The organism is Modestobacter sp. DSM 44400 (genome assembly GCF_900107175.1).
GTDB lineage: Bacteria > Actinomycetota > Actinomycetes > Mycobacteriales > Geodermatophilaceae > Modestobacter.
This window is the reverse complement of the sequence record NZ_FNOZ01000023.1, coordinates 1-56636: the sequence shown is the minus strand read 5'-3', so window position 1 is coordinate 56636 and position 56636 is coordinate 1. Positions and strand designations below refer to the sequence as shown.

54 protein-coding genes, 1 pseudogene and 1 riboswitch (1 of these 56 running past the window's edge) are annotated in these 56636 nt (G+C 73.9%); of the genes and pseudogenes, 31 read left to right on the top strand and 24 right to left on the bottom strand.

Annotated elements, in window-relative coordinates; all coding sequences use genetic code 11:
• Positions 1-502 carry the beginning of an amidohydrolase family protein gene (locus BLW04_RS14965; RefSeq protein WP_091542809.1) on the bottom strand. It extends 707 nt beyond the left edge of the window, so only the first 502 of its 1209 coding nucleotides appear in the window; its start codon is at positions 500-502; its stop codon lies beyond the left edge, outside the window.
• A 4-nt stretch (positions 503-506) separates the two neighbouring features.
• Positions 507-1457, bottom strand: coding sequence for a threonine/serine dehydratase (locus tag BLW04_RS14960; protein ID WP_254781583.1), 951 nt, complete (start codon positions 1455-1457; stop codon positions 507-509).
• 287 nt (positions 1458-1744) lie between these two features.
• On the opposite strand from BLW04_RS14960, the gene BLW04_RS28485 reads away from it, so the two are divergent.
• The 3 genes from BLW04_RS28485 (at position 1745) to BLW04_RS14950 (ending at position 3597) form a co-directional block, all read left to right on the top strand.
• A complete protein-coding gene (locus tag BLW04_RS28485; protein ID WP_254781592.1) occupies positions 1745-1909 on the top strand; it encodes a serine hydrolase in 165 nt (54 codons plus the stop codon).
• 68 nt (positions 1910-1977) lie between these two features.
• Positions 1978-2268 carry a hypothetical protein gene (locus BLW04_RS28480; RefSeq protein WP_371327793.1) on the top strand — a complete coding sequence of 97 codons (291 nt, stop codon included), beginning with the start codon at positions 1978-1980 and terminating at the stop codon, positions 2266-2268.
• 228 nt (positions 2269-2496) lie between these two features.
• Positions 2497-3597, top strand: a complete 1101-nt coding sequence (locus tag BLW04_RS14950; RefSeq protein ID WP_217631053.1) for an extracellular catalytic domain type 2 short-chain-length polyhydroxyalkanoate depolymerase — start codon at positions 2497-2499, stop codon at positions 3595-3597.
• Positions 3598-3661: 64 nt separating this feature from the next.
• On the opposite strand, the gene BLW04_RS14945 is transcribed toward BLW04_RS14950, so the two are convergent.
• The 3 genes from BLW04_RS14945 to BLW04_RS26795 all read right to left on the bottom strand — a co-directional run bounded on the left by BLW04_RS14945 (position 3662) and on the right by BLW04_RS26795 (position 10176).
• Complete coding sequence (locus BLW04_RS14945; protein WP_371327792.1) at positions 3662-4192, bottom strand: C40 family peptidase; 531 nt, start codon at positions 4190-4192, stop codon at positions 3662-3664.
• Between the two features lie 14 nt (positions 4193-4206).
• A riboswitch (cyclic di-AMP (ydaO/yuaA leader) is annotated at positions 4207-4349 on the bottom strand.
• Between the two features lie 314 nt (positions 4350-4663).
• Positions 4664-8854 carry a DUF3320 domain-containing protein gene (locus BLW04_RS14940; RefSeq protein ID WP_175484067.1) on the bottom strand — a complete coding sequence of 1397 codons (4191 nt, stop codon included), beginning with the start codon at positions 8852-8854 and terminating at the stop codon, positions 4664-4666.
• 29 nt (positions 8855-8883) lie between these two features.
• The gene (locus BLW04_RS26795) at positions 8884-10176 is read right to left on the bottom strand and encodes a hypothetical protein (protein WP_175484066.1); all 1293 of its coding nucleotides are present in this window, start codon (positions 10174-10176) and stop codon (positions 8884-8886) included.
• 204 nt (positions 10177-10380) lie between these two features.
• On the opposite strand from BLW04_RS26795, the gene BLW04_RS14935 reads away from it, so the two are divergent.
• From BLW04_RS14935 to BLW04_RS14925, 3 genes are read left to right on the top strand one after another with little or no spacing between them, the layout of a single operon-like run.
• Complete coding sequence (locus BLW04_RS14935) at positions 10381-10812, top strand: hypothetical protein (RefSeq protein ID WP_091542794.1); 432 nt, start codon at positions 10381-10383, stop codon at positions 10810-10812.
• Positions 10813-10872: 60 nt separating this feature from the next.
• Positions 10873-11109 carry a FitA-like ribbon-helix-helix domain-containing protein gene (locus tag BLW04_RS14930; protein WP_091542791.1) on the top strand — a complete coding sequence of 79 codons (237 nt, stop codon included), beginning with the start codon at positions 10873-10875 and terminating at the stop codon, positions 11107-11109.
• Complete coding sequence (locus BLW04_RS14925; RefSeq protein ID WP_091542788.1) at positions 11106-11504, top strand: type II toxin-antitoxin system VapC family toxin; 399 nt, start codon at positions 11106-11108, stop codon at positions 11502-11504. Before BLW04_RS14930 ends, BLW04_RS14925 begins: the two co-directional genes overlap by 4 nt.
• Positions 11505-11575: 71 nt before the next feature.
• Here the strand turns inward: BLW04_RS14925 and BLW04_RS14920 are convergent, their stop codons facing one another.
• The 3 genes from BLW04_RS14920 to BLW04_RS14910 are packed head-to-tail and all read right to left on the bottom strand — an operon-like array spanning position 11576 to position 14287.
• Positions 11576-12409, bottom strand: coding sequence for a hypothetical protein (locus tag BLW04_RS14920; RefSeq protein ID WP_091542785.1), 834 nt, complete (start codon positions 12407-12409; stop codon positions 11576-11578).
• Positions 12410-12434: 25 nt separating this feature from the next.
• Positions 12435-13820, bottom strand: coding sequence for an ADP-ribosylglycohydrolase family protein (locus BLW04_RS14915; protein ID WP_091542782.1), 1386 nt, complete (start codon positions 13818-13820; stop codon positions 12435-12437).
• An 8-nt stretch (positions 13821-13828) separates the two neighbouring features.
• Positions 13829-14287: a MaoC family dehydratase gene (locus BLW04_RS14910; protein WP_217631052.1), complete on the bottom strand. Its 459-nt coding sequence runs from the start codon at positions 14285-14287 to the stop codon at positions 13829-13831.
• 144 nt (positions 14288-14431) lie between these two features.
• Between BLW04_RS14910 and BLW04_RS14905 the strand changes: the two genes are divergently transcribed.
• A complete protein-coding gene (locus BLW04_RS14905) occupies positions 14432-14659 on the top strand; it encodes a hypothetical protein (RefSeq protein WP_091542780.1) in 228 nt (75 codons plus the stop codon).
• A 23-nt stretch (positions 14660-14682) separates the two neighbouring features.
• Here BLW04_RS14905 and BLW04_RS14900 read toward each other — a convergent pair whose 3' ends face one another.
• Positions 14683-16185, bottom strand: a complete 1503-nt coding sequence (locus BLW04_RS14900; RefSeq protein ID WP_091542776.1) for an MFS transporter — start codon at positions 16183-16185, stop codon at positions 14683-14685.
• A gap of 309 nt (positions 16186-16494) precedes the next feature.
• On the opposite strand from BLW04_RS14900, the gene BLW04_RS14895 reads away from it, so the two are divergent.
• From BLW04_RS14895 to BLW04_RS14885, 3 genes are read left to right on the top strand one after another with little or no spacing between them, the layout of a single operon-like run.
• Positions 16495-17109 carry a PKD domain-containing protein gene (locus BLW04_RS14895; RefSeq protein ID WP_091542771.1) on the top strand — a complete coding sequence of 205 codons (615 nt, stop codon included), beginning with the start codon at positions 16495-16497 and terminating at the stop codon, positions 17107-17109.
• A gap of 36 nt (positions 17110-17145) precedes the next feature.
• Positions 17146-17628 carry an NUDIX hydrolase gene (locus tag BLW04_RS14890; protein ID WP_091542767.1) on the top strand — a complete coding sequence of 161 codons (483 nt, stop codon included), beginning with the start codon at positions 17146-17148 and terminating at the stop codon, positions 17626-17628.
• Between the two features lie 6 nt (positions 17629-17634).
• Positions 17635-19488, top strand: coding sequence for a metallophosphoesterase (locus tag BLW04_RS14885; protein ID WP_254781581.1), 1854 nt, complete (start codon positions 17635-17637; stop codon positions 19486-19488).
• 67 nt (positions 19489-19555) lie between these two features.
• On the opposite strand, the gene BLW04_RS14880 is transcribed toward BLW04_RS14885, so the two are convergent.
• The 7 genes from BLW04_RS14880 to BLW04_RS14850 all read right to left on the bottom strand — a co-directional run bounded on the left by BLW04_RS14880 (position 19556) and on the right by BLW04_RS14850 (position 30741).
• The gene (locus BLW04_RS14880; RefSeq protein ID WP_139306857.1) at positions 19556-20521 is read right to left on the bottom strand and encodes an asparaginase; all 966 of its coding nucleotides are present in this window, start codon (positions 20519-20521) and stop codon (positions 19556-19558) included.
• A gap of 88 nt (positions 20522-20609) precedes the next feature.
• On the bottom strand, positions 20610-21509 hold the full coding sequence (locus BLW04_RS14875; protein WP_091542759.1) for an SMP-30/gluconolactonase/LRE family protein: 900 nt from the start codon (positions 21507-21509) through the stop codon (positions 20610-20612).
• A gap of 60 nt (positions 21510-21569) precedes the next feature.
• Positions 21570-27590 carry a DUF4011 domain-containing protein gene (locus tag BLW04_RS14870; protein WP_091542756.1) on the bottom strand — a complete coding sequence of 2007 codons (6021 nt, stop codon included), beginning with the start codon at positions 27588-27590 and terminating at the stop codon, positions 21570-21572.
• Positions 27591-27722: 132 nt separating this feature from the next.
• A complete protein-coding gene (locus tag BLW04_RS14865) occupies positions 27723-27953 on the bottom strand; it encodes a hypothetical protein (protein ID WP_091542752.1) in 231 nt (76 codons plus the stop codon).
• Between the two features lie 232 nt (positions 27954-28185).
• Entirely contained in the window at positions 28186-28812 is a 627-nt protein-coding gene (locus BLW04_RS14860; RefSeq protein WP_091542747.1) for a hypothetical protein, read from the bottom strand.
• 169 nt (positions 28813-28981) lie between these two features.
• On the bottom strand, positions 28982-29788 hold the full coding sequence (locus BLW04_RS14855) for a DUF2382 domain-containing protein (protein WP_091542743.1): 807 nt from the start codon (positions 29786-29788) through the stop codon (positions 28982-28984).
• 158 nt (positions 29789-29946) lie between these two features.
• On the bottom strand, positions 29947-30741 hold the full coding sequence (locus BLW04_RS14850) for a TetR/AcrR family transcriptional regulator (RefSeq protein WP_091542738.1): 795 nt from the start codon (positions 30739-30741) through the stop codon (positions 29947-29949).
• A 217-nt stretch (positions 30742-30958) separates the two neighbouring features.
• On the opposite strand from BLW04_RS14850, the gene BLW04_RS14845 reads away from it, so the two are divergent.
• Together BLW04_RS14845 and BLW04_RS14840 are read left to right on the top strand one after the other, a co-directional pair.
• The gene (locus BLW04_RS14845; protein ID WP_091542734.1) at positions 30959-31930 is read left to right on the top strand and encodes a hypothetical protein; all 972 of its coding nucleotides are present in this window, start codon (positions 30959-30961) and stop codon (positions 31928-31930) included.
• Between the two features lie 180 nt (positions 31931-32110).
• Positions 32111-32587, top strand: coding sequence for a hypothetical protein (locus tag BLW04_RS14840; RefSeq protein WP_091542731.1), 477 nt, complete (start codon positions 32111-32113; stop codon positions 32585-32587).
• A 64-nt stretch (positions 32588-32651) separates the two neighbouring features.
• Here the strand turns inward: BLW04_RS14840 and BLW04_RS29665 are convergent.
• Both BLW04_RS29665 and BLW04_RS14830 read right to left on the bottom strand, forming a co-directional pair.
• Positions 32652-32930, bottom strand: a pseudogene (locus tag BLW04_RS29665) (phosphotriesterase-related protein); the annotation flags it as partial.
• Positions 32931-32986: 56 nt separating this feature from the next.
• Complete coding sequence (locus BLW04_RS14830) at positions 32987-34495, bottom strand: class I adenylate-forming enzyme family protein (protein WP_091542728.1); 1509 nt, start codon at positions 34493-34495, stop codon at positions 32987-32989.
• Positions 34496-34611: 116 nt separating this feature from the next.
• Between BLW04_RS14830 and larA the strand changes: the two genes are divergently transcribed.
• Positions 34612-35919, top strand: coding sequence for a nickel-dependent lactate racemase (larA, locus tag BLW04_RS14825; protein ID WP_254781579.1), 1308 nt, complete (start codon positions 34612-34614; stop codon positions 35917-35919).
• A 47-nt stretch (positions 35920-35966) separates the two neighbouring features.
• On the opposite strand, the gene BLW04_RS14820 is transcribed toward larA, so the two are convergent.
• The gene (locus BLW04_RS14820; protein WP_091542725.1) at positions 35967-37049 is read right to left on the bottom strand and encodes an alkene reductase; all 1083 of its coding nucleotides are present in this window, start codon (positions 37047-37049) and stop codon (positions 35967-35969) included.
• A 200-nt stretch (positions 37050-37249) separates the two neighbouring features.
• On the opposite strand from BLW04_RS14820, the gene BLW04_RS14815 reads away from it, so the two are divergent.
• The 3 genes from BLW04_RS14815 to BLW04_RS14805 are packed head-to-tail and all read left to right on the top strand — an operon-like array spanning position 37250 to position 39472.
• A complete protein-coding gene (locus BLW04_RS14815) occupies positions 37250-37672 on the top strand; it encodes a YciI family protein (protein ID WP_091542721.1) in 423 nt (140 codons plus the stop codon).
• 28 nt (positions 37673-37700) lie between these two features.
• The gene (locus tag BLW04_RS14810; protein WP_254781577.1) at positions 37701-38966 is read left to right on the top strand and encodes an RNA polymerase sigma factor; all 1266 of its coding nucleotides are present in this window, start codon (positions 37701-37703) and stop codon (positions 38964-38966) included.
• Positions 38966-39472, top strand: a complete 507-nt coding sequence (locus BLW04_RS14805) for a GNAT family N-acetyltransferase (RefSeq protein WP_139306856.1) — start codon at positions 38966-38968, stop codon at positions 39470-39472. The genes BLW04_RS14810 and BLW04_RS14805 overlap by 1 nt, the downstream gene beginning before the upstream one ends.
• A 38-nt stretch (positions 39473-39510) precedes the next feature.
• Here BLW04_RS14805 and BLW04_RS14800 read toward each other — a convergent pair whose 3' ends face one another.
• On the bottom strand, positions 39511-39942 hold the full coding sequence (locus BLW04_RS14800) for a MarR family winged helix-turn-helix transcriptional regulator (RefSeq protein WP_091542714.1): 432 nt from the start codon (positions 39940-39942) through the stop codon (positions 39511-39513).
• Between the two features lie 51 nt (positions 39943-39993).
• Between BLW04_RS14800 and BLW04_RS14795 the strand changes: the two genes are divergently transcribed.
• The gene (locus tag BLW04_RS14795) at positions 39994-40551 is read left to right on the top strand and encodes a DUF2269 family protein (RefSeq protein WP_091542711.1); all 558 of its coding nucleotides are present in this window, start codon (positions 39994-39996) and stop codon (positions 40549-40551) included.
• On the opposite strand, the gene BLW04_RS14790 is transcribed toward BLW04_RS14795, so the two are convergent.
• Positions 40493-41731: an MFS transporter gene (locus BLW04_RS14790; protein ID WP_091542707.1), complete on the bottom strand. Its 1239-nt coding sequence runs from the start codon at positions 41729-41731 to the stop codon at positions 40493-40495. The two genes, BLW04_RS14795 and BLW04_RS14790, sit on opposite strands and share 59 nt — an antisense overlap.
• A gap of 40 nt (positions 41732-41771) precedes the next feature.
• Positions 41772-42782 carry an alcohol dehydrogenase catalytic domain-containing protein gene (locus tag BLW04_RS14785; protein WP_091542704.1) on the bottom strand — a complete coding sequence of 337 codons (1011 nt, stop codon included), beginning with the start codon at positions 42780-42782 and terminating at the stop codon, positions 41772-41774.
• A 314-nt stretch (positions 42783-43096) separates the two neighbouring features.
• Between BLW04_RS14785 and BLW04_RS14780 the strand changes: the two genes are divergently transcribed.
• The 3 genes from BLW04_RS14780 to BLW04_RS14770 all read left to right on the top strand — a co-directional run bounded on the left by BLW04_RS14780 (position 43097) and on the right by BLW04_RS14770 (position 45804).
• Complete coding sequence (locus tag BLW04_RS14780) at positions 43097-44263, top strand: PPC domain-containing protein (protein WP_139306855.1); 1167 nt, start codon at positions 43097-43099, stop codon at positions 44261-44263.
• Between the two features lie 12 nt (positions 44264-44275).
• Positions 44276-45163, top strand: coding sequence for a CARDB domain-containing protein (locus tag BLW04_RS29320; protein WP_139306854.1), 888 nt, complete (start codon positions 44276-44278; stop codon positions 45161-45163).
• An 83-nt stretch (positions 45164-45246) separates the two neighbouring features.
• Positions 45247-45804: a hypothetical protein gene (locus tag BLW04_RS14770; RefSeq protein WP_091542694.1), complete on the top strand. Its 558-nt coding sequence runs from the start codon at positions 45247-45249 to the stop codon at positions 45802-45804.
• Between the two features lie 28 nt (positions 45805-45832).
• Here the strand turns inward: BLW04_RS14770 and BLW04_RS14765 are convergent, their stop codons facing one another.
• Entirely contained in the window at positions 45833-46042 is a 210-nt protein-coding gene (locus BLW04_RS14765) for a hypothetical protein (protein WP_091542847.1), read from the bottom strand.
• Positions 46043-46258: 216 nt separating this feature from the next.
• On the opposite strand from BLW04_RS14765, the gene BLW04_RS14760 reads away from it, so the two are divergent.
• The 7 genes from BLW04_RS14760 to BLW04_RS29185 are packed head-to-tail and all read left to right on the top strand — an operon-like array spanning position 46259 to position 52735.
• Positions 46259-47863 carry an ABC transporter substrate-binding protein gene (locus tag BLW04_RS14760; RefSeq protein ID WP_091542691.1) on the top strand — a complete coding sequence of 535 codons (1605 nt, stop codon included), beginning with the start codon at positions 46259-46261 and terminating at the stop codon, positions 47861-47863.
• A 7-nt stretch (positions 47864-47870) separates the two neighbouring features.
• Positions 47871-48827: an ABC transporter permease gene (locus BLW04_RS14755; RefSeq protein WP_091542687.1), complete on the top strand. Its 957-nt coding sequence runs from the start codon at positions 47871-47873 to the stop codon at positions 48825-48827.
• Positions 48824-49765 carry an ABC transporter permease gene (locus BLW04_RS14750; protein ID WP_217631051.1) on the top strand — a complete coding sequence of 314 codons (942 nt, stop codon included), beginning with the start codon at positions 48824-48826 and terminating at the stop codon, positions 49763-49765. The genes BLW04_RS14755 and BLW04_RS14750 overlap by 4 nt, the downstream gene beginning before the upstream one ends.
• Complete coding sequence (locus tag BLW04_RS14745; protein WP_254781575.1) at positions 49762-50826, top strand: ABC transporter ATP-binding protein; 1065 nt, start codon at positions 49762-49764, stop codon at positions 50824-50826. Before BLW04_RS14750 ends, BLW04_RS14745 begins: the two co-directional genes overlap by 4 nt.
• Positions 50823-51884 carry an ABC transporter ATP-binding protein gene (locus BLW04_RS14740; RefSeq protein WP_091542680.1) on the top strand — a complete coding sequence of 354 codons (1062 nt, stop codon included), beginning with the start codon at positions 50823-50825 and terminating at the stop codon, positions 51882-51884. The genes BLW04_RS14745 and BLW04_RS14740 overlap by 4 nt, the downstream gene beginning before the upstream one ends.
• Positions 51881-52600, top strand: coding sequence for a GntR family transcriptional regulator (locus tag BLW04_RS14735; RefSeq protein WP_091542677.1), 720 nt, complete (start codon positions 51881-51883; stop codon positions 52598-52600). Before BLW04_RS14740 ends, BLW04_RS14735 begins: the two co-directional genes overlap by 4 nt.
• Before the next feature lie 3 nt (positions 52601-52603).
• Positions 52604-52735, top strand: a complete 132-nt coding sequence (locus BLW04_RS29185) for a hypothetical protein (RefSeq protein ID WP_256375484.1) — start codon at positions 52604-52606, stop codon at positions 52733-52735.
• Positions 52736-52854: 119 nt separating this feature from the next.
• Here BLW04_RS29185 and BLW04_RS14730 read toward each other — a convergent pair whose 3' ends face one another.
• A complete protein-coding gene (locus BLW04_RS14730; protein ID WP_091542673.1) occupies positions 52855-53505 on the bottom strand; it encodes a DUF6518 family protein in 651 nt (216 codons plus the stop codon).
• A gap of 128 nt (positions 53506-53633) precedes the next feature.
• Between BLW04_RS14730 and BLW04_RS14725 the strand changes: the two genes are divergently transcribed.
• The 4 genes from BLW04_RS14725 to BLW04_RS14710 form a co-directional block, all read left to right on the top strand.
• Positions 53634-54662: an ABC transporter ATP-binding protein gene (locus BLW04_RS14725; RefSeq protein WP_091542670.1), complete on the top strand. Its 1029-nt coding sequence runs from the start codon at positions 53634-53636 to the stop codon at positions 54660-54662.
• Positions 54659-55498: an ABC transporter permease gene (locus BLW04_RS14720; RefSeq protein WP_217631050.1), complete on the top strand. Its 840-nt coding sequence runs from the start codon at positions 54659-54661 to the stop codon at positions 55496-55498. The genes BLW04_RS14725 and BLW04_RS14720 overlap by 4 nt, the downstream gene beginning before the upstream one ends.
• Complete coding sequence (locus BLW04_RS14715) at positions 55498-56313, top strand: ABC transporter permease (RefSeq protein ID WP_091542666.1); 816 nt, start codon at positions 55498-55500, stop codon at positions 56311-56313. The genes BLW04_RS14720 and BLW04_RS14715 overlap by 1 nt, the downstream gene beginning before the upstream one ends.
• A gap of 46 nt (positions 56314-56359) precedes the next feature.
• A partial coding sequence (locus BLW04_RS14710) for a transposase (RefSeq protein ID WP_139306710.1) occupies positions 56360-56636 on the top strand: 277 nt, incomplete at its 3' end.

Genomic DNA, 56636 nt, shown 5'->3' with positions numbered 1-56636 from the left:
TCCGCGCCGCGTCGGCCATCTCCGCCGCGCCCTGTACCTCGACCCCTAGATAGGGGATGTGGCCGCCGGGAGCGGTGATCGCCCGCCCGGCCGCCGCGATCTGCGGGCCGGGCAGCCGTCCCGCGGCGATCTCCCGGCCGAGCGCGACCGCGATCCCGTCCGGCGCCCCGAGGTCACGCACTGCCACCGTGCCGGCCGTCAGCGTGCGCACGGCGTTGGCGGCGGCGGTGCGGGTCAGCTCCTCCGGTGCGGAGCGGACCACCGAGCCCATGAAGTCGGCCGAGCCGTCGGCCACCAGGTGCACGTGGGCATCGACCATGCCCGGGATGATCGTGCCGTCGCCGGCGTCGACCTCCGTTGCCCCGCCAGGCAGGTGCGGGGCGCGGGCGGCCGGGCCCACGTAGGTGATCACGCCGTCCTCGATGACCACCGCCCCGTGCGGGATCGGTGCGTCGAGGACGGGCAGCACGCGCCCGCGCAGCAGCAGCGGCGGGTGCTTCACCGGGTCAGACCCCCGACTCGGGCAGGACCGACCACGAGGCCGGATCGAGGTTGGCGCCGCACACGACGACGCCGACGCGTGCACCCGGCGCCGCGACGTACGCGCCGGACAGCAGGGCGGCCAGGGCCGTGGCCCCACCGGGTTCGGCGAGCACCCGCAGCTCCTCCCAGAGGACGCGCTGGGCCTCCCGGATGGTGGCGTCGCTCACCAGCAGCGACTCGCTGACGTACCGGGTGGTCACCTCAGCGGCGATGGTGCCCAGCCGCCGGGCGCCGAGCGCGTCCGCGGCGAGCCCGCCGACCTCCACGTCGACCGGCGCCCCGGCCGCCCGGGCCGCGTGCATCGTCGGAGCGCGTTCGGGCTCCACCCCGACCACGCGGAGGCTGTCGGTGTACCAGCCGGCGCACCCGGCGATCAGGCCTCCGCCGCCGACGGCGATGAGCACGGCGCCCAGCTCCGGTGCCTGCTGGCTGAACTCATACGCGACCGTGCCCTGGCCGACGACGACCTCGTGCTGGTCATAGGCGTGCAACCGCAGCGCACCGGTGCGGGCCTCGTCGTCCAGGCTGGCCGAGTAGGCCTCGGCGTAGTTGCTGCCGACCGCCACCACCTGGGCGTCGTACCGCCGGATCCGCTCCAGCTTGGCCTCGGGCGCGGTCGCCGGCACGAAGATGGTCGCCCGGCGCCCGAGTCGTTGGGCGGCGTAGGCGACCGCCGCGCCGTGGTTGCCGCCGGAGGCGGCGATCACCCCCGCGGCGGGCACCGGGAGCGACAGCAGGGTGTTGAACGCCCCGCGGGCCTTGAAGGAACCCGAGTGCTGAAGGCCCTCCAGCTTGAGGACGACGTCGTGCGGAAGGCCGACGCGGTTCCCGCCCAGGACGACGACCGGGGTCCGCCGCACGAAGGGCGCGATCCGCAGCGCAGCGTCGCGGACGTCCGAGCGCGCGATGGTCACCGCCACGTCCTCTCGGGTCGGCCGGGGAGGCGACGTCGATGGGCCGGACCCGGTCCCACCTCCGGCACCGTACCGGTCCTGCCGACGGTCTCGCCGATGACTCCACGTCGCCCCGGCGTCTCAGCTCCCGACACCTTGCCCGATCCGGAGGACCACCGTGACCCGCACCGCCGATCTCCCGACCGACACGAGGTCCGCCGCCGTCTGGACGCTGCTCGACGACCAGGTGGCTGGCGGCCGTTTCCCGGGCTGCGTCGCGGCGGTCCGGCACGCCGGGGCGCACCGAGGTGCACGCCACCGGCCGGCTCGCCCTGGACGGCCGCGCCCCGATGCGCCCGAACACGCTGTTCGGGATCGCCTCGCTCACCAAGCCGTTCGGCAGCGTGCTCACCCTCGGCCTCGTGGACGACGGCGTCCTGTCCCTGGACGACGAGGTCGCCCCCTGGGGCTGACCGACACCACTTTCTGGACGCCGTCCCCCGACCGGCTCGCCACCTTCTACGCCTCCGGCGACGGCGGATTGGAGGTCGCGGGCCCGCCCGCCGGCATCTCCTCCCGGCCGCGGGTCTTCGAGTCGCTGGGCGGCGGGCTGGTGTCGAGCGCTCCCGACGTCCTCGCGCTGTTCACCGCGCTCGCCGACGGTGGCACGCCAGTGCTGAATCCGGCGCGGCTGCTCACCAGCGACCGGCTCATCGACGGCCAGCGCGCCGCGGCGCACACCTTCCTCGGCCCCGGCCGGTCGCGGGGCGGCAACGTCGAGGTCACCCTCGAACGCACCGACCCGTGGACGATGCCTGGACGCTTCGGCTGAACCGGGGGCACCGGCACCTCCGCCTACGCCGACCCGACGCTCGACCTGGTCACGGTGCTGGTCACCCAGCGGATGAGGACCGGCCCGCATGACGGACCCGAGCCGTTCTGGACGGCGGTGCACGACGCGGTCGCGGGTTGATCAGGAGAGAACCGCTGGTCAGCGAGCGATGTGACGCACGTTGCAGTAAAAAGGGCGGGTTCGGTGCCGCGCGCCCCAGGAGGAACAGTGGACCAGACCACCGCCCGCTCGGGCGTCCGGCGAGGCGCGCTGCGCCGAAGACTCGCCGTCCTCGGCGCCGCCGTCGTCGCGGTGGCCGCCCTGACCGTCGGGGAGACCGCGCAGGCGGCCCCCGCGGGTGGGGCCCTGCCGCGGCTGGCCGTCACGGGCAACTTCGTCACCGGCATCTCCTCGGGTGGCTACATGGCCACCCAGTTGCAGGTGGCCTACTCCAGTCGGTTCCGCGGAGCCGGTGTCTTCAGCGCCGGCCCGTACTGGTGCGCTCAGGACAACGTCGCCATCGCGCTCTACGGCTGCACCGTCGACACCGTGCCCACGGACGTCGCGACGTCCTATGCCAAGACCGACGAGTACGCCCGGGCCGGAAAGATCGACCCGACGAAGAACCTGACCCGCTCGCGCACCTACTTCTTCCACGGCACGCAGGACCCGACCGTGGTGCAGTCCCTCGCCGACGACCTCGCCGCCTACTACCGGCACTACGCGGCGCCGCTGACCTACCGCAGCACCCTGGCCGCCGGGCACGCCTGGATCAGCCCGCTCGGCCCGGTCGCCTGCGGGAACACCGCCGCGCCGTACATCAACAACTGCCCTGGATACGACGCCGAGGCCGATCTGTTGAAGACGATGTTCGGCTCGGTCAAGAAGCCCAACAACGCCGCGCCCCGCGGGAGGGTGACCTCCTTCTCCCAGGACCCGTACGCGGTGCCGGCCCAGCCGGGCAACGGTGACCTCACCAAGACCGGCGCGGCCGCCATCGGCATGGGAGCGACGGGCTACCTGTACACGCCGGACTCCTGTGCCAGCGGTGCCACGTGCGCCGTCGTCGTGGCACTCCACGGGTGCCTGCAGACCGCCGACCAGATCGGAACCACGTTCGTGGAGCGGTCGGGCCTGAACGCCTACGCCGACACGAACGACTTCGTCGTCCTCTACCCGCAGGCGACGCCGACCACCGACACCATCGTCAACCCCAAGGGGTGCTGGGACTGGTGGGGCTACCTCGGGCCCAACGACGTCGACTACGCGAACAAGCTCGGTCCGCAGATGCGGGCCGTGATGAACATGGTCTCCGCCCTGGGCGGCTGACCCGGGGCCGGTGCCGGCGCCCCGGCCGCACGGGCGGCCGGGGCGCCGCGTCAGCGGTGCCGGATCAGACGATGCGGCGGGCGGTGTTGTAGCCCCACATGGTGTCGACGCTGGCCACCCGGACGACGTCCCCGCTGGTCGGCGCGTGCACCATCAGGCCGTTGCCGATGTACATGCCGACGTGGCCGACCGGGCTGTAGAAGAAGATCAGGTCACCGGGCTGCAGGTCCGCCCGCGCGACCGGGACGCCCATCGTCGACTGCATCCCCGAGGAGTGCGGCAGCGCGATGCCGGCCGCCCGGTAGGCGAACTGGGTGAGCCCCGAGCAGTCGTACACGTTCGGGCCCGCACCGGCCCACACGTAGGCCTTGCCCTGCTGGGCGAGCGCGGTGTCGACCGCCAGCTGAGCGGCGGGGTTGGGGGCGGCGACCGGCGCCGCCGAGATGGGTGCGGCCGGCGCGGGGCCCGGCATGCCGGTGGACGCCTGGGCGGTCAGCGGGGTGAGGACGACGCCGGCGCTGGCGAGAAGGACCATCACCGCCCGGCGGCCGGAACGGGGGGTACGACGGGCGGTGGACGTGCGTGTGGTCGTCACGGACGACGGGTTCTCCTTGTTCTCCGCAACCGCCTACCGAGTTAGCTGACGGGTTCGGACGGGGGAACTCGCCCGGCGCACCGGCACCTGCGTGCCGGTCGCGCTTCACCCCAGAACTGCGATGGGTCCCCGGTCCAGGCGTCAGCGCGGAACTGCGCTGGCGCCCGGTTCGGCGGTGTCCGGCGGGTGTCACACGGTCGGTGACGGCTGAGCCCGGCGGACGGGGAACGACGCTAGGGCGACTTCCGGATTCCTGCCCGACTGCGGAGCGTCACCGTGAGCGGCTCCCTCGGCGGGTTCGGAGCCGCCGCATCGACGACTCGCCGCCGCCGACGTCGGACGACGTCGCACCGCGCCGCACACGGAACGTCAGCGTGCGCCCCGGGCCGTCCACGGGCGAATGTGACCCGGTTGTGCGTGTTCCGACCGTGCGTGACCGGCCGGCCACGGCACGCCCTGCCGGAGGCGCCGTCAGGCGGCGCTGATGAGCAGACCGGCCGGCTGCCGGGTCACCCGGCTGGCCCGCACGGCATGCGCCAGTGCCACCTCGAGGAAGGGCACCAGCACCGGGTGCCGGCGGCGGTGCCCGAAGACGGCCAGCGTGCGGGCGAACAGCTCGTCGCGGGTCATGCCGGCGCCGGCCCGGCACAGCGCCACCATCGCGTTGCCGATCTCCTCCGGCGCCACGTGCTCCAGGACCCGCTCGCCGTTCGTGGCCTGCCGGCGAAAGCCGGTCCAGGTCGCCGGGTCGAGGCCGGGTGGCCACAGGTGCTCCGCCGAGCCGGGCAGCAGCGCCAGGATCGACTCCCGCCGCGCCTCGGAAACCCGGGCGACCCCGAACGCGCCGGCGGTCAGCCGCGCCAGCCGGTCCCGGTGAACCGGCCCCTCGGCTGCGATCCCGGCCGCCAGTACCGCGCGGACCTGCCGGGCGGCCTCCGGGTCCGCCAGCCGGCGGAGGACCCGCGGTTCGCCCGTCGGTTCCGGCGTCCACGGCGTGAACGGTGCCTCGCCGTCCAGCACCGCCGGCGCGACCTGCGGGCGGGCGGTGACCCGCACCGGCGCGGCAGCGGACGGCGGTGCGACAGCCGAAGGCGGCCGCTCCCGGCGCACGGGAGGCACGGACGGGACGTCGACGGCGGCCGGCAGCGGGAGCAGTGGCCCGTCCGGCGCCTGGACGGCGGACCCCGCCACCCGGACCAGCCGGTCGAGCACCGCCCCTGGGTCGGCCAGCCACGAGGGCAGCCAGACCCGCTCGACCGCCGGCCAGCCCAGGACCCGGCCCAGGACGTCCCCCGGTACGCCGTCGCGGTCGGTCGCCGTGTTCCGGCGCGCCCACGCCGGGCCGTCGAGCAGCACGGCGAGCACCGGGACATCCGGCGCGGAGGACCGGGCCACCGCAAGGTCGACGCGCACGTCGGACAGCCCGACGTCCGTGCGCACGGCCAGTCCACGGTCGCGCAGCGCAGCGGCGATCTCCGCACGGTGTGGATCCGGCACCTCGGCCTGCCGCCCGTCCTGTGGCACCGCGTCCGTGCCCCACAACGCGACGTCCAGATAGGCCCGCAATTGCCGGACGCCGAGCAGCGAGGTCTCCGCCGCGCGCAGCTGCGACGGGTCGAAGGACGCGTAGACGACCACCTGCCGGCGGGCCCGGGTGGTCGCGAGGTCCAGGTGCCGCTCCCCGCCGGCCCGGCCCAGCGGGCCGAGGTCGGGCGGCACGGCGCCGCGCGCACCGGGGGAGCAGCCGAGGGAGAGCAGCACCAGGTCGCGTTCCAGGCCGTGCACGTCGTCCGCGGTGCGCACCACGAGCCCGTCGGGGGCGGCCAGCGCCGCTGCCAGCCGTGCGTCGCCGGCGTCGCGGAGCAGCCCCTCGATCAGCGTCCGTTGCTGCCGGTGCAAGGCGACCACAGCGATCGACGGCACCGCGTCGGGCGAGGCGTCGACGCGCCGCCGGACCTCCGCCACGACCGCCCGCGCCTCGACCGGGTTGGTGCCGGGCAGCATTCCGGCCCGGTGGAAGGTGCCGGCCACCGGGACGAGCGACAGAGCGGGGCCGCCGGTAGGCGGGGGCAGCGTGGCCAGCCGGTTGCCGTGCTGGACGGCGTTGCTGACGGCGAACAGCGACTCGTCCCGGCTGCGGTGGTGCCAGGCCAGCTCCAGCCGCGGGATCCCGGCTCGCAGGCACGCGCCGAGCAGGCTGCCGAAATCCCCGGGGAGCAGCTGCCGGCTGTTCCCGGCCACCACCGCCGACCGCGCCCGGCCCAGTGCACCGACCGCGTCGGCGACCCGCAGGGAGGCGGCATCGTCGAACACCACCAGGTCGAACTGCCCGGCGGTGGCGGGCAGGTGCCGGGCCACGGACTCGGGGTCGGCGAGCACGCAGGGCGGCTCGGCCGGAACGGCCAGGTCGCGCAGCGCCGCGGTGACGGACGCCCGGGCGGCGCGCGAGGCGTCGGCGAACCGGCGGGCCGCCCGGTCCTGCGCGTCCGCGGCTACGGCGTCCAGGCCGGTCGCCCGCTGTCGCTCCCGCACCGAGGCCGCGGCCAGGCCACGGTCGAACGCGGCGACCGCGTCTCCGGCCGGCACCGCGCCGGTCAGCAGGGCGGCGCGCGCCTCGGTCAGCCCGGCGGCGGACAGCAGCTCCAGCGGGCGGAGCAGGCTCAGCCAGGCCCCGAGCGACGGCAGGCCGAAGGTGTCGATCGCCCGCCCCTCGCGGGTACCGGTCCAGCGCGCGAGCAGCCCGTCGGCGGCCGCCCACGCCGCCAGATGGCCGGGGAGGATGGCGCAGGCGTCGAGCAGCGCGGCGACGGCGTCCCGAAGGGCGGCCACGCGGCGCGCCGCCACCGGGTCCGGTGCCGGCTCGCCGGCAAGGTGCCGGCGCAGGTCGGGAAAGGTCTCCGGGCAGCTCGCGACGGCCGCGCCGACCCGGTGCAGCCGGCCGATCTGCCGGTCGGCGAGGTCGGGGTCGGTGAACGGGTTCCAGTCCGGCCGCACGTCCAGCCCCGGGACGGCGGCTGCCCGGGCGGCCAGCTCCCGGACCTCCGCCTGCACCGAGGCCAGCTCGGCGAGCAGTGCCGGGACCTCCCCGGGCCGGACGCGCACACCGGGTCGCAGCAGGGGCGCGAGCTGGTCGAGGACGGCGGACAGCCGCCGGTTCCGGAGCAGGCGGCCCGCCGCGGCGGCCTCCTGGGCCTCGGCCGCCAGCTCGGCGAGCGGCAGGTCCAGGGCGGCTGGGACGGCGACGTCCAGGCCCGGCTGGTCGGCCGCGCCCAACAGGGCGACGTCGGCGAGGACCGCGTTCGCCGCCTCCGTCCACTCCGGCGAGTCCAGGTCGTCCAGCACGTCCAACGGCACGCAGGGGCCGTCGAGGACGGTGGTCAGGACGGCGGCCAGGGCGTCGAGGTCGGCCGTCGTCCGCACAGCGGCGAGCACCGAGGCCAGCTGCCCGTCCGCCGGCAGGGCATCCACCGCCCGGTCGAGCGCAACGACCGCCTGCTGCACCCCGAGCGGGTCGACGTCGGGCCGGTCGAGGAAGCCCCACGGGTGCCCGGGGCGGGGCCCGGTCGCGTCGGCGAGCGCGGGGTGCGCGGTGAGCACGCGCCGGATTGCGCCGATGGTGCGCCCCGAGGTGTTGGCCACGAACCGCTCCGGCACCGGGAGTGCCGGGGCGTCGCCGTCGGCAGGGAGCACCCCGGCGCGGGCCGTGTAGAGCGACAGCCCCGCGGTGTTGGGTTCGTGCAGCCGGCGCGCGTAGTCGCCCAGGGCGCGCCGCGCGGTGCGTAGCTCCTCGTCGAGCGCGTCGTCCGGAGTCGCCTCATCGTCCGGAGTCGCCTCATCGTCCGGAGTCGCCTCATCGTCCGGAGTCGCCTCGGAGTCGCCGGGGGTCGGGGTGGTCCTCGTCCAGGTGGCACCGCCGCGCAGGTCGCAGGTGAGGTGGCTCAGGCCGGCGTCGGCCAGCCGGCGGGCGAGCGCGTCGAGAGCGGAGCCGTCGTCGGCGACCACCAGCACCCGGCAGCCGTCGGCGACGACGCGGGCGGCCAGGTTGGCGATGGTCTGCGTGGTGCCGGTGCCGGGCCCGCCGTCCAGCACGAACGTGCGCCCGGCCGCGGCCTCGGCGACCGCACGCAGCTGGCTGGCATCGGCCGGGAGGGGGACCCGGGCGGCGAGCTCGTCGACGTCGACGTCCACGGCGATGTTCGGGGCGGGGTCGGCGAAGGGCTCCTCGCGGTCGGCGGCCAGGTGGGCGAACAGCGCGTTGGCGGTGAAGGTCGCCCAGTGCTCAGCCACGTCGGCCTCGAGCCGCAGCGGCGGGAGCACCGTCAGCTGCGTGGTCGACTGGACCGCGAACGGCAGCCCGCGGGCGGTGAGCTCGCCCTGCAGTGCGGCGAGCACGCCGGCTGGGTCGAGCGGGGCGCCGTCCGGACCGTGCTCGGGCACCGACAGGCCGTGCCGCCGGTGCAGCGCCGCCAGCAGGTAGCGGTTGAGCTGGGGGGTGCCGGCGAGGGCGAGCCCGCCGTCCGGGTCGGGGGGATCGACCGGCGCCGCGACGACGGGCGCCACGACGACCGGTGAGCACAGCGGCCGGCCGTCGATCGCCCAGGCCAGGGTGCCCAGCGTCAGGGTGAGGCTGGGAGCCCCGGCCTGCTCGGCGACGGCGCGCAACTCCCGGAGGCGGTCCGGGTCGACGTCGTTCAGGGGGCCGGCGTCCCGGCCTGCAGCCGGTCGGCCGCGGACCGGGGGAGGAGGACCGACGGACCCGCGGAGTCGTCCAGCCAGCCCGCCGTCCGGTTCGGGGCGAGGTCGCGCAGCTCCGCCGCCCACTGCTCCACCCGCGGCGGTGGTGTCGTGCCGAGGGTCAGGGCAAGCCGGGTCCAGCCGTCGTCCCGGGCCGGCGGCTGCCGCGCTCTGCGCCGAGCGGGGTCGGCGCCGGGCACCGGCAGCGGTCGGATGCCGTCCAGCCGCGCGCGGTGGACGTCGGTGACGCCGGTGATCCGGTGCAGGTCGCCGGTCAGCCATGCGGCGTGCGGTGTGCGGTGCAGGTCGCCGAAGGTGGCCGGTTCCGCTTCGGCGGTGAGCATCGTGGCGTCGACCAGTTGGACCGCGCCGCGCTCGACCAACTCCACCAGCCCGTCGACCTCGGTGGTCACGGTGCTCCCGGTGCCGCCCGGCGTCCGCCAGTAGCCGAGGAAGGCGTGCCCCTCGGCGATCCAGAGCAGCGGCCGGATGCCGGCGTGCTCCAACGCCGCGGCCAGGACGACGGCGGTGTCCAGGGAGCTGCCCAGCCGCGACTCGAGGACCTCGCCGGGCGTCCGCACGGTCAGGGCGGTTCTGGCCCAGTCGGCGGGGGCCGGGCTGTGCCGCACCCCCCGGCGGCGCATCGCCTCGACGATCGCGGCCACGGTGCGGTCGATGAGCTCCGGGCCGCAGGTGGAGTCCGCGAGCGATGGGTCGCCGGTGCGCAGCTCCAGCAGGTCGGCGGCGCCACCGACCAGCGCCGCTGCCGCCGGGTCGTCGGGCAGCACGTGCGCGGCGAGCATCGCCAGGGCCAACGGCGCCGGCGCGGCCAGCCACTGCGCGGCCCCGAGCACCTGGACCGGAGTGCTGCTGCAGGCCAGCTCGGTGCCGTCGGCCGCGACGCTCACCTCGATCACGCCGGGCCGCGCCGCCGGGATGCGGGACAGGACGTCGGCGTCCAGGTGCAGGTCGACGGCGGCGAGGACGGTGGTCCGGCCCGGCGCCAGGTCCGCGCGCAACACGGCGGGGGAGCCCAGCGGCCCGTCGGCGGTGCGGACCTGCACGGTGACCTCGGCGCTGCGGACGGGTACGGCCCCACCGGTCAGGAGCAGCCGGGACACGACCGGAACGCCGTGCCGCGCCAGCGCCCAGCTGAGCACCGGGACCGCCTCAACCTCGATCGAGACGCGGCCGGGCAGGTCGCTGTTCCGGGCCGCCGGGTCGAGCCGGGGGCCGGAGGAGATGCCCATGCCCTTGTCTACGCCCGGCCGGACGTGAGTTCCGGGACCCGCCGGTCCGCCGCGCCACGGGTGGGACGGGAGTGACGACGGGATCCCGCGGATGGTGTGGCACTGTCGTCAGGCGATCGGGGCGGCCATCGGTGCCTGCCCCGGGTCCGCCGGCCCCGCGGGTGCGGCCCGGACACCCCCTGAACGGAACGAGGCAGCAACGCGATGAGCACCGACAGCACGCACCCGACCGACCCTGCCCCGGCCGGACCGGCGACGGGGTTCCCGGCCACCACGACCGGGCTGATCACGACCGACCCGGGAGGAGCGCCCGACGCCGCTCCTCCCGAGGAGCGGGAGCCGGGCTGGGTCGCCCGCAACACCACGCTGCTGACCACCGTCCTGGTGGCCGTCATCGTCGTGGCCGTGGCCATCGCCGGGCTCGTGTACTACCGCGACCGGATCGACCGGGCGAACACCGCCACCGAGGCCGCCGTCGCCCAGTCGGTGGCCGCGCAGGGCGCCACCGTGGAGACCGTGGAGTGCTCCGGCGACACCTGCGCCGCGGTCATCGGCGGCCAGGCGTACACGGTGCTGGTCCAGGAGGACGGCCGGGGGCAGCGGCACTTCGGCGTCAGCGCGTACGCCGGGGACTGACCGTGCCGGTCGTACCGGGCAGTGCTGTCAACACGCATGCAGCGCTGCTATTGTGCATGTGTGTCGGTGTCCATGACCATCCGCGACGTGCCCGACGAGACCCGTGACGAATTGGCGGCCCGCGCATCACGTGCCGGGCAGTCGCTGCAGGAGTACGTGCGGGGTCAGCTGACCGAGCTGGCGAGGCGGCCGAGCCCGGACGACCTGTGGGCCCGGGTGGAACAGCGTGTCCGCGCGACGGCGAGCCGGCTGCCCGCGGACACGATCCTCGAGGCACGCGACGCCGACCGGGCGTGACCGTCGTCGTCGACCCGTCCGCCATCGTCGCCGCCCTGGTGGACGGCGGGCCGGACGGCGAGTGGGCGCGGTCCGGCCTGGCTGGGCAGGCGCTGGCCGCGCCGGCGCACCTGTACGTCGAGGTCTCGGCCGTGCTGCGCCGCTCGGTGCTCTCCGGGCAGCTCGGCCGGGACGTCGCGGCACTGGCCCACCGGGATCTGGTGCAGCTGCCGCTGACCGTCTTCCCGTTCGAGCCGCTCGCCGGTCGGGTCTGGGCGTTGCACCCGACCGTCACTTCCTACGACGGTGCCTTCGTCGCGCTGGCCGAGGCGCTCGACGTCCCGCTGTGGACGCTGGATCGTCGGCTGGCCCGGGCGAGTGGCCCGACCTGCACGTTCCGGGTGCCCGGTCCCTGACCTCCGGGGGCGGCGAACGCCCCGCCCCCGGAGGCCGGGAGCGGGGCGTTCGCGCGTCGTGCGGGCAGAACTCAGGTGCGCGACATCGCCGGCTGGTTCTTGGCCCAGTTGAGGAACCGCGCAGCCTGCTGCAGGTCGGGGATGTCGTTGCCGACCAGCGAGCGCAGCAGGTCGTTGCTCCACACCGCGAGGCGGCCGCTCGTCCACGCGACCTTCTCCGCCGGCGGCAGGTCCAGATCAAAGACGAGCTTGGCGAGCTCCTTCTTGCCACCGGCCGCGGCCGTGTACTTCAGCACCGGCAGGAACCGCTCGGGGTGGATCACGACGAGCACCTTGGTCAGCAGCGACTCCTTGAAGGAGGGGAAGCCAAGCCCCTTCTTGCCGTCGATGAGGTGGGTGAGCCGGTCCTCCAGGCGGAGGGTCTCCGGCCCGTAGAGCAGGTACTCGATCGTCGACCGCACCGCGGCGGCGGACTTGTCCGGGCCCTGGGTCTTCCACGCGCGGTTGAACCCGGACATGTTGCCGGGGGCGGCGACGGTATCGGAGTTCGCGAAGTGGGCGAGCTGGTCGGGCGTCGCCGTCCCCAGGTTGCCCTTCTCGAACAGCTCGGCGTACCGGACCCGGTAGGCCTCGACGTCGGGGTCGGGCTCGGGCCGCTCCATCAGGAACTCCGACTGGAGCAGCTGGACGCGCTCGCGGACGTCGGGGCGGACGGCGGAGGCCGTCGGGAACTCGGCCTGCAGCGAGTCGATCGACTGGACGGCGGGCCGGGCCGGGTCGCGGCGGGTCTCCCCGCGCAGCCACTCGTTGCCGCAGTCCTCGCAGTGGATGAGCAGCCGGCCATCGGGCTGCGGCCGGCCGGTGATCTCTTCGGAGTTGCAGGTGGGGCAGGTGATCAGTGCCATGTGTCGAGCCCCGTTCGTCGTTCGGTCAGTGCACGCGCTCGCGCGCGTGGGTGAAGCTGTCGTTCCACAGGCTCAGGTGCGGCCAGCGTCGGGCGACGACGTCCGTCGCCGCTGCCGCGGACAGCCCCTCGCTGCGCCGCAGCCAGGCCCGCAGCACGAGCCCCGTCCTCGACTGGCCGGCGAAGCAGTGCACGAGCACCTGCTTGCCGTCCGCCCGCAGCCCCTCGATGTCGCCGAGGACGTCTGCCAGCACGGCGTCGAGTTTGCTGTTCGCGTCGTCGTCGGTCAGGTAGGCGAAACGTTGCACGTCGTGCGGGAAACGCGTCCCAGTCCGACACAAGGAGACTACGGCGAAGTCGCTCGAGCTGTGGCGGGCGCCGTCCAGGTCGGCCGCCCAGACGCCGTCGGCGACCTCCCGCGGTTCGAGCCGGCGGGTCTCCGGTGCCTCGTACGGCGCGGCCGGCGAGCCGTCCAGCGCGGCAGCCAGGTGGTGCAGGTCGGCGAGCTGCCACACCCGCTCGCCGTGCCCGGGGACCCGCCCGTGGACGACCGAGGTCCAGCGCATCGGGATGCCGGCGATGCCGAACACCGCGCCGGCCAGACCGCCGGCGACCGCGGCGACGGTGTCGGTGTCGCCGCCCAGGTCGATGACCAGGCGCAGAGTGGAGGCGAAATCGCGGCCGTGGCGCAGCGCCCACACCGCGGAGCCGAGCGTGGGCCGGACCGCGCCGTTGGGCTCGGTGGCCCGGTCCGGCGTCCAGTCCGGCGCGAGCACCGTCGACCACCGCCCGCGGTGGTCGGGGGAGACCAGCGCCAGGGCCTCCGGGACGGCGGCGAGCGGATCCCGGCCGTCCAGCGCGATCCGCACGAGTTCGGAGAAGACCGCGCAGCCCTCGCCCGCGGCGAGGTCACCGTGGGTGAGGACGGAGATCCGGCGGGCGGCGTCCATCGTGGCCCGCCGGCCGTCGCGGGCGAACCGGATCGCGGCCGGCGCCGTCCTCATCAGCGAGCCGTTGCCGGCGGCGTGCCCCGAGCGTGCGGCGTGCTCGGCGGCGGCGGCCTGCCAGGGCAGGCCCGAGCCCAGGACGGCGCGGGTTCGGCTCCCGATGTCGGACGGGTCGGCCCGTGCCCACGTCTGGAAGCGGGCGAAGACGTCGGCCTCGTCCAGGCCGCCCCGCTCGACGAGGGAGGTGCCGAGCAGCAGTGCCAGCTGGGTGTCGTCGGTGAACTCGCCGGGCTCCCGGCCCGGTGCGCCGCACATCTCGGTCGCGAGTCCGCGGGCGGGGAGCGGGAAGCGAGCGGTGAACGCCCCGGGTGGACCGAACTCGAACGGTGCGCCGAGCGCGTCGCCGACGGCCGAGCCGATCAATGCACCAGCGACCCGGTGGGCGCGGGGTATGGCGGCACGCACGGCTGCGGTCAGCCGGCGTCGTTCGGGCGGGTGCGGATCAGGTTCATGGCTCGCAGGCTGAGGACGACGGTGTCGGCCTGGTTCACCAGTTCGACCCGGGTATGCACGAGACCGCGGTCCGGCTTGCTCCGGGACGGACGGGCCTCGTCGACGGTGGCCCGGAGCGTCAGCTCGTCGCCGGGTCGGACCGGCTGGATCCAGCGCAGCTCGTCGACGCCCGGTGAGCCGAGGCTCGACACCGGGGACAGGTACTCGTCCGCGAGCAGCCGCATCATCAGGGCGCAGGTGTGCCAGCCGCTCGCGATGAGACCACCGAAGGGCCCCGCGGACGCTGCCTTCGCGTCGACGTGGAAGGGCTGCGGATCGAACCGCCGACCGAAGTCGACCACCTCCGCCTCGGCCACCCGGATGGGGCCGTACTCGGATGTCGTCCCGGGCACGTAGTCCTCGAAGTAGCGATCGGTCACGACGGGGAAGTTACCTGTGCGTCGTCGCCCTGCCCCGCGGCCCCCGTGCATCACGCCGGTCTGGCTCCTGCCGACTTCCGCTGCGTTCCTGCCACCGTCGCCGTCCGGTCCGTCCTCCGTGACCCCGTTCGCGAGACTGCCCACGTGACCGTCGACGACCTGCCCGTTCCGGCCTCAGCCGCCGCCCGCGCCGTCGCCGAGGTGGCCGCCACCCCCTCGCCTGCGCTGCTCGGCCCCGGCGAGGAGTTCATCCGCTGCTTCGAGGGTCAGGCGCAGCGCAGGCCCGACTCGCGGGCGGGCGCCTTCGTCGCCGGCGGCTTCGCCGATCGCGTCCGCGGCAACGTCCTCGACAACGTTCTCGACAACGGCTGAGCAGGTGCCGCCGGCCCGCAGGATCAGTGCCGGCGGCGGGGGAGCAGTGGTTCGGCCGCGTCGTCCTGCACCGAGGGACGCAGGTGGGTTGCGGTCGTCGGTGAGGGCAGCGCCGGCTCGTCCCCCTTCAGCCAGCTTTCCAGGTCCGGAACCCGCAGCCGGGCCCCGCTCACCGCCGGGATCACCAGCGCCGCCACGAGACCCAGCCCGGCGAGCGCGATCATCACGACGAGCCCCAGTCGCACACCGGAGGCGAGGTCCGCGCGGCCCTGGGCGACGAACGCGATGATCGGCCCGACGGCGTAGGCGGCCTCCGACCGCAGCAGTTCCACCAGTGCGAACGCCCGGCCGAGGGTCTTCGAGGGCACTCCGAAGGCAGCCAGGAACAACCCGGGCGACACCGTGGCCCCCGCTCCGAAGCCCAGGAGCAGCGTCGCCCACCGGACCGCCGAATCCGGATCGGCGCTCTCGGCGAAGAACAGGATCACCGCAGCCCCGGCCAGCGCCACCAGGCCCACGTCGACCAGCACCGCCAGATACCGGGTGCGCAGCAGGACCCCGAAGAGGACGGCGGCCACCACCAGCCCGACCGGCATTGGCCAGAACAGCAGTCCCGCCGAGCCGGGCGGGGTCCTGGCCACGTCGCTGAGGAGCAGCTGGGCGAGCTCGACCACGGAGACGACGACCGCACCGGCGATCATCGCCACCAGGGTCCCGGTCACCGGCAGCTGGGTGGACAGCGCCCTCACCGGCATCAGCGGCTCCCGCTTGCGGTACTCGGCCACCACCAGCACCACCAGCGCCAGCAGGCCGACGACGAAGGGAACGAAAAACACCGGCGCGGTGAACGACCTCCCCATGAGCACCGAGGTGGCGAAGAACGGCAGGAACGTCGCGGCCACGGCGAGGACGATGGCCGCCTTGTCCAACGCCAGGTCCGGATTGGCCGGATCGAACCGCGGATAGCCGAGCGCGGCCACGACCAGCCCGAGCAGCCCGAGGCCCATGACGGCCCACAGCAGGGGCCGCCAGGCACCGGCCGCGGCGACCGGGCCGCCGATCACCGGCCCGAGCGTGGTGGCGCCGAACAGGCCGACATTGACGATGGCGACCGTGACAGGCAGTCGGCTCACCCCGAAGCGGGTCACCAACGGTGGGAGCGCGGCGACGAGCATGAACCCGGTCGAGGTGCCCTGCAGCACCCGTCCGGCGAAGAAGAAGGCCGCGTTCGGAGCCGCGGCGGCCAGCACCGAGCCGACGATGAACACCGTCTCGTAGCCGAGGAACAGCTTCCGCTGGACGACGTGCTGGCCCAGGAAGGCTGCCACGACGGCGCCGAGCGCGTACCCGGCGTTGCTCATGCCCTCCGCCAACTGGAGGACCATCGGCGAGGTATGCAGGTCCCGGACCAGCACCGGGGTCAGAAACGAGAACGCCGTGGTCAGCACGATGTTCGGGGCCAGCCCCAGCAGCGCGATGGCCACCGCCGGCCCGTATCGACCCATCAGCGGTGACTTTCCCGGCATGGCTGTCCCCTCGTCGGCACTAGGACTTCGGTGCGCTGTGTCCCCCGAAGGAAGCCGGCTGAACCGGCGTGGCCCGATCGGATGGCGGCCGATAGTTCCGACGGCCGATGGCACACCTACCGGCCCGACGGCACCGAGATCCCTATCGGTACGGCCCTGCGCGCCTGACCCGAGTCAGTCCCATGCGGAACAGGCATGTCAGCTGACCACAGCCGTCGCACGACGCACCACGGAACCCGGCGGCGGGCGTGAACCGTGTGCAGACTCCCCAGCGAGGGCGCCGCCGGAGCGTCCCGGGGGAGGAGCGTCGTGGCGGAGATCGACAGCGGCGGACAGCCGGACGGGCACACCCGTCCGGCCCTGATGGCCGGGTCGCTGCTGTTCGTGCTCGTCCTGCTGGTCTCCGTGGCCGGCGGAATCGGCTCCGGTCTGCTCGTGATGGTGCCCGTCGTCGCGCTCGCGGGCGGGATGGCGGTGGTCCGCGGCCGGGCGCACTGGCTGGGCGCCGTCACGCTGCCGGCGGCGTTCGGGATGACCGCGGCCGGGTTGGCTGCTGTGGCGCTCGGCGGTGCCGTTCCGGCGCCGCCGCAGGACGCCGCCGCGCACGCCGTCGTCCCCCCGGATGCGACCGCGACCACCGCGCCGGTGCTGCCACCCGCGCCGGTGATGGCGGTGACCTGTCCCACCGGTGCAGCGGGCGCATCGCCCCTCTTCGGTCGGCAGACCACCGCCAGCGGTCCGTTCTCGGTGACCATCGACTACGGGGACGGCGACTCCTACACCAACGACGACCAGCACCTCGGCGCCATCTTCTCCCACACCTACCTGGTGCCCGGGGCCTTCGAGGTCACCGCCGTCCTCACCGACGCCACCGGCCAGACCACCTCCGCCACCTGCACCTACCGGTGGCCCGGCAGGGCCTGACCACGACCGGACGACGGACAGGGAGGCGAGACGCGGGTGCCGAGGACGAGCGCTGGGATCCTGCTCTACCGACGCACGCCCGACCAGGGGCTCCAGGTGCTGATCGGCCACATGGGCGGCCCGTTCTGGGCGAAGAAGGACGCCGGTGGCTGGTCGATCCCCAAGGGCGAGCACGGCCCGGACGACGACCCCTTCGCCACCGCCCGCCGCGAGTTCGCCGAGGAGCTCGGCTCCCCGGTGCCGTCCGACGACTTCCTCCCGCTGGGCACGCTGCGGGTGACCAGCGGCAAGGTGCTCACCGTCTGGGCCGCCGAGGGCAACCTGGACGCGGCGGTCACCACCAGCAACACCTTCGAGCTGGAGTGGCCGCCACGCTCCGGTCGGATGCAGTCGTTCCCGGAGATGGACCGGGCCGCCTGGTCCGGTCTGGAGGAGGCCCGCACCCGCCTCGTCACGGGCCAGCTCCCGTTCCTCGACCGCCTGGCGGAGCTGCTCGCCGGCGCGGCGCTGGGAGGATGACCGGCGATGGCAGCCAACCAGGACGACGGATCTCTGCGGGCCGCCTCGAGCAGCGCCTGGGCCGGCCTGCGCACGGCCGGGCGCGTCACCGGGACGGTGGCGCAGTTCCTCGCCCGCTGGGTACTCCGCCTGGCGCTCCCGCTGCTCTGCGCCGCCGCCGTCCTGCAGGCCTTTCCGTACCACGCCACCGTGCAGGGCATCCCGTTCGAGGTGCAGGGCACGCTCCTGCACCGGACCACGCTCTCGGCCGACACCACGCTGGGCAGCTGGGAGTTCCCCGACTTCGTCGGCCTGCCGATCGGCGTCCACATCAGCCCTGAGGACGTCGACGTCCTGCAGCTCACGAAGCTGGCCGGCGGCGACATGCCCGGCTTCGTCACCCGTCTCCAGGCCGGTGTCACCGACCTGGTCCCGCGGATCGCCGGCTGGCTGATCGGCGAGCTCCTCATCGGGCTGGCGATCGGCCTGGCCATCGCTGCCCTGATCAACATGTCGCTGCGCTACCTGCGCGGGACCCCGCGCCGGCCGCGCGAGCTGCGGCACCGGGCGCTCCAGCTGGGCGCCGCCGTCCTGGTCACTCTGGCCGTCGCCGTCTACGGCGCGGTCAGCTACAACCCCCACTGGGCCCGCGAGTCCCGTCTGACCGGCACCCTGGCCGCCGCGCAGCTGTTCCCTGGCCAGCTGTCGGCCTACTACAGCCAGCAGTCCAAGGCCTTCGACGTGCTCGGGTCGGTGATCGGCATCCAGTCCGCACTGCAGGCGCAGATCGAGGATCAGGCGCCGGAGACCGCGCTGCAGATCATGCTCATCTCCGACATGCACCTGGCCGCCAACTACCCCCTGGTCGGCCAGTACGCCGCCAGCTACGGCGTCGACCTGATCGTCAACACCGGCGACGAGAGCGAGTTCGGCACCCGTGAGGAGCTCACGCCTGCCTACCTCGACGCGCTGCGCACCGTCACCGCCACCACCCCGATGCTCTGGCTGGCCGGCAACCACGGCTCACCCGCCACCGTCGACGTGCTCCGCGGCATCCCCGGCGTGACCGTGCTGGGCACCAAGACCGCCACCGGCGACGGGTACGCCGTCACCGCCGGCGTCGTGGACGCCTACGGGCTCACCATCGCCGGGCTGTCGGACCCGCGCGTGTACGGCGCCACGGGCGCCTACGGCGCCGACGCCCCGGACGTCACCGACCCGCTGGAGCGCGCCGCCGTCGAGGACGCCGTGGGGCAGGACAGCGAGGGCGACGACGAGGACACCACCGCTGTCACCACCGGTCCCGCCGAGCCGTCGCTGACCGACCCGTCCCTGTCCGAGCCCACCCTGCCCGACCCGCAGGTGGCCGACGGGACCCCCACCGGCCCGACCTCCGACACCCCCGCCGGCCCGCCCGGCGTCGGACCGGTCGACCTGTTCGCCACCCACGAACCGGTGCAGGCCGAGGCGCTGCGCGACGTGCTGCGCGGGCAGGTCCGGCAGACCGTGTCCGGCCACGGGCACAGCCAGAACGCCGCCGACGAGATCCAGGACGGCACCGCGATCGACCTGCTGGAGGGCTCCACCGGGGCCGGTGGGCTGGACAACATCGTGCGGGGCATCGAGCGTCCGCCGATCGAGTTCAGCATCGAGTCGGTCGGCGCGGACTGCCAGTTCACCCGGGTCGTCCGCTTCTCGATCACGCTGGAGGACATGGGGTCGGGCGCGACGGACGCGGCCCCGGGGGACATCTTCAGCCCGCAGGCCTACGGCAACGACGTCACCGCCTCGACGGTCTACTTCCGGCCGCAGGACGTGGCGGACGACCGCACCTGTGGCACCGAGCTCGGCCTCGGCGCGGAGCGCCCCTGGCCCCGCTGAGCGCGCCCGGGGCGCCCTGGGCTGCCACTATGGCCACAAGTGAAGTGGGGCCGCCACGGCCCAGAGGTCACGGCAGGGTGCGGGCGAACGCCTCGACCGGGTCCGCGCCGGCCCCCAGCGCGCAGATCAGCTCGATGCGGGCGGTGGCGGGGGAGCGCAGGCCGGCCGACAACAGACCGCGGTCGGCGACGTCGAGGTCCCCACCGGGCCCGGCGTACCGGCCGCCCACCGGTCCCGCCCCCGTGCGGGATGCCATCACCACCGGCATACCGGCGTCGACGGCCGCCCCGAGCACCGGCATCCAGGCCGCGGGGGCGTGGCCGAGTCCGAACCGGGCGACGACCAGGCCGTCGGCGCCGGCGACCGCGGCCTCCAGCACCCGCCGGGGCGCACCCGCGGCCACCACCAGCAGCGGCACGTCGGCCGCCGCGTGGACGACGTCGTACCGGGTCAGGGGTGACGGCGGTGCCACGAAGATCACCCGGTCGCCGTGTACGAGCCCGACCGGACCCGCGTTCGGGCTGCCGAACGTCGAGGTCGTACTGCTGTGCCGCTTGGTCACCGTGACCGCGCGGTGCACGTCGTCGTCGAGGACCACCAGCGCACCGCGGCCCGCTGCGTCCGGGTGGGCCGCTACGAGGAGGGCGGCCTGCAGGTTCCGTGCCCCGTCGGCGCCCGGTTCGTCACTGGCCCGCATCGCCCCGGTCACCACCACCGGCCGCGGCGAGCGGACGGCGAAGGACAACAGTGCGGCCGTCTCCTCCAGGGTGTCCGTCCCCTGGCTCACGACCACCGCATCGTGCTCGACGAGCAGCTCCTCGACCCGGTGCGCCACCTCCAGCATGGTCGGCGGCGTCAGGTCCCAGCTGGAGGTCAGCCCGAAGTCGCTGCCCTGTACCTCGACCCCGGGCAGGGCGGGCACGGTGGCCAGCAGGTCCGCGGCTCGCAGGGTCTTCACCGCCACGCCCGTGGTGGTGGTGCAGGCGATGGTGCCGCCCGTGGCCAGCAGGACGATGCGCAGGGGCCGGGTCATCGGCGCAGCGTAGGTCGCGGCGCAGGCCTTGTGCAGCTGTTGGCGCTCCTCCGCTCGGTGGTGGGCAGCGACCACTTCCGGCGTCAGTTCACGGACGCCCGGCGTGCGGGACGTCGACCCGTGTCGTCACCAGCAGTGCCTCGCGCACCGGCGCCCGGTTGTGCTCGAAGAAGTCCGGCGCGCAGCACAGCAGCAGGGTGCGGCCGTCGTCCCCACCGAGGGCGCAGGCGAAGACGCCCTGGCCCTCGGGGGCGGCGATCGACTCGACGATCGCGCCTCCGGGCGCCACCCGGACCACCCGGCCGCCCACAGCGTCCGCGGCCCAGATGTGGCCCTCGGCGTCCAGGGTGCAGCCGTCCGGGGCGGTCTTCAGCTGGCTGAGCACCTCCTCGGTCCCGGTTCCGGTCACCTCCGGCCCGAGCTCGGCCCACACCCGGCGGTTGCCCAGCGAGCCGTCGGCGGCCAGGTCGAAGGCGGTGAACCGGTTGCCCAGCGTCTCGCCGACGATCAGAGTGCCGCCGTCGGGAGTGATCACCGCGCCGTTGGGGAACTGCAGGCCGTCGGCGACGACGGTGACCGTGCCGTCGGGGTCGACCCGCTTGAGCGACGCCGGCGCGCCGTCCCCGCCGCCCATCAGGTCGAAGCCGAAGTCACCGACGAACACGCGCCCCGCATCGTCGACGACGCAGTCGTTGAGGTGGCCGCCGCAGTGGTCGGTCAGGTCGGCCAACGTGGACAGCTCGCCGTCGGCGAAGCGCAGCAGCCGGTGGTCCTTCATCGAGACGATGACCAGCGAGCCGTCCGGCAGCCAGCCCAGCCCCGAGGGCTGCTGCTCGACGGTGACCACGACGGTCTCCCCGCCGTCCGGGGTGATCCGGCTGACCTGCTGCCGGTAGAAGTCAGACACCCACCAGGTGCCGTCGTGCCAGCGCGGGCCCTCGAAATACGAGCCGCCGGTGAAGAGGGTCGTGAGCTGTCGTGTCGCCATGGCCGGACCCTACGAGTGATCCCCGGAGCGGCCACAGTGGCCGCAATGGCCGGTCCGGGCTCAGGTGGTGAAGCGCCCGCCCGCGGCCTCGGTGAGCCGGCCGGACGTCACCGCCGCAACCAGCGCGGCGTCCAGCACCGGCAGCAGCGCCGGCGTGCGGCGCCGGTGCCCGAAAACCTCGACCGTGCGCAGGAAGAGCTCGTCCGCGGCCAGCCCGCCGCGGGCCCGGCAGAGCCCGGCCATCGCGTTGCCGATCTCCTCGGGGGCGACCTGGTCCAGTGACCGGTCGCCGCTGGCGGCCTGACGCCGGAAGAAGCGCCAGGACGACGGGTCGAGGTCGGCCGGCCACGCGACGTCGTCGGTGACGACCCCCTCGGGCAGCAGCGCGAGCAGCGCCGTCCGCCGGGCCGCGGTCACCCGGGTCAGGCCGAACGCCGCCGCGGTGGCCTTCACCAGCCGGTCGACGTGCACCGGTCCCTCGGCCTTGACGCCCGCGGTCAGCACCCGGCGCACCGCGCGGGCCGCCTTGGCGTCGGCGAGGGAGTCGAGCACCTTCCTGTCCCCGGCCGGCTTCGGCGTCCACACCACGAAGGGCAGCTCGTCGTCCAGCGGTGCCGCGACGGGCGCGGGCTTCCGGACCCGGGCGACCCGGGCAGCCGGCGCCTCCACCGGCTCCGGGACCGTGGCCGGGGTCGGCTCCACAGCCGCCGGCACCGGAACCGATGCGAGGACCGGCGCCGCCAGCGCCGGCACGAGCGACAGCGCCGGGACGGCGACCGTGGTCGCCGGCGCGCCGGAGAACGCCAGCACCGACCGTGCCGGCTGCAGCGGCCGGCCCTGCACCGGGATGGGCCCCGAGGAAGGCTGGGCAGCGACGAAGGCCGGCTCCGAGGCCGGACGCGGGGCCGGGGCCGAACGCGGCGCCGTCGCGGCGGCCGGACGGCGGACCGGCCGGCGCAGACCCGGACCCGGCGGCGGCGGGGGAGTGGCCTCCACCGCGGCGACCAGCCGGTCGAGCACCGCGTTCCGGCCGGTCAACCAGGACGGCAGCCAGACCCGCTCGACCGCCGGCCACCCGAGCAGCCCGGACAGCACGTCGACGGGCAGCCCGTCCCGGTCACCCACGGTGCGGCGGGCGGCCCAGGCCGGGCCGTCGAGCAGCACGGCGAGCACCGGGGCGTCCGGCGCGGCGGCGCGGGCGACGGTCAGGTCGACGCGGAACTCCGACAGCCCGACGTCCGTGCACACGACCAGCCCGCGGGAGCGCAGCGCCGCGGCGACCTCCTCACGGTGCCGGTCGGCGGCCCCGGCCGGGCGGACGGCGCGGGGCAGCGCGTCCACGCCGCGGCCGGCCAGGTCGAGGTAGGCGCGCAGGTGTGCGATGCCGGTCGACGCGGTGTCCTCGGCGCGCAGCTGCTCCGGCGCGAAGGAGGAGAACACGATCACCTGACGGCGCGCGCGGGTGACCGCCACGTTGAGCAGGCGCTCACCACCGGCCCGGTTGAGCGGGCCGAAGTCCAGTGGCAGCCGGCCGCGGGCGTCCGGGCTGAAGGCGGTGGAGAGCAGCACGACCTCGCGCTCGTCGCCCTGCACGCTCTCCAGGTCTTTGACGAACAGACCCTCGCCGTCGGTGCGCGCCAGCGCCTCGAGCACCCGGTCGTCCCCGCAGTCGCGGAGCAGGTCCTCGATGTGCGCCCGCTGCGCGGTGGAGAAGGCGACCACGCCGATCGAGGGCAGCCCGACGGCGCAGGCGTCGAAGCGGCGCAGCACCTCTGACACCACCGCGGAGGCCTCCACCGGGTTGGTGCGCAACAGCCGGGCCATGCCGGTGCGGTGGAAGGTGCCGCCGACCTGCACCAGGGACACCCCGTGCCCGTCGGGGCGGGCCGAGGGGCCGTCTGCCGCCGGCGCCGGGAACGACGACAGCCGGGAGCGGTAGTACCGGGCGTTGCTGAAGGCGATCAACGACTCGTCCTGGCTGCGGTAGTGCCACGTCAGTTCCCGCCGCGGCACGCCGGCCCGCAGGCACGCGGCGAGGACGGACTCCTCGTCGCCGACCGCGCCGGCGTCGTCGGCCGGCTCCCCGGCGACGGCCGGTGCGGGGGAGCACGTCGGCGGCAGCTGCCGGCTGTCCCCGACCACGACCGCGGCGCTCGCCCGACCCAGCGCGCCGACGGCGTCGGCGACCCGGAGCTGCGAGGCCTCGTCGATGACCACGAGGTCGAACAGCCCGCGGACGGCGGGAAGGAAGCGGGCGACGTCGTCCGGGCCGGCCAGCACGCACGGCGTCACCGCGGTGATCAGCTCGCCGTGGGCGGCCAGCAGGCCACGCACGCCCAGCCCGCCGCGGTCCAGCTCGCGCTGCAGCGCGGCGACCTGCTGGCCGGCGACCGGCCGGTCGGCGAGCACGCCCGCCGGCAGCGCGGCGACCAGGTGCCGGCGGACGGCGCGGGACGCGGCGGTGAACCGGGCGACCGCCGCCTGGTGCCGACGGCCGTCGAAGGCGCTCAGCCCGGTGGCGTCGCGGCGCTCGGTGCCGGAGACGTCGGCCAGACCCCGGTCGAAGGCCCGCACCGCGTCCTCGGCTTGGATCACCCCGGACAGCAGGGCCCGCCGCGCCTCGACCAGGCCGGCGTCGCGGAGCGGCTCGAGGGTGTCCAGCAGGCTCACCCAGCGGCGCAGCGACACGGGATGGGTGTACTCGACGCCGCGCTCGGGGCGGGTCATCGTCCAGCGCAGCACGAAGCCGTCGCCGCTCCACGCAGCCCACTGCGCGGAGCTGGTCGAACAGGCGGTCATCAGCGCCGACAGTGCGTTCCGGAGCCGGCCGACCAGGTCGGCGGCGGCTCCGTCGGCCACCGGGCCGCTGGAGAGGAAGCGGCGCAGCGCGCCGGCGAACCCGGTGTCGCCGTCCACGGCGGCGGCCGCGCGGCGCAGCCAGCTCACCTCCGCCTCGAGCAGGAAGCGGCCGTTGTCGAAAAACGGGTTCCAGGTGGCCGGCACCCGCAGGCCGGGGACGGCGGTGGCGCGCTGGGCGGCGGTGCGCACCGCGACCTGCACCCGGCGCAGCGCCGCGGTCAGTGCGGGGACGTCGGCGCGGCGGACCTTCGCGCCGGGCCGCAGCGTGGGGCCCAGCGCCGTCCGGACGGGGGCCAGCCGGGCTCGCCGACGCAGCCAGCCAGCAGCGGCGGCGGCCTGGGCGTCGACGAACAACTGGCCCAGCGGCAGGCCGAGCGCGGCCGGGGTGGCGACGTCGAAGCCGGGGTGCGTCGCCCCGACCAGCGCGGCGACCTCGGCGGTGACCGTGGCCGCAGCCGCCGACCACCGCTCGGTGCGAACCTCGTCGAGCACCTCGAGGGTGACCTTCGGGCCGGTGAGCAGGTGCACGAGCGCCTCCAGGTGCTCCGGCGTCCGGGCGGCACGCACCACTGCGGCCAGCGCGCCCTCGCCGGGCAGCTCCCGGACGGCCCGGTCGACCGAGACCGCGGCCTGCTGCACGGCGGTGATGTCGACGTGCATCGTGTCGATGAACGCCCAGGCGTGCCCGGTGGACGGGCGGGCCAGGTCGGCGATGTCGGGCAGCAGCGCCAGGGCACGGCGCACCGCGGTCATCGTCTCGGGCGTGGCGTCGGCGACGAACGCGGCCGGCATCGGCAGCGCCGGGACGTCGGTCCCGGCGGCCAGCGCCCCGGTGCGCGCGGAGTAGTACGAGAGCCCGGCGCCGTTGGCCGCGTGCAGCTGGTCGGCGTATCGGGCGAGCTCGCGGCGGGCCGTGCGCAGGCTCTCGGTGTCGGCGGCCAGACCCGCGGCGTCCGCCTCGACGGCATGCTCCAGCGCGGCCCGCACCTGGGCGCGCACCGCGGCCGGCCGGCTGCCCTCGCCGTGCAGGTCGAGGGCGAACGGGCCCATGCCGACGGCGTCCAGCCGCCGGGCGACGACGTCCAGGGCGGTGCGCTTCCCGGCCACGAACAGCACCCGCTTGCCGTCGGCGACGGCCCGGGCGAGCAGGTTGGTGATGGTGTGGGACTTGCCGGTGCCGGGCGCGCCCTCCAGCACGAAGGTCCGGCCGGCGCCGGCCTCGGCCAGCGCGCGCAGCTGCGCGGCGTCGGCCGGGAGCGGGCACCGGGCGGCGAGCTCGTCGAGCTCCGTCGGGTCGGCAGTGCCGGCAGCCGGGTCGGTGAACGGCTGGTCCGGGGCATGTGCCAGGGCGGCGACCAGCGGGCCCGCCGCGAGCTCGGTGCCGTGCTCGTCGAGGTCCCTCCACCGCCGGTACGCCGCGAACGGCAGGACGGCCAGCTCGGCGGTCGGCTCCACCCGGAAGGGCAGCCCGTGCTCGGCCAGCGCCGTCCGCAGTGCGGCGAGGGCGGCGTCCAGGTCGATGCCGACCCCGTCCTCACCGGGGGTCGCCATGCCGGGCACGGTCAGCCCGTGCCGCCGGCGGAGCAGCTCCAGCAGGCACCCGTTGGGTGTGCTCGTGCCGGACTCGTCCAGGCCGAGGCGGTAGCCACCGTTCCGGGAGGTCGGGGTGAGGACGACGGGCACCAGCACCAGCGGCGAGCGCACGGGGCGGCCGTCCAGCGCCCAGGCCAGCGAGCCCAGGGCCAGGAACAGGTCGTTGGCCCCGGTCTCCTCGGCGCCCGTCCGGGCCTGGTGCGCCAGACCGCGCAGCCGGGGGAGGTGGCCGGCGTCCGGGACGTCGGAGTGCACCGTCCGGCGGGTGGCCAGCAGCTCGGTCAGCTGCTCGGCCGGCAGGTCGCGGGCTGAGCGCACCCCACGCTCCCGGGCGGGGACGCACATCCGGTCGCCGGGCAGCAGGGTCACCGGGGCGCCGGTGTGCAGGAGCCGCCCGAGAACGGCCAGCGCGTCCGGCGGCACGGTCAGCGCCAGGCCGGCGCGCTCGGGGAAGTCGATCAGCCGGTTGCGCGGGCTCAGGTCCAGCAGCACGTCCTGCCACGCCGGCAGGCGCGCCGTCCGCTGCTCCACGATGTCCGGGCTGCCGTCGGCGTCCGGCGTCGGCAGCGGCCGGATGCCCTGGGTACGGGCGCGGTGCACGTCGGTGACCCCGAGGACCCGGCCGAGGTCGCCGGTCAGCCAGGCGGCGTACGGCGGGCGGTGCAGGTCCACGCCGGGGCAGCCGCGGTCGGTGAGCAGCGTGGTCTCCACCAGCCGAATCCGGCCGAGGTCGACGGAGTTCACCAGCGCCGCGACGTCGGTGGTGGTGGTGGTGGCCGCGCAGTCGGCGTTGCGCTCCTCACGCCAGTAGCCGAGGAACGCGGCGCTCTCACCGTCCCGGCCGGTGCCCGAGGACTCCACCAGCCACAGCAGCGTCCGGATGCCGGCCCGCTCGCAGGCCGAGGCGAGGGTCACCACGGTGTCCAGGCAGGTGCCGACGCGCCCGTCCAGGACCTCGCCGGGGGTGCGGACGAGCTGGCCGATGTCGGCCCAGCTGGCCGGCGCCGCGCTGTGCCGGACGGCGCGGCGGCGCAGCGCCTCGGCGAGGGCGGCGACGATCTGATCCACCCGCGCGGGACCGGCAGCGGAGCCTTCGGTGCTGGCGTTGCCGGTGCGCTCCTCGAGCAGGCCGGCGGCGTCGTCGAGCAGGACACGCACCGCGGGGTGCGCGGGCTGGACATGGGCGGCGAGCATCTCCAGCGCCAACGGCGCCGGGGTGGCCAGCCACTGGCCGGCGGCGAGCACGTGCACCGGAACCCGGCGCCGGCCCAGCAGCCGGCCGTCCGCGGTGACCTCGACCCGGACCCAGCCCGGGCGGCGCTCCGGAACGGCGCGCATCGCGGCCGGGTCGAGGGTGAGCCCGACGTCCCCGCGCACCGTCGTCCGGCCCGCCGTGAGGTCGATGAGCACTTCCACCGGCTCGCCGATCGGCCCTTGGGCGTCGGTCACGGTGAGCCGGACGACGGCGCCGCGCACGTCTGCGTCACTGGTGAGAGCGAGGCGGGAGACGACCGGCACGGCGCTGTGCGCCAGCGCGGAACTCAGCACCGGGATGGCCGTCAGCTCGATCGAGACCCCGGCCGGCGCGGTCGTGCCGGTGCTCGGCTGCAGGTCAGCGGTGTCGCCCATGCTCCTTGTGTACCGGCACGGACGAACCGTTCCCGGCAGGCTGGGCGGACGCCCGAGGTGCCTGTGACTGCTGGTGCCCGAGGGGGTTGGCGAGCTCTCCGCGACCGCGCCGGGCGGGGTCGGCGCCCTGGCTCAGAGCAGGGCGAGCTCGCTGCACATCGGGCAGAGCGAGTCGACCACGGTCGCCCCCGGTGGCCAGGCGACGTCCTCGTCGCGGGCGACGTAGGCGCCGCACAGTGCCTTGCGCACCGTCGTGCCGATCGTCGCGTGGGCCGGACCGATCAGCCGCGGCGTGGGGCCGCCCGCGGCCGTCATGGACCCGACCATCATCACGGCGCGGGCCGTGCGGTAGGTGAACCCCATGGGGGGAGGTTCGGCAGCCGGGCGGCGAACTGTAGGCAATCCGCGCCTCAGCACCGATCGTGCACCGCACCGGCCCAGGCGTCACACCCGCCCCGTGCGACCCGGCCCCCGCGCGGCCGAAGTGGCCACTTCGGCCGCGCGGGGCCGGCCCCGGACGCAGCTGTACCGCCGTCGCTGGCCATACTCCCGGCCAGCGACGGCGGTACAGGTACTGCGCGGTGGTGCGGGGGACTCAGACGTCGAAGCCCGCGCGGTCGACCTTGCGGTGGAACCGGTCGCCGAGCTTGCCACCGAGAATTGCGCCGATCAGCGTGACCAGCAGGACGGCGACCAGGGCGATGATGCCGGCGGTGGTGGCGGTGCCCTCGTCGACCGGGATGCGCGGCAGGTTCAGCTGGGAGAGCACGTTGTACTTCGAGCCGAAGACGACGCCGAGCACGGCCAGGATGATCACGATGACCAGGCCGATGACCCACACGGCGATGCCCTGGCGGATGCCGTCGAAGCGGGCCATCCGGCCGGCGACGTAGCCACCGGCCAGGTAGGCGAGGAAGAGCACGACGAGCAGCGCGATGCCGCCGCCGATGCCGATGCCGCCGGCGTTCGAGGTGGCCTCGCCGGCCGAGGGCACGCCCTGGGTCAGGCCGATGGCCACCCCGGCAGCGGAGATCAGCGCGATGAGCAGGACGGCGAGGCCGTTGGCCGACAGCCAGCCGAAGAAGGCCGCGCCCCACTTGATGCCGCCGAAGCGGTCGTGCTGGGCGGCGACGGCGTCGCGGCCCGGGCCGCGCGAGGCGCGGGCACCGGCCTGGGAGGTGGTGAGGGTGCGGTCGTCGTCCGACGGGACGCTGCTGGCCATGAGGGTGTGCTCCTGGGATGTCATTGCGGGAGGGGCGCCGGGCGGGAGGGGCGCCGGGCGGGCGGAGGCCGTGCGCGCCGGCCCGGGCAAGCCGGCCCCGGTCGGTGTGGCGACGGGGGCCGGCTGGTCCGGTGATGCGGCGGCGTCGCGGTCGCGGCGCCGGGGGAGATCAGCGGCGGTTGGTGCCGGTGGTGTCGACGCCGTCGGCCTCGATCTGCTCCTTGCGCACGGTGTCGGTGACGGTCTCCTGGTCGACGACCGTGTCGACGTCCAGCCGCACGCGCTCGACCGGCACGGCCTCCTTGGCCACGACCGGGCGCTCGGCGTGCAGGACGACCTCGTGCTCCTCCTCGGAGATGGCCGGGCCGGACAGGGCGTCGCCGACGGTGGCATCGGTGATGGGCTCGCGCTCGATGCGCACCTCCTCGTGGGAGACGGGCACCGTCTGGCTGACCTGCTCCTCGACGACGTACTTGCGCAGCCGGGCCGTACCGGCCTCGACCCGCTGGGTGCCGACGCGGAGCTGCTCTTCCGAGCGCGTCATCGCGTCGTCGGTGGTGGGCCCGGAGGTGTCGTGGCCGACGGTCCCGTGCCGGTTGGTGTCGGTGGTGGTCGTGTCGACGTACCCGGCGGTGGTGTCGGTGTCCACGCCCGAGGTCTGGCCGGTGACGCCGTAGTAGCGGTAGAGCTCGGCCTCCTCCTCGGGGGAGAGGTGGCCCTGCTCGGCGTCGACGCGGGGCGCGTCCTTGACGCGCGCCTTGTCGTAGGGGACGCGCAGGCTGTCGCCGGCGATCTCGGCCTCGGCCAGGGGCACGAAGCTCTCCTGGGTGCCGAACATGCCGGTGCTGACGGTGGCCCACTCCGGGCGACCGGTCTGGTCGTCCAGGTACACCTGGCCGATCTTGCCGAGCTTGCTGCCGTCGCTGTCGACGGCGTTGGTGCCGATGATGCGGTTGACGTCCTGGGTCGTGATCATGCGCGTGTCCTCCGGAACTGGGTCGGCTGGTCGGAGGGGACCGCGCCGGTGCGCCGTCCCTCGCCGAAGGCCTGGGTGCCCGTCTCGTTTACGCCGTAAACTGCCCGCGGCGACAATTCCTGCGCCATCGGACCGTGGCCGATCCGGCGGGGTGCCTCCTACAGGTCCATGACCGATCCGTCGTCGGAGTTCTTGGCCTCGTGGAGCACCCCGGTCAGCCGGTCCAGCAGGTTCTCCAGCGCCTCCTCGAACTCGGCCGCCGACTTGTTCTGCGACAACAGCGGCTCGGTGCGCAGCAGGTTCGGGTGCCTGTCGAGGTCGGTGGCCGCCTGTGCCTTCGGGTCACCCTCGGGCTGGTCGAGCAGGCTCACCTGCGCGCCGAGCTGGGTGACCTCCAGCAGCAGGTGCCCTAACAGGAAGCTGGAGTAGGCGCGGTAGGCGGCCACGGCGGCCTGGTCGGAGAAGCCGCTGTCGGTCAGGGTGCCGAGGAAGGACTCGACCAACCGCAGGCTGCGCAACGGCGGGCGCACCCACGGGGCGGCCGGTGGCCGGCTGGCGACGAGCGGAAAGACCGACGGGTGGGCGAGGGCGATACGCCGCACGCCGTGCGCCAGCTTCATGAGGTAGTCCTGCCAGCCGCTGTGGTCCTCGATGTAGAGGTCGTCGCCATCCTCGTTGTCGAACAGGGTCTCCACGACGCTGTCCACCACGCCGTCGAGCAGGTCCTCGCGGCCGGGGACGTAGCGGTACAGAGCCATCGCCTCCACGCCGAGCTGGGCGCCGAGGCGGCGCATGGTGAGCGCGGCCAGTCCGTGCCGGTCGATGAACTCGACGGCGGTCCACAGGATGCGTTCCCGGTCCAGGCCCGGTGGCCGGGTCAGTGCGGCGGCGGCGTCGGTGCCCCGGGTCACCGCCACCAGGTCGGGATCGAGATCGTCGTCACTCGTGGTCATCGTCGCCCTCCGTCGTGCCGCGTTCCCGGCCCCCCACTGTCCGCCCTCGGCTCGCCGTACGCGGAGGTGGGAGCGGTGAACTACCCCGGGCGGGGCAGCTCATCAGCACTCATGTGACCGGAGACACTGCTAGCAATGTGCTTGCTTTAGTTAGCAGGGCGCCGGGACGGGGCATGACACGACAGTCAGGTCATCCCCGTCCCACCTTGGAGTTCTCATGACCGACACGACCCCGCTCATCAACCAGCTGCGCGCCCTCCTGCTGCTCACGCAGACCGAGGAGCAGATCGCCCGCGTCCGTATCGGCCAGGCGCGCACCGACGCCGTCCGCCGCGAGCTGACCCAGAACGCCGACCACGCCGCGGAACGCTCGCGGGCCATCACCGCGCAGCTGCGCGACCTCGGTGGCGTCGCCGACGTCGTCACCCCCGCGCTCGGCCGCCTCGGCGCCCTGGTCAAGGCCACCTTCGACCAGGCCGCGCCGATCGAGGAGGCCCTGCTGCAGGACCTCTCCCTCGAGCACCAGCTCGTCGACCGCGCCACCTACCTCAAGGTGCTCGCCGATACCGCGAAGCAGACGAAGGTCAACGCCCTCGCCGAGCGGCTGATCACCGCGCACACCGCCACTGTCGAGTGGCTGACCGTCGTGTTGGCCGAGGAAGCCCTCGGTGGCCCCGCGGCCCTGCGGGCCACTCCGCTGCAGCGGGTCGCCGGTGGCGCCACCCGCCTGGCCAACCTGCCGGTGCGCTTCGCGGCCAACACCGTCAACCGCGCCGTCGACTCGGTGCAGCAGGTCGGCGAGGAGACCGAGGAGCGGGTGAGCACCGTGGCCGGCAAGGCCGCCCAGTTCACCGGCGCCGTCCGCGAGACGCTCACGGTCGGCCGCAGCGCCTCGCTGCGTCGCGCCGAGCGGATCGCTCGCCGTGACGGCAACCGCACCGCCGCCGACACCGCCAAGGCCGCCCGCGAGGAGCTCGGCGACGTCGCCGCCGACGAGCTGCCGATCAAGGGCTACGACTCGCTGTCGACCTCCGATGCGGCCAAGGCCGTCAAGGAGCTGACCAGCGCCCACGACGTCCGGGTGGTCATCCGGTACGAGGAGACCCACAAGAACCGGACCAGCGTGATCAGCGCCGCGCAGACCACCGTGGCCGGGCTGGCCAAGGAGGCCGTCGGCATCGCCGACTGACCTGCACCGCTCCCGCTGCGGGGCCCGCACCCGATCCGGGTGCGGGCCCCGTCGCATGCTCGCCCGCTGTCCGGAGCCGTACACGCAGCGGCAGCGGCGAACGGTGCGGTGCCGGTCCACCGGGGAGAGGAACGTCACGAACACGTTCCGGACGCCGGTCACCGGGCATCCTGACCCATCATGAGCACCGTTCCAGAGGTCGCGCGCAACGTCCCCGCGGTGTTGGAGAGCGAGTTCTCCCTGGTGACCGCGGTGACCCGGCTGGATTTTCTGAGCCGCCGGGACAACCACGTCATCGACGCCCCCAACGACGCCGCGGATGACGACGACGACTGGGCCGCCATCAAGGAGGCCACCACCACGCTGGACGTCGACGAGGCGCTGGAGCTGCTGGCGCTGGGGGAGGTCGTGGCCCGCAAGGCGCACGACAGCCGCCAGGCCGGTGTCCGCGCCGCGCGGCGGGGCGGCGCGGAGTGGGCCGACATCGCCGCCGCACTGGACATCTCCCCGGCGCAGGCCTGGGACGAGCACACCGCCTGGCTGGACGAGCAGGGAGCCGCCGCCGCCCGCGGGGACGCCGACGCCCTGGACGCCGCGGCCGTCGGCCAGCTCCGGGAACTCGCCGGCCCCCGTCCCGCCGGTCCCCGTCCCGCCTGAACCCGCAACTGCCTCCCCGACCACTCGGTCCGGGAGGCAGTTGCGCCTCGCCGGGGAAGTGGTCGATGAAGCAACTCGCGTCGTGGGCGAGCACCATCCGGTCGGCACACCCTTGCTCAGCCAGCGCCACGATGGTCCCGACCCGGGACTCGGTGGGGTTGTAGACGTCCGGTCCGAAGCGGTTCATCCCCAGGATGGCGTCGGCCAGCTCGGTCAGGTACTCCAGGTCGCTGCTGTCCCCGGCATGCCCGATGACCACCTTGGTGGGGTCGACGCTCTTCTGCCAGAAGGCGTCCAAGAGAGCCCGTCCGGCCCGGGCCGCCAACGGGGTGTGCGCGGTGATGGGGGGCGGTCTCGCGGTGCACCGCCGCGCAGGCGCGCAGGTTGCGCTCGGAGCGGTCAGCGGGCGGGATCGCCCCAGTCGGTGCCGGCCCGCAGCGGGGGCTTGAGCACCTTGCCACCGGGGTTGCGTGGGAGTGGGTCGGGCCGCACGACGACGTACTGGGGCACCTTGAAGTCCGCCAGCCGCTCGCGGGCGAAGGCGAGCAGGTCGGCCGGCTCCAGCGTCTGCCCGGCCCGCGGGACGACGACCGCACCCACCTTCTCGCCCATCATCGAGTCCGGGACGCCGACGACCGCCACCTCGCCGACGGCGGGGTGCGCCGCGAGGGCGTTCTCCACCTCGACGCAGTACACGTTCTCCCCGCCGCGGTTGATCATGTCCTTCTTCCGGTCGACGACGTAGACGAGCCCGTCGTCGTCGATCCGGGCGAGGTCGCCGCTGTGCAACCAGCCGTCGACGAAGGTGTCCTGGGTCTGCTCCGGCTTCTGCCAGTAGCCGGCCACGATGTGCGGGCCTCGGATCAGCAGCTCGCCCACTCCGGTCGCCGGGTCCGGGCGTTCGATCCGCAGGTTCACGACCGGGGCCGGGAACCCGACGGAGTCGGCGTGCTCGACGGCGTACTCGTGCGGCAGGTAGGTCGACACCGAGGAGGTCTCGGTGAGCCCGAACCCGTTGCCGACCCGGGCGGTGGGGAAGGCGGCCTGGATCCGGTGCACCAGGTCCGGCGCGATCGGGGCACCCCCGTAGGACAGTGCGCGCACCGAGGAGGTGTCGATCGACGGGAAGTCCAGGTGCTGCAGGGCCAGCCAGTAGATCGCCGGGACCGTGGTGAGCACCGAGATCTGCTCGTCCTCGATCGCCCGCAGGAACGCCGGGACGTCGAACGCGGGCATGATCACCGACGTGCCGGCGATCGCGGTGAGCACCAGCAGCTGCGAGTTGCAGCCGGTGACGTGGAACAGCGGCACCGAGATGAGCGTGGTCAGGTGCTCGTCGCGGTCGGCGGTGCCCAGCAGGCAGCGCAGGCACGTCTCCACGTTGGACAGGAAGTTCTCGTGGGTGGTCATCGCGCCCTTGGGGAACCCCGTCGTCCCGCTGGTGTAGAAGATCCCGGCCAGCTCCCCGTGCGGCTGGTCGTCGACGACGAGCGGCTCCCCGTCGGGCAGCGGGGAGCCGGGCGCCAGTACGACCGTCGCCCCCGAGTCGGTGACCACGTACTCGACCTCCGGCTCGGCGAACCGGGTGTTGACCGGCACAGCCACGGCGCCGGCCAGCAGCGTCCCCCAGAAACCGAGCACCCAGTCGACGCCGTTGGGCAGTCGGTTCGCCACCCGGTCGCCGCGTCCCACGCCGGCGGCGCGCAGCCCACCGGCCACGCGGGTCGCCCGCTCCCAGAGCTGGGCGTAGCTGAGGCGCTCGCCACCGAGCTCGACCAGCGCCGTCCGGTCGGGGTGGCTGTCCACCGCGCCGCGCAGCAGGATGATGAGGTTCTGCGGCAGTCCGGTGTAGCGGCGGATGCCGTCGGCGCCGGCCTCGATGCCGCCGGTGTCGAAGGGCTGGGCCACGCGTTCCTCCTGCTGACGTCATTGTCGGCATTGAGCGTGGGCGGAGTCTGGCTGTCGGGGTCGGACGTTGTCCAGCAGCCCGGCCCGATCGGCCCGTCGGGCCCGCAGGTGGTGGAATGGAACGATCCGCGACGGCGCGGAACGAGGAGGCCGGCATGCAGCAGGTGACCCTGGCCTACGGGCGGGACGGGCTGACCATCGAGGTGCCCGACGGCGCCGCGGTGATCACCCCGGTGCCGCACACGGCAGCGCCCGACGTCCCGGCGGAGCTGCGCCGAGCGCTGCGCGAGCCGGTGTCCGGGCCGCCGCTGCGGGAGCGGGTGCAGCGCGGCCAGACGGTGGCGATCTCGGCCTGCGACGGCACCCGCGCCCAGCCGCGGGACCTGATGATCCCGGCGGTCCTGGAGGAGCTGGACGGCATCGTCGACCTGGACGACGTGGTGGTGCTGGTCGCCACCGGCACCCACCGGGCCAACACCGAGGCCGAGCTGCGCGCCATGTTCGGCGACGCCGTCGTCGACTCGGTGCGGATCGTCAACCACGACTCTCGGGCCAGCGACACGCACCGCTTCGTCGGCACCTACGGCGACGGCGTTCCGGTCTGGCTCAACGAGCAGTGGGTGGACGCCGACGTCCGGCTGACCACCGGCTTCGTGGAGCCGCACTTCTTCGCCGGGTTCTCCGGCGGCCCCAAGATGGTCGCTCCGGGACTGGCCGCGCTGGACACCGTGCTCGTGCTGCACGACGCCAAGCGGATCGGCGATCCGCGGGCCACGTGGGGGGTCACCCAGGGCAACCCGGTGCACGACGACGTCCGGGCGATCGCCGCGGCGACCGGGGTCACCTACGCCTTCGACGTGATCCTCAACCAGCGGCAGGAGGTGATCGCGGCGTTCGGCGGGGACATCCTGGAGATGCACGCGGTGGCCATCGAGCGGGCGCGTGAGGTCGCGATGGCCCCGGTCGACGCACCCTTCGACGTCGTCGTCACTTCGGGCGCGGGCTTTCCGCTGGACCAGAACCTCTACCAGTCGGTGAAGGGAATGTCCGCCGCCGCCCAGGTGGCCAGGCCCGACGGCCTGATCGTCTGCGCCGCCGAGTGCGCCGACGGCTACCCCGACCACGGATCCTACCGCGAGGTGCTCACCTCCGCAACCTCACCGGAGGCGCTGGTGGAGATGATCAATGCCCGGGAAAAGACCGTGCCCGACCAGTGGCAGGTGCAGATCCAGGCCCGGATCCAGTCCGCGCACCGGGTGGTCATGCACACCTCGCACCTGTCGGACGCCGAGCTCGCCGAGGCGCACCTGGAGCAGACGGCCGATATCGCGGCCACCGTCGCCGAGGCGGTGGCGAAGGCCGGGCCCGACGCCCGGGTGTGCGTGCTCCCCGAGGGGCCGCAGACCATCCCCTACGTCCGCTGATCCCGGGGGGCAGACATGGCCATTTCTGCCCCCCGGATCCGGGCCGGTCAGCGCCGGCTGAGCTCCAGCGTCGGGTAGTCGGTGTAGCCCTCGGCGCCGGCGCCGTAGAACGTCCCCGCGTCCGGGTCGTTCTCCGGGTGCTCGCCCGACCAGCGCTTGACCAGGTCGGGGTTGGCGAGGGCCAGCCGACCGACGGCGACCGCGTCGGCGTGCGCGGCCTCGATGAGCTGCACGGCCTCCGCGCGGGTGGTAACGGTGCCGAAGCCGCTGTTGGCGATCAGCGGGCCGCCGAAGCGCTGTCGCAGCTCCTGGACCAGCTTCCCGGCAGGCTCGCTGTGCAGGATGCTGAGGTAGGCCAGCCCCAGTGGGCGGAGCTGGTCGACCAGGGCGCCGTAGGTGGCCCGCACGTCGGCCCGGTCGGTCTCCAGGGCGTCCTGGATGTTGTGCTCGGGGGAGACGCGCAACCCCACCCGGCCGGCGCCGATCGCCTCGGCGACGGCGGTGACGACCTCGACCACGAAGCGTGCCCGGTTCTCCGGGGAGCCGCCGCAGACGTCGGTGCGCTGGTTGGACGCCGGGGACAGGAACTCGTGCAGCAGGTAGCCGTTGGCGCTGTGCACCTCCACGCCGTCCAGGCCGGCCTCGACGGCGCGCTCCGCCGCGGCGACGATGTCGGCCAGGGTGGCCCGGGACTCCTCGACGCTGAGCGCGTGCGGGACCGGGTAGGCCTGCTTGCCCGTGGAGGTGTGGCCGGCGCCCTCGATGGCGATCGCGCTCGGGCCGACGACCTGCCGGCCGCCGTTGACGTCGGGGTGCGTGACGCGCCCGGCGTGCATCACCTGCATCACGATGCGCCCGCCGCGGGCGTGGACGGCCTCGGCGACGCGGCGCCAGCCGGCCACCTGCTCGTCGGTGACGATGCCCGGCTGGCCGACGAAGCCCTGCGACTCGGAGTTGGGGTAGGTGCCCTCGGTGATGATCAGGCCGAGGCTGGCGCGCTGCGCGTAGTGCTCGACGACGAGGTCGCCGGGGACGCCGGCGTCCCCGGAGCGCATCCGGGTCAGCGGTGCCATCACGACGCGGTTGGCGAGCTGGAGCTCGCCGAGGGTAACGACGGAGAACAGGTTCATGTCGGGGCCAACCGGACGCCGTACCGGCGCCATTCCGTCCGGAGGCCGAACGTGACGATGGCAACGGCGGACCAGCCGCGGAGAAATTCCCGTGACCGTGTCGATCCGCGCGTTGCCCGTTCGACGTGTCAGCAGAGCGCGGGTTGCGCCGGTCACCATGATCGGCACCACGACCCCCGCCATCCGAGGAGGAGACAACGATGCGGTTCATGGTGATCGTCAAGGCCAGCGAGGCGTCCGAGCGCGGCGACCTGCCGTCGACCGAGGAGCTCAGCGCGATGGGCGCCTACAACGAGGAGCTGGTGAAGGCCGGTGTCCTGCTCGCCGCGGAGGGGCTGCACCCCAGCTCGTCGGGCGCTCGGGTGCGGTTCGACGCCGCCAACGACGCGACAGTGGTCGACGGCCCGTTCGCCGAGACCAAGGAGCTGGTGGCCGGCTTCTGGCTCCTGCAGGTCTCCTCCCGCGAGGAGGTCCTCGAGTGGGTTCGGAAGGCGCCGTTCCGGGAGGGCGAGGTGGAGATCCGCCGGGTGTTCGAGGCCGAGGACTTCACCACCGCGACGCCCGAGCAGATCGAGGCGGAGAACCGGCTGCGCGCCACCGTCGCCGAGCAGCAGCGGGCCTGAGCGGCGGCCTGGCGACCGGGGAGGAGTGGTGACGGCCGACGTCCATCGGGTGGTGGACGCGGTGTGGCGGATGGAGTCCGCCCGGCTCGTCGCCGCCCTCACCCGGGCCGCCGGCGACGTCGGGCTGGCCGAGGAGCTGGCCCAGGACGCGCTGGTGGCCGCACTGGAACAGTGGCCGGACACCGGTGTGCCCGCCAAGCCGGGGGCGTGGCTGATGGCGACCGCCAGTCACCGGGCGATCGACACCTTCCGCCGCGGCCGGCGGCTGGCCGACAAGACCGCCCAGCTCGGCCGGTCGCTGGAGCAGGCCGCCGAGCCGGACTGGGCGGCCGCGCTCGACGAGGTGGTCGAGGACGACGTCCTGCGGCTGGTGTTCATCGCCTGCCACCCGGTGCTCTCCCGGGAGGCCCGGGTCGCCCTGACGCTGCGCCTGGTCGGCGGCCTGAGCACCGCCGAGATCGCCCGGGCCTTCCTCACCGCCGAATCGACCGTGGCGCAGCGGATCGTGCGGGCCAAGCGGACCCTCACCGCCGCGCGGGTGCCGTTCGAGGTGCCGGCGGGTGCCGGCTTCACCGCCCGGCTGTCCTCGGTGCTCGAGGTTCTCTACCTGGTGTTCAACGAGGGGTACTCGGCCACCGCCGGCGCCGACTGGACCCGCCCCGACCTGTGTGCCGAGGCCCTCCGGCTCGGCCGGGTGCTCGCCGAGCTGGCCCCCGGCGAGGCCGAGGTGCACGGCCTGGTGGCGCTCATGGAGGTCCAGGCGAGTCGGCTGCGGGCCCGCACCGGTCCCGACGGAGTGCCGGTGCTGCTGCTCGACCAGGACCGCGGCCGCTGGGACCGGGTGCTCATCGGCCGCGGCCTGGCCGCCCTGGACCGCGCCGAACGGGCCGGGAACGCGCACGGGTCCTACGCACTCCAGGCCGCCATCGCCGCCTGCCACGCCCGCGCCCGGACGGCGGAGGACACCGACTGGGTGCGGATCGCCGCCCTCTACGAGGCGCTCGCCGAGCTGGCGCCCTCCCCGGTGGTGGAGCTCAACCGGGCGGTCGCCGTGTCGATGGCCTACGGCCCGGCCGCCGGACTGGCCCTGGCCGACCGGCTCACCGACATCCCGGCGCTGCGCGGGTACCACCTGCTGCCCAGCGTCCGCGGCGACCTGCTCGCCAAGCTCGGCCGGCCGGCCGAGGCCCGGGCGGAGTTCGAGCGGGCGGCTGCGCTGACCCGCAACGAGCGGGAGCGGCTGTTGCTGCTCGGCCGGGCCGCCGACTGCGCCGACGGAGCGGACCTGTCGTGATGCCTGTCGAGCTCCACGACGCAGTGGTGACTCTCCGGCCGTGGACCCTCCAGGACGCGCCCTGGTACGTCGAGTGCACCATGGACCCAGAGGTGCAGCGCTTCACGACCGATCCGCCGACCCTGACCGCCGAGGACGTCGCCGCGGCCATCTCCGCGCTGGCCGTCCACCCGGAGCGGCTGGCCTACCTGGTCGCCGACCGGGCGTCGGGGCAACGGCTGGGCAATCTCGCCCTGGATCGGGCGGACGACGTCGGCGACGTCTCGTACTGGATCGCGGCCGCTGCTCGTGGGCGTGGCGTGGCTACCCGTGCGCTGGAACTGCTGGCCGCTGCGGCGTTCGAGCACCTGGACCTGCGGAAGCTGCGGCTGTGGGCGCACGCGGCGAACACCGCTTCGCGCCGGGTTGCCGAGCGCGCCGGTTTCCGCCGCGACCCTGCGCGGGACCAGACCCGCGCCATCAAGGGCGAGACCTGGCCCACCGTCGCCTACGTGCGTCTCCGCTGAGGGCTGCTGCCGTACCGAGCGGGGTGGAGGCGGCCGGCTCAGCGTGGCCCGGCATTGTCGGCCAGCCGGCCGAGCAGCCGGCGCAGCTCGGCTGCGTCGGCCTCGGACAGCCCGGCGCGCAGCTGCCGGTCGAACACTCCCGCGGCGACCCGGAGCTCGCGGAAGAGCCCCTCCCCGGCCGGGGTGAGCGCCACCTGCTGCACGCGCCGGTTGTCCGGGTCGCGGGTGCGGATGACCAGCCCGGCGCGTTCCAGACCGGCCAGGTGGTGGGTCAGCGTCGGCTGCCGGACGCCGACCGCGGCGGCCAACTCTGCCTGGGTGCGGGAACTGCCGGCCTTCAAGGACAGCAGCACCAGCCAGGCGGGGGTCGACCCGCCTGCGGCGACCAGCGCGTCGTCGAAGGCCCGGCTCAGCGCCTTGGCGGTGCGGGTCACCAGCAGGCCGAGCGGGACGTCGCGGGGCGCGGGCACTCGGGCATCGTCGCATAGACGTCGAACTGTTAGGCATCTATCGTTCGATACATGGCCAGTTCGGCGCCTCGCCGCCTTCCGCCCCGCTGGCGGAAGCTGCTGCTGACCGTGCACGTCGCCGGGTCGGTGGGCCTGCTGGGCGTCGACGCCACGGTCGCCGTGCTCGGCGTGGCCGGGGCGCGGGGGAGCGATCCGCGCACGGTCTACCCGGCGGCCGACCTGCTCGGCGGCGCGCTCCTCGTGCCACTCGCCCTGGTCGCGCTGGTCACCGGGGTGGTGCTGGGCGCGCTCACCCCGTGGGGGCTGCTGCGCCACTGGTGGGTGGCGGTCAAGCTCGCGCTGACCGGCGCCGGCGCGGTCCTGGCGGTCGTCGTCCTCACCCCGGCGCTCGGCGCCGCCGCGCAGGCCGCCACGGCCGGTGACGTGCTGCCGACGGCCCAACGGCTGGAGCTGGTGCGCGACGCCGGTGCTGCGTCGGGAGTGCTGGGAACCACCGTGGCGCTGCCGGTCTACAAGCCGTTCGGCCGGCTGCGCGGCCGCCGGCGGCAGGTCAGCGGCGGGGCATCCCCAGCGCGGCGAGCAGCCCCAGCGCCAGCACCCCGGCGCTGACCGCGAACGCGACCTGGAAGGAGAACGCGTCGGTGAGGTAGCCGGCGATCAGCGGCCCGGAGACCGCCCCGAGGTCGGCGACCATGGAGAAGACGGCGACCACCCGGCCGCCGCGCTGCGGGCTCACGTCCCCGACGATCGCGGCGGGCACGCTGGACAGCAGCGAGGCGCCCAGCCCGACCGTCGCCATCGCCAGCAGGAACACCCCGGTGTGCGCCGGCAGCGCGAGGGTGGCGGTGGCCGCGGTGGTCAGCGCCGCACCCAGCACCAGCGAGGGCCGCCGTCCCCAGCTGTCGGACCACCGGCCGGCGCGCAGCAGGCCGACGGCCTGGGCGAGGGACCCGGCGAGCAGCCCCGCGCCGGCCCAGGCAGCGGTCTTGCCCAGGTCCTCGGTCACGTACAGCGGCACCAGCGAGTTCCGGACGCCGAAGAGCATCCAGCCCACCCCGAGGTTGGCCACCAACGCGGCCCGGTAGGCCGGGGAGCGCAGCGCCGCGCGCACTCCGCCGGTCGGGGTCCCGGTGGTCGGCACGGCGGCCGTCGGCTCGGTGCCGCCGGCCTGGTCGGCGCCCGGGGCCACTGGGGCCGGCGGCGCGGCAGGCGCCGGCCGGGCACCGTCGCGGAGGAGCACCAGCGCCACCGCCCCGGCCACCAGCAGGAACCCGGCGTAGAGGAAGAAGGGCAGCCGGGGGGAGACCTCGGTGAGGAAGCCGCCGGCGGCCGGACCGGCGATCCCGCCCAGGATGAAGCCGCCCTGGTAGGTGGCGGCGGCCCGGCCGCGTTCGGCCGGCCGTGCGGTGCGCAGCAGCAGGGAGAGCGCGGCGACGGTGAACATGGCGCTGCCGATGCCGCCGGCCGCGCGTAGCGCGAGGAACACCGGGAACGACCCGGCGAGGCCGGCCAGCCCGGTGCCGACCGCCACGATGACCAGCCCGGCCGTCAGCACGAGGCGCTCACCCAGCCGCTCGACGAGCGACCCGCCGGCGAAGGCGAACGAGAACCGGAAGAGGGCGAAGGCGCTGACGGCCAGCCCGACCGCCGTCGTCCCCACGCCGTAGGAGCGGGCGAACAACGGAATGGCCGGCGCAACGATGCCGAACCCCAGCGCCACGACGAAGGCGATGACGGCCAGGACGCCGACCTCGCGGGGCAGGTCGGAACTCCGCGGGCGTCGTCGCACGGACGCCGATCCTGACAGGTGCCGGCGGCGGCAGCTCAGCTCAGGGCAGGAGGACCAGGCGGCCGGCCACGTCGCCGGCGCGCAGACGGTCCAGCGCCTCGTTGACCGAGCTGAGCGGCAGCACGTCGGCGACCGGCGGCGTGAGGGAGCCGGCGACCGCCAGCGCGACCGCCGTCTCCAGTTCGGCGAGGGTGCTGCCGACGCTGGCCAGCACCCGCTGCTCGGACACCACCAGGGACAGTGGGCTGACGGTGAGCTGGTCGGCGCTGTAGCCGACCAGCACCAACCGGCCGCGGCGCCCGAGCAGGCCGGTGGCGAGCTCCAGGGTGGCGCTCACGCCGGCGAGCTCGACAACGGCGTCGGCACCCTGGCCCCCCGACAGCCGTGCCACCGCGTCCGCGGCATCCTCCGGGGGGATGGCCGCCACCGCACCGGCGGTCAGGGCGGCGGCCCGCCGACCGGGGTCGCGGCTGACGGCGACGACCGAGGCGCCGCGGCGGCGGGCCTCCTGGACGACGGCCAGTCCCACGCCGCCGGTGCCCAGGACGACGACCACCTCGCCGGGCCCGACCGCGGCCTCGGCCAGCGCGTGCACCGCGGTGGTGCCTGCGCAGCACAGCGGCGCAGCGGCCTCGAAGGAGACCGACTCCGGCAGCCGGACCAGGCAGTGTGCCGGCACCACGAGCTGCTCGGCGAAGGCGCCGTCGGCGGCGAACGCCAGCACGCCGCGCGGGGCCAGACAGAGGTTCTGCCGCCCGCGCAGGCACCACCGGCACGAGCCGCAGAACAGGTAGTAGTAGACGGCCACCCGGTCGCCCTCGGCCCAGCCGGAAACCGCGGACCCGACCGCGTCGACGGTGCCGGCCGCCTCGTGGCCCAGGGTCATCGGCGCGCGCGAGGGGGCGTAGAGGCCGTCGGTGAAGTGCAGTTCGGTGCCGCAGACCCCGGCCGCGCGGACCCGCACGCGCACCTCGTCGGACCCCGGCTGCGGCACCGGGACGTCGTCCAGGGACAGGGGTCGGCCTGCTGCGTGGTAGCGCGCTGCGAGCATCGGGCAGCTCCCTCCGCCGGTGTGACCCGGATCGGGTGGACGGTCCGCGATGGTCGTCCGCGCTCTCAACCCGCGCCCGGGCTCCCGTGTGCGTTGCTGACCCTACCCATCGATGCGTCGGGCGGGGGAGCGGTCCGGGGAAGCCGTCGCAGGCGCGTCCGGACACGACATGCGCACGCGGGGTCGCCGTGCGTAACCTTCCCGCTCAGACGTCGTTGTGCCGGCCAACCGGAGCTGGAGCCGGTCGGTGACGTCGCCGGGATGTCATCAGGGATGCGTCGCCGCTGGGCGGCGCGCGGGAGAGTGGAGCCCACATGAGGAAAGTTCTGTTGCAACGGCGACTACCGGTCGTCGCTGCCCTTGCCGCGGCCGTGACGGTGGTCCCGGCGTCCATGCCCTTCGCCGACGCGGCATCCCCGATGTCGGGCACGGTCGGCGATCAGGCCACCACGACCACCTGGTCGGCCGGCCCGTTCGCCGTGCCCAACGTCACCGGAGCCGCGGGCGACCCGGTGTGCGACGTACCGGCCAGCTGCGACGACTACGCCCTGCACGTCGCCACGCCCGCCGGCTACGGCACCGGCCACCAGCTCTCGATCTCGATCAGCTGGCCGAACACTGCGGCGGACTTCGACCTCTACGTGCTCGACGCCGCCGGCAACGTGGTGGGGACCTCGGCGTCCTCGGCCGACCCGGAGCAGGTGGTCCTGCCGCCGGACACCGGCGACTACACCGTGCGGGTCGTGCCCTACCTTCCGCTCGGCGAGTCGTTCACCGGTACGGCACAGCTGACCACTCCGCCGGCCAACCCGGCCCCGGCGACCTTCCCGGCGCCCGGCTACGCCAACTACGCCGCACCGGAGTCCCTCGCCGATGCACACAACGCCGGTGAGCCCTCGATCGGGGTGGACCCGACCACCGGTGCGGTGATGTACCAGGCCTACACGTCGACCTACCGGGTGGGCTTCGGCGCCGGGGGCGCCAGCTGGCAGGACAAGAGCGCCAGCGCCGCCAACGGCTGCCCGCAGGGCAGCACCACGAGCCTGGACCCGATCCTGTTCACCGACCGCACCACGGGCCGGACGTTCGAGTCGCAGTTGGCCGGTAAGGCCGCGCTGACCTGCTACACCGACGACGACGGGGACACCTGGACGCCGACGACCGGCGCGGGGATCAACAGCGGCGTCGACCACCAGACCATCGGCGGCGGCCCCTTCGCCGACAACGGCGTGGGCGCACTGACCAGCTACCCGAACGCCGTCTACTACTGCTCGCAGGACATCGCCGACGCGCTGTGCGCCAGCAGCCACGACGGTGGGCTCACCTACGGGCCGGCGGTGCCGATCTACGACCTGACCCAGTGCGGCGGCCTGCACGGCCACGTGAAGGTCGACCCGGTCAGCGGAACCGTGTACGTGCCGAACAAGGGCTGCGGCGCCGGCCAGGCCGTCGCGGTCTCCGAGGACAACGGGCTGCACTAGGCCGTGCGACCGGTGCCGGGTTCCTCCCCGGGAGACTCCGACCCCTCGGTCGGCATCGGGAGCAACGGCACCGTCTACTTCGGCTACCAGGCCGCCGACGGCCACGCGCGCATCGCGGTCAGTCACGACCACGGCGAGACGTGGGTCGACGGCCAGGACGTCGGCGCCCAGCTCGGTGTGCAGAACGTCGTCTTCCCGGCCATGGTGGCCGGCGACGACGACCGGGCGGCTTTCACCTTCCTGGGCAGCACGACCGGTGGCAACTACCAGGACGCGGCGACCTTCACCGGCGACTGGCACCTCTACGTCGCCACGACCATCGACGGCGGCCAGACCTGGCAGACCGTCGACGCCACCCCGACCGACCCGGTGCAGCGCGGATCCATCTGCACCGGCGGCACCACCTGCGGCGATGACCGGAACCTGCTGGACTTCATGGACGTCACCGTGGACCCGCAGGGCCGGCCGCTGGTCGGGTACGCCGACGGCTGCACGGGGGCCTGCGCCCGGGCCGGCGGCGCCCAGAACTACGACGCCCTGGCCACGATCGCCCGCCAGACCACCGGTCCCCGGCTCTTCGCGGCCTTCGACCCGAAGCCGGACCTCACCGTGGCCGCGCCCACAGCGGCCACGAAGGGGAACACGGCGACGGTCTCGGCGGTCGTGACCAACCGCGGGGAGGCGGCCGCCTCCGGTGTCACGGTTGCCTTCACGGCCGGCTCGTCGCTGCTGGGGACGAGCGCGCCGGTGGACCTGGCCCCCGGCCAGAGCCAGACCGTGTCGGTGTCGGTGTCGGGGTCGAAGGTCAAGAAGGGCACCACGGTGACCGCGGTGGTCGACCCGGCAGGCACGATCGCCGAGTCGGACGAGGGCAACAACAAGGCCTTCCGCACCGTCTGACCTGTCCGTCCCCGAGGATGCCCGGGCCGGTTCTCCGGCCCGGGCATCCTCATCTGCCGACCCCCCTTCCGAGAGGACTCCTGATGTCGCGTCCCCGCCGACTGCCCGCCGCCGTCCTGCCCCTGCTCGTCCTCGCCGGTGTGCTGGCCGGCTGCGGCGAGGGCGACACCACGGACGTCGCAGCGGCCGCCAGCTCCGCCGCGGCTGACCCAGGGTCCGAGTCCGAGGACGCCGACGAGGACGCCGACGCCGACGAGGACGCCGATGCGGACGCCGAGGGCCAGGTCCAGGCCGGCACCCCGGCGACGGTGGACTGCCCGGCCCAGGCGACGGCGGTCGAGCTGCCCGCCGACTTCACGGCGCCGCTGCCGGAAGGCACCGTCGTGGTGGACGTCGAGGAGCGGAGCGGCGAGCGCACCGTCGTCACCGGGGTGGTGCCCGCGGCCGAGCCCGACGTCTTGGCCGAGCTGCAGAGCGCCTACCCCGCCGCCGGGCTGACCCTGACCGAAGGGGAGACCGAGGACCGCGACGCCGAGTCGGACTTCACCGGGGCGGGGCTGACCGGCCGGTGGGGGATCCGGGAGCTCGACGACTGCGGTTCGGCCGCGACCCGGATCGACGTCGTGGTCCGGAAGGGCTGACCGCCGGACCGGCGGGCTTCGCGGGGCGTCAGGACGGCGGGATCAGCGACTCCACCCGGCGCAGGAACGAGCGGATCGCCAGGTGGTGGGACAGGAACTCGCGGTGCCCGTCGCAGGCGGCCCAGACCTTCTCCCGGTCCGGCGCGTGCAGCTTCGGGTTGTTCCAGACCACCCTCCAGGCGGCCGGTCGCGAGCAGCCCTTGGCCGAGCAGATGGCCGGCGTCCCGTCGTCCGTCACCCGCTGAGTCTGACCCCGGTCCGCCGCGTTCCCGCCATCTCCGCGAGCCGACTCGCCGATGCTGGTCGCCTCCGGTCCGCTCGTCGACGGGAAGGTCTTCCGCACGGGTCTGTATACAGGATACGTTCCGGCCCTCGCGATCCCCTTCATCGAGGAGCCTCCATGGCCCATCTCCGCCGACCGCGCACGCTGCACACGCGGGGACGTGCCCGCTCCATGGCAGGCCTCGCGCTGGCCACCTCGCTCTTGGTGGCCTGCTCGGCCGTCCAGGACGCTCCAGCCCCGTCCAAGGATGCCGGGACGGACGCCTTCGGCGAGCCCGCCGACGCCGGGGCGGTGCAGGACGGCGGGACGCTCACCGTCGCGCTGTCCGCCGAGCCGGACCAACTCGATCCGACGCTGTCGCGCTCGCTCTACTCGCGGTACGTGTTCTCGACCATGTGCGAGAAGCTCTACGACCTGGACGAGAACACGAAGATCGTTCCGCAGCTGGCGACCGACCTGCCGGACGTCTCCGGCGACGGTCTCACCGTCACGATCCCCGTGCGGGAGGGCGTGAAGTTCGGCGACGGCACGCCCTTCGATGCCGCAGCGGTGAAGAAGACGCTGGAGCGTCACCTCTCCCTCCCGACCTCCGGTCGCCGCAGCGAACTCGGGCCCATCACGTCGATCGATGCCCCGGACGCGACCACGGTGGTGGTGCACCTCAAGGAGCCGTTCGGCCCGCTGACCGCGGCACTCGCCGACCGGGCCGGGATGATCATGAGCCCGGCCGCCCTGGACGCCCTCGGTGAGAACTTCTCCACCGCGCCGGTGTGCGTCGGCCCCTTCAAGTTCGTCAACCGGGTCGCCCAGAACTCGATCGACGTCGAGCGCGATCCCAACTACTACGACGCCGACAAGGTCCACCTGGACCACATCACCTACCGGATCATCACCGACGCCAGCATCCGGGCCGCGAACCTGAAGTCCGGCGATGCGCAGGTGGCTGACACGCTGTCCACGCAGGACGTGCCGGCGCTGCGCGACAGCAAGGACCTCCGAGTGCTCGAGTCCAACTCGCTGGGCTACCAGGGCGTGACGTTCAACGTGGGGAACGTCGCCGGGATCGGCGCCCCGGTGGGAACCATCGACACACCCATCGCCCAGGACCCGCGGGTCCGCCAGGCGTTCGGGTTCGCGGTGGACCGCGAGGCGCTGGTCAAAACCGTCTTCAACGGCCTCTACGCTCCCGCGTGCTCCCCGATCAGCCCGGACAGCGAGTTCAGCAGCGACGCGGCGCAGGCGTGCCCGGATGCCGACCCGGAGAAGGCCAAGAAGCTGCTGGCAGACGCCGGGGTCCAGGTGCCCTACCCGGTCACGATGATCACCTCCAACAACCCGGACAGCCTGCGGCTGGCTCAGGCGTTGCAGGCCGTGGTGGCCGACGGCGGCTTCGACCTGAAGATCGAGCCGGTGGAGTACTCCTCGCTGCTGGACCAGCAGGACCGCGGCGACTTCGAGGTGCTCCAGCTGGGCTGGTCCGGCCGCGTGGACCCCGACGCCAACATCACCAACTTCCTGGGCACCGGGGGCGGCCAGAACGTCGCCGGGTACAGCAACCCCGAGTTGGACGACCTGCTGAACCAGGCGCGCCGGTCCACGGACATGGCCGAACGGGTCGACCTGTACGGGCAGGCAGTCGGGCTGATCCAGAAAGAGGCCCCGATCGTCTACCTGTACCGCCAGCGCAACCTCACCGGCGTCTCGAACACCGTCTCGGGCGTCCAGGTGTTCCCGGACGGCGTCCTCCGGGTCGCCTTCGCCGGTCTGACCGGGTGATCCGGTCGTGCGCTCGTACCTCCTGAGCCGACTGTGGCAGTCGGCGGTCACCCTGGTGCTGGCCACGATCGTGGTCTTCCTGGGAGTACGTGCGCTGCCGGGCGACCCCGCCCTCGCCTTCGCCGGCGAGGAGCGGGACCCGGCGTCCCTGGCGGCCATCCGAGCCAAGTACGGCTTCGACGACTCGCTGCTGCTGCAGTACTGGCGCTTCGTCAGCAAGAGCCTGACCGGTGACCTGGGGAGGTCCACCCGGACTAACATCCCGGTCACCGACATGCTGGCCAGTGCCCTGCCGGTCACGATCGAGCTGTCCGCCCTCGCCCTGGGCGTGGCGATCGTGATCGGCGTGGGCGCCGGGGTGGTGGCGGCGGTACGGCGGGGGCGACCCGCCGAGTGGGCAGCGAACGCCCTGGCACTGCTGGGGCTGTCGATTCCCAACTTCTGGCTCGGCCTGATGGCCATCCTGTACCTGTCGGTCGCGACCGGCCTGTTCCCCGCCTCGGGTTTCGTGTCCTTCTTCGAGGACCCGATCTCGAACCTGCACCACCTCGTGCTGCCGGCGGTGGTGCTCGGTACGGGGCTGGCGGCGGTGGTGATGCGGCAGACCCGCTCGTCGATGCTGGAGGCACTGGGCGCGGACTACATCCGCACAGCGCGCGCGAAGGGTCTGGGGCCCCAAACGGTCATCGGCGTGCACGCGCTGCGCAACAGCCTCGTCGTCGTGGTCACGATCCTCGGACTGCAGTTGGGTGGCCTGATCTCCGGGGCGGTGGTGACCGAGCGCATCTTCGGCCTGCCCGGCTTCGGCAAGATGACCCTGGACGCGGTTTTCCAGCGCGACTACCCCGTCATCCAGGGTGTGGTGCTCGTGACCGCCACTGCATACATCGTGATCAACTTCCTGGTCGACCTGACCTACTCGCTGATCGACCCCCGCATCCGACTGGCTGGGGTGCCCTCGTGACGCAGACCAGTGGGACCACGCCCCCCGAGACCCCGACGGTCGAGCCGTCGGTCGCCGGCCTGGCGACCATGGGGACCCCGCCCGGCGGGGAGACTGCGCCGCGCCGGGGCCGGGTGTGGCGGCGACTGAGGCGCAACCCCCTGGGGGTGGTCGGCGCCCTGATCCTGGCGATCTCGATCGCGACTGCACTGCTGGCGCCGCTGCTGGCGCCCTACTCGCCGGCAGCGGTGCACTTCGACGCCCCGTTCCAGCCGCCCGGGACGGTCGGTTTCGGGTTGGGGACCGACGATCTGGGCCGGGACCTGCTGTCCCGGATCCTCTTCGGGCTGCGGGCCTCCCTGGAGGTCGGCGTGCTGGCTGTGGTGGTGGCCCTGGCGGTGGGCGTGCCGCTCGGGCTGGCCGCGGGTTACTTCCGGGCCCTGGATGCGGTGATCTCGCGCTTCACCGACCTGATGCTGGCCTTTCCGTTCCTGATCCTGGCGGTTGGCCTGGCGGCCATCCGCGGTGCCAGTCTGGGCAACGCCGCGCTGGCGATCGGCATCTCCCAGATCCCGGGGATGATCCGCGTGGTCCGTTCGGAGACGCTGCGGCTCAAGGAGCTCGACTTCGTCGCGGCGTCCGTCGTGGACGGCGCCGGCGACCTGTCGGTGCTGGCCCGGCACATCCTGCCCAACGCCTTGTCCGCGGTCATCGTGCAGGCCACGGTGGCGATCCCGGTGGCCATCCTCGGCGAGGCGGTGCTCTCCTTCCTGGGCCTGGGCATCCAGCCCCCCGACCCGAGCCTGGGCACCATGCTCGCCGAAGCACAGCAGTACGCCGCCCGGGCGCCGTGGACGGCCATCGTCCCGGGTCTGGCGATCGTCGTGGTCACGCTCGGTTTCAACTTGTTCGGCGACGCCCTGCGCGATGCCCTGGACCCGAGGGGATCACGCCGGTGAGCGCTTCGATGCTCGGCTCGCAACCACAGACAGGCGGCGGGAAGAACGCAGCTGCAGCGAGCACCGGCCGGCCAGTGCTGTCGGTCCGCGACCTGTCGGTCACCTTCCGGACCGAGGAGGGGTCCGTCTCGGCGGTGGACTCTGTCTCCTTCGACGTCGAGGCGGGTGAGGTGCTGGCCGTCGTCGGGGAGTCCGGCTGTGGAAAGAGCGTCACTGCCATGAGCCTGGGCGGACTGCTGCCCCGCAGCGCGACGGTGACCGGCTCCGTGCTGCTCGAGGGCACCGAGCTCGTCGGTGCCTCGGACAGGCAGTTGCGAGGCATCCGCGGCGACGACCTCGCCTACATCTTCCAGGAGCCGATGACCTCGCTGAACCCCGTCTTCACCGTCGGCCGGCAGATCGTCGAGGTGCTGCGCCTGCACCAGGGAGTGTCGGCGCGAGCGGCGAAGAGCCGAGCGGTCGAGCTCCTGACGCTCGTCGGCATTCCCTCACCGGCCCGACGGGTGGACGAGTACCCCCACCAGCTCTCCGGCGGCATGCGCCAGCGGGTGATGATCGCGATGGCCCTGGCCTGCGGTCCGAAAGTCCTCATCGCCGACGAGCCCACCACCGCACTGGACGTGACGGTGCAGGCGGCGATCCTGGACCTCCTGCGCGACCTCGGGAAGCGGCTGGGCACGGCGATCGTCCTGATCACCCACGACCTCGGAGTGGTGGCCGACATCGCCGACCGGGTCGTCGTCATGTATGCGGGCCGCATCGTCGAGACAGCACCCACCCAGGAGCTGTTCGACGCACCGCAGCACCACTACACGACGGGGCTGCTGGGTGCGGTGCCGACCGCCGGCCGGCGCGCCAGCGACGGACGGCTCCAGGAGATCCCGGGGCTGGTGCCGGTGCTCACCGTCCAGCCCGACGCGTGCACCTTCGCGGAGCGGTGCCCGGCCGCCAGTGACCGATGCCGCACCTCGCGGCCGCCACTCGCGCCCGAGGAGAACCCGGGGAGGACGGTGCACCGGTTCGCCTGCTGGCACCCGGCCGGGTCGGAGGAGGACCGATGAGCACATCGAGCGCAGCGCTGCCGGGGACGCCGTCCGGCGACCCGACGCCGGAAAGCGCCCCGGCTCTGGAGCTCGAGGACCTGGTTATGCACTTCGGCCCGGTGCGGGCCGTCGACGGGGTGTCCCTGCGAGTCGAACGCGGTCGGGTGATGGCTCTCGTGGGTGAGAGCGGATCGGGCAAGTCGACGGTCGGGCGCTGCGTCGTCCGCCTGCTGGAACCGACGTCGGGCACGGTGCGGCTGGCCGGCACCGACGTCACCGCCCTGAGCAGGCGCCGGCTGCGGCCGCACCGGCGGGACGTGTCGATCGTCTTCCAGGACCCGGCGAGCTCCCTGGACCCGCGGCTGACCGTGGGAGACATCGTGGGCGAGCCGCTGCGACTGCTCCGCCTGGGCCACTCGCGCCGCGAGCGCGCCAACCGGGTGGCAGAGGCACTGGAGAACGTCGGGTTGCGCCGACAGGTCGCAGAGCGGTACCCGCACGAGATGTCCGGCGGTCAGCGACAGCGGGTCAGCATCGCCCGTGCCCTGGTGTCCTCACCGACGTTGCTCGTCGCCGACGAACCCACCAGCGCCCTGGACGTCTCGGTGCAGGCGTCGGTGTTGAACCTGCTGGCCGACCTACAGCGGGACATGGGCTTCGCCTGCCTGTTCATCACCCATGACCTGTCCGCGGTGGAGTACCTCGCCGATGACGTGGCGGTGATGTACCTGGGGCAACTGGTCGAGCAGGGCCCCCGGGAGCGGATCTTCGGCGATCCGAAGATGCCCTACACGCAGGCCCTCTTGTCGGCCGCTCCGTTGGCCAACCCCCGCGAGCAACGCGCCCGTCAGCGGGTGCTGCTGCGCGGGGACATCCCCTCGCCGATCGACCCACCTCCGGGCTGCCGGTTCAACACCCGCTGCCCGGTCGCGGTCGAGCGGTGTGTCACCGAGGTACCGGCCCTCCGGCTGATCGCCGGCCGGCAGGTCGCCTGTCACCTGGTCCACGACGACGGCACCGGCCCGGACGTGCGGCTCGTCGAGACCTCGACGAGCTCGGAGACCCTCCCGCGATGACCGAGGCGGATCCCGCGCCCTGGTCGGCCGGGACGATCGGGGCGCGGCACACCTCGCTCCGCGACCAGGTGCTGGAGGAGCTCCGGGATCGCATCGTCGACGGTGGCTACGCGCCCGGCGAACGGCTCACCGAGGATCGTCTGGCCGCGGACTTCGGGGTCTCCCGCAATCCGGTGAGGGAGGCCCTGCGGGTCATGGAGGCCGAGGGGTTCGTGTACCAGCTGCCCCGTCGCGGCGTCGTCGTGGCGACACCGGACGAGACCACCATGCGGGACATGTTCCTGGTCCGGCGTCAGTGGGAGGGGCTCGCCGCCCGGCTGGCCGCGGAGCGGGCCGGGCGCGCCGATGTCGAGGGGCTGTGGCGACTGCTGGACGATGGCCGCCGCGCGACCGAGGCGGGCGACCTGCGGCTGCTTGCCGAGCTCAACAGTGCGCTGCACCGCCGGATCATCGAGGTCGGCGGCAACCGGTGGCTCGTGGCCCTGTCCGCGCCGATGTACCGGCACGTCCAATGGGTGTTCCGGCTGACCGCGGCCGACCGGGCGCCGCACTCGTGGACCGAGCACGTCACCCTGGTGGAAGCAATCTCGACCGGCGACGGAGAGGCCGCGGAGCTCGCCGCGGCACAACATGTCGACGCCGCGGCAGCCGCCGCCCTCGGTGGGGCGGAGCACTGCGTCGAGGCGGTCGGGAACACGGGTCGATCGGACCGGTAACCCGTGGCGGCACCGATCGGGGCCGACCGGGTCCAGTTGCTGGGCGCACTCGTGCTGGGCGACCAGTCCGCCGCGCTGCAGCAACCGGTCACCCGCGGGGCGCCGGACGACGTGTTCACCCGGGCGCTGGACTGACGGCCGCCCTGGGCGCCGACTCGGCCGTGCTGGTGGCCGCCCGGCAGCTCGCCGAGGAGGCGCTGGTGCGGCGGGGAGCCCGGCCCGCCCATCCCCGGCCGGTCAGAGATCCCCGGTGATCAGCAGCTGCTCGAGGAGATCGGGTCCGGAGACGAGCAGCAGACCCAGGGCGGTATGGGCAGCGCCCACACCGCGGTTCCGGCCAGCTGCCGCAGGGAGCGCACGCCCACCGCAAGCACGAGCACGACGGCCAGCGCGGCAAACGGCACCAGCACCCTGCCGTCGGTCGCGTAGTTGGTGCTGCGCCGGAACGCGTCGGCGACCAGCAGCCCGACCGCGGCGGCGGTGGCCGGCGCGCCGCGGCGGCCGTCCCGGCCGATGGAGTGGAAGGCCCAGCCGAGAAGGCTGCCGGCCACCGCCGCGAGCACCAGCCACTCCGCGATGACGGAGAAATTCAGCGCGTACGGCATGCCCGGGTAGTCGATGCCGTACATGACCTGCTTGCCGACGTAGAACGCGAGCACCGCGGTGGCCAGGCCCAGCACCGACCGGGCGATCGCGGTCCGGGCCGGCTGCCGGGCGCTGAGCAGCGCCACCAGCAGCACCCAGAGGCCGAAACGGTGTGCCAACGGCCGGAGCAGGTCGTCGTGGTACGCCCACGCGCCGAAGCTGCCGGTCGCCAGGCCACCGGCCAGCGCGGCCGCCAGCCCGGCCGGGCTGCCGACGCGGGTCACCCAGGCGCCGCGATGCACCGGTTGCTGCACGTCCACCGGCGTCCCCCTGTTCGGCGGCCGGGGCCGCGCCCGCTGCAGCGTGGCAGAACCGGAGCGCGCAGTGGGGGAGCGGACACCGTGAAATCGGTACGGCAGCGGCACCTTCCGCGGATAGGGTCCCGCGCGTGGACGACGACGGGGGCAACGGTCCGGGCAGCGGCGGTCAGCCGGCGATCCGGGTGCGCGAGCTGCGCAAGACCTTCCGGGTGGCTGAGCGGGAGGCCGGCCTGCGGGCCTCGGTGCGCAGCCTGATCAAGCGTGCGCACCGCGACGTCGACGCGGTCGCCGGGGTGTCCTTCGACGTGGCCCCCGGCGAGGTGGTCGGCTTCCTGGGCGCGAACGGGGCCGGGAAGACCACCACGCTGAAGATGCTCTCCGGGCTGCTGCACCCCAGTTCCGGCGAGATCGCCGTCCTCGGGCACACGCCGGCCCGCCGGGAGCGGGAGTTCCTCCGCCGCATCACCCTGGTGATGGGCAACCGCAACCAGCTGCAGTGGGACATTCCCGCGCTGGACTCCTTCGAGATGAACCGCGCGGTCTACCGGATCCCCGAGGCCGAGTTCCGCCGCAACCGCGATGAGCTCGTCGAGCTGCTCGAGATCGGCGACCTGGTGCGCAAGCCGGTGCGCAACCTGTCCCTCGGCGAGCGGATGAAGGCCGAGACTGCCGCCGCCCTCCTGCACCGCCCGCAGGTGCTGTTCCTCGACGAGCCCACCATCGGCCTGGACGTCACCGCGCAGAAGCGGATCCGCGCCTTCCTCGCCGAGTACAACCGGCGCACCGGCGCCTCGATCCTGCTGACCAGCCACTACATGGCCGATGTCCAGGCGCTGTGCAACCGGGTGGTCGTGATCGACGCCGGCCAGGTGCTCTACGACGGCGGCCTGCGTGCGCTCACCACCCGGTTCTCCGCGCACCAGACGATCACCGTCGGCCTGCCCGAGGGTGGGGCCGACCTGTCCGGTTACGGCGAGGTTCTCGAGTCCACGCCGGACGGCCGCACCAGCCTGCGGGTGCCCAAGACGCAGGCGGGCGCGGTGGCCGCCCGGCTGCTGGCCGACCACCAGGTGTCCGACCTGACCATCGAGGACCCGCCCATCGAGGACGTCATCGAGCAGGTCTTCGCCGACCGCTCCGCGGTGGGCGCCCGATGACCCAGGTGGCGCGCGCGGGGGAGCGGCGCCGGCTGACCGGGCTGGCCGGATTCTACGCGGTCGTCATGCGCACCGCGGTGCAGACCCAGTTCCAGTACCGGACGGCGAACTACCTCTACATGGTCGGGATGATCGCCGAGCCGGTGATCTACCTGGTGGTGTGGTCGGCCGTCGCCGAGGCGCAGGGCGGCTCCGTCGAGGGCATCACCGCGGGAGAATTCGCCGCGTACTACATCGTCTGGACGCTGGTCCGGAACATGAACATCGTCTTCACGCCGTACGGCTGGGAGGGGCGGATCCGCAAGGGTGAGCTGTCCGGGATGCTCGTCCGCCCGGTGCACCCGATCCACTACGACCTCGCCTACTTCGCCGGCTGGAAGTTCGTGGTCATCCTGCTGTGGGTGCCGATCGCCGCCGTCCTGTCGCTGGTCTTCCGGCCGACCTTCGACGTCTCGGCGCTCGAGTTGCTGGTCTTCCTGGTCGCGATCTGGGGCGCCTATCTGATCCGGTCGATGCTGCTGTGGGCGCTGGGCATGGTCACTTTCTGGACGACGCGGGTCAGCGCCCTCTACGAGTTGTACTTCACCGCCGAGCTGCTGCTGTCGGGCCGGCTGCTGCCGCTGGCGCTGCTGCCGGGCTGGGCGATGACGATCGCGGACTGGACGCCGTTCCAGTACACCTTCGGCTTCCCGATCGAGGTGCTCGCCGGCGACCTGAGCACCGGTGAGCTGTGGACCGGGCTGGGCCTGCAAGCGGTCTGGACGGCGATCGGGGCGCTGCTGGTCGCCGTCGTCTGGCGGTTCGGGATCCGGCGCTACTCGGCGGTGGGGAACTGATGGCCGCGCCGTCCAGAGCACCCAGGGACGCACAGGCGCTGCGGCTGGTCGCCACCTTCCTGCGGATGGGCGTGCAGACCGAGCTGCAGTACCGGGCCAACGTCGTGTTCAGCGTGCTGCAGTCGGTGGTCGCCGTGGCCACCTCGCTGGCCGTGCTCGGGCTGGTGTTCTCCCACACCGACGCCCTCGGCGGCTGGTCGGGCGAGGAGCTGCTCGTGGTGATGGGCGTCTACGTGCTGATGGGCGGGGTGATCCGGTCGGTCATCCAGCCCAACATGCAGCAGCTCATGGAGGACGTGCAGCAGGGCACGCTGGACTTCGTCCTCACCAAGCCCGCGGACGGGCAGCTGCTGGTCAGCGCTCGCCGGTTCGAGCTCTGGCAGGCCATCGACGTCGTGCTCGGCGCGGTTCTGGTGGCCGTCGCCGTCGTCCGGCTGGATCGCCCGGTGAGCGTGATCGAGGTGCTCGGCTTCCTGACCGCGCTGGTGCTGGGTGCGGTCACCATCTACTCGTTCTGGCTGCTGCTGACCATCGGCGCCTTCTGGATCGTCCGGGTCGACAGCCTGGTCGAGCTCTTCGACGGCATGTACCAGGCCGGCCGCTGGCCGGTGAGCGTCTATCCCGGCTGGCTGCGGATCGGGTTCACCTTCCTGGTGCCGCTGGCCTTTGCCATCACCGTCCCGGCGGAGGCGCTGACCGGGCGGGCGTCGGGCTGGCTGCTGCTGGGTGCGGCGGCCTTCACCGTCGCGCTGTCCGTGCTCACCCGGGTGCTGTGGCGGGTGGGCCTGCGCCACTACAGCGGGGCGTCGGCCTAGAGCGTGTCTGCCAAAGATTGGCGGGTTGGTGGGCGACGCTGGACGAATGTTGCGTACCGACGAGATCCCGGACGAGTTGTGGGAGTTGATCCAGCCGGTGCTGCCTGCCGGCGGTCATCAGGGCCGGCCGTGGAATGACCACCGACTGACGCTCGAGGCGATCATCTGGCGGTACCGCACCGGGTCGCCGTGGCGTGACCTGCCCGATCACTTCGGCGCGTGGCAATCGGTGTGGGAACGCCACCGTCGCTGGTCTGACGACGGCACCTACGTGCGGATGTTCGCCGCGGTGCGCGCCGCAGCCCCTGAGCGCGATGAGCAGC

Bases quoted from the DNA above. Each gene is read 5' to 3' on its own strand.
- BLW04_RS14780 (WP_139306855.1), top strand. From the start codon at position 43,097: ATGAGGAAAGTTCTGTTGCAACGGCGACTACCGGTCGTCGCTGCCCTT.
- BLW04_RS26795 (WP_175484066.1), bottom strand. From the start codon at position 10,176: ATGGGCATCTCCTCCGGCCCCCGGCTCGACCCGGCGGCCCGGAACAGC.
- BLW04_RS14885 (WP_254781581.1), top strand. From the start codon at position 17,635: ATGGCAGCCAACCAGGACGACGGATCTCTGCGGGCCGCCTCGAGCAGC.
- BLW04_RS14785 (WP_091542704.1), bottom strand. From the start codon at position 42,782: ATGCTCGCAGCGCGCTACCACGCAGCAGGCCGACCCCTGTCCCTGGAC.
- BLW04_RS14920 (WP_091542785.1), bottom strand. From the start codon at position 12,409: ATGGCACTGATCACCTGCCCCACCTGCAACTCCGAAGAGATCACCGGC.
- BLW04_RS14820 (WP_091542725.1), bottom strand. From the start codon at position 37,049: ATGAACCTGTTCTCCGTCGTTACCCTCGGCGAGCTCCAGCTCGCCAAC.
- BLW04_RS14815 (WP_091542721.1), top strand. From the start codon at position 37,250: ATGCGGTTCATGGTGATCGTCAAGGCCAGCGAGGCGTCCGAGCGCGGC.
- BLW04_RS14870 (WP_091542756.1), bottom strand. From the start codon at position 27,590: ATGGGCGACACCGCTGACCTGCAGCCGAGCACCGGCACGACCGCGCCG.
- BLW04_RS14715 (WP_091542666.1), top strand. From the start codon at position 55,498: ATGGCCGCGCCGTCCAGAGCACCCAGGGACGCACAGGCGCTGCGGCTG.
- BLW04_RS14900 (WP_091542776.1), bottom strand. From the start codon at position 16,185: ATGCCGGGAAAGTCACCGCTGATGGGTCGATACGGGCCGGCGGTGGCC.
- BLW04_RS14840 (WP_091542731.1), top strand. From the start codon at position 32,111: ATGAGCACCGTTCCAGAGGTCGCGCGCAACGTCCCCGCGGTGTTGGAG.
- BLW04_RS14795 (WP_091542711.1), top strand. From the start codon at position 39,994: ATGGCCAGTTCGGCGCCTCGCCGCCTTCCGCCCCGCTGGCGGAAGCTG.
- BLW04_RS14845 (WP_091542734.1), top strand. From the start codon at position 30,959: ATGACCGACACGACCCCGCTCATCAACCAGCTGCGCGCCCTCCTGCTG.
- BLW04_RS14875 (WP_091542759.1), bottom strand. From the start codon at position 21,509: ATGGCGACACGACAGCTCACGACCCTCTTCACCGGCGGCTCGTATTTC.
- BLW04_RS14865 (WP_091542752.1), bottom strand. From the start codon at position 27,953: ATGGGGTTCACCTACCGCACGGCCCGCGCCGTGATGATGGTCGGGTCC.
- BLW04_RS14720 (WP_217631050.1), top strand. From the start codon at position 54,659: ATGACCCAGGTGGCGCGCGCGGGGGAGCGGCGCCGGCTGACCGGGCTG.
- BLW04_RS14805 (WP_139306856.1), top strand. From the start codon at position 38,966: ATGCCTGTCGAGCTCCACGACGCAGTGGTGACTCTCCGGCCGTGGACC.
- BLW04_RS14735 (WP_091542677.1), top strand. From the start codon at position 51,881: ATGACCGAGGCGGATCCCGCGCCCTGGTCGGCCGGGACGATCGGGGCG.
- BLW04_RS14850 (WP_091542738.1), bottom strand. From the start codon at position 30,741: ATGACCACGAGTGACGACGATCTCGATCCCGACCTGGTGGCGGTGACC.
- BLW04_RS14740 (WP_091542680.1), top strand. From the start codon at position 50,823: ATGAGCACATCGAGCGCAGCGCTGCCGGGGACGCCGTCCGGCGACCCG.
- BLW04_RS14770 (WP_091542694.1), top strand. From the start codon at position 45,247: ATGTCGCGTCCCCGCCGACTGCCCGCCGCCGTCCTGCCCCTGCTCGTC.
- BLW04_RS14860 (WP_091542747.1), bottom strand. From the start codon at position 28,812: ATGGCCAGCAGCGTCCCGTCGGACGACGACCGCACCCTCACCACCTCC.
- BLW04_RS14935 (WP_091542794.1), top strand. From the start codon at position 10,381: ATGAGCACCGACAGCACGCACCCGACCGACCCTGCCCCGGCCGGACCG.
- BLW04_RS14855 (WP_091542743.1), bottom strand. From the start codon at position 29,788: ATGATCACGACCCAGGACGTCAACCGCATCATCGGCACCAACGCCGTC.
- BLW04_RS14760 (WP_091542691.1), top strand. From the start codon at position 46,259: ATGGCAGGCCTCGCGCTGGCCACCTCGCTCTTGGTGGCCTGCTCGGCC.
- BLW04_RS14880 (WP_139306857.1), bottom strand. From the start codon at position 20,521: ATGACCCGGCCCCTGCGCATCGTCCTGCTGGCCACGGGCGGCACCATC.
- larA (WP_254781579.1), top strand. From the start codon at position 34,612: ATGGAACGATCCGCGACGGCGCGGAACGAGGAGGCCGGCATGCAGCAG.